General features: G+C 64.0%; 60 protein-coding genes, 1 tRNA gene and 1 pseudogene (1 of these 62 only partly in view). 30 read left to right on the forward strand and 32 right to left on the reverse strand.

The genetic code is table 11. The annotated features are described in order from the left end of the window. Positions 1 to 247 precede the first annotated feature (247 nt). A complete protein-coding gene (locus FOY51_RS19670; protein WP_149431970.1) occupies positions 248 to 757 on the reverse strand; it encodes a peroxiredoxin family protein in 510 nt (169 codons plus the stop codon). Between the two features lie 94 nt (positions 758 to 851). Here FOY51_RS19670 and FOY51_RS19675 point away from each other — a divergent pair, with 94 nt between their 5' ends. Next, positions 852 to 1,526, forward strand: coding sequence for a TetR/AcrR family transcriptional regulator (locus tag FOY51_RS19675; RefSeq protein ID WP_149431971.1), 675 nt, complete (start codon positions 852 to 854; stop codon positions 1,524 to 1,526). On the opposite strand, the gene FOY51_RS19680 is transcribed toward FOY51_RS19675, so the two are convergent. The 3 genes and pseudogenes from FOY51_RS19680 to FOY51_RS19690 form a co-directional block, all read right to left on the reverse strand. Further along, positions 1,520 to 1,882, reverse strand: a complete 363-nt coding sequence (locus FOY51_RS19680; protein ID WP_149431972.1) for a DUF5313 family protein — start codon at positions 1,880 to 1,882, stop codon at positions 1,520 to 1,522. The genes FOY51_RS19675 and FOY51_RS19680 overlap by 7 nt on opposite strands. Positions 1,883 to 1,967: 85 nt before the next feature. Further along, on the reverse strand, positions 1,968 to 2,405 hold the full coding sequence (locus FOY51_RS19685) for a DUF5709 domain-containing protein (RefSeq protein ID WP_149431973.1): 438 nt from the start codon (positions 2,403 to 2,405) through the stop codon (positions 1,968 to 1,970). Between the two features lie 19 nt (positions 2,406 to 2,424). Then, positions 2,425 to 2,726: pseudogene (locus FOY51_RS19690) on the reverse strand (hypothetical protein). Positions 2,727 to 2,763: 37 nt separating this feature from the next. Here FOY51_RS19690 and nhaA point away from each other — a divergent pair. Beyond that, on the forward strand, positions 2,764 to 4,044 hold the full coding sequence (gene nhaA, locus FOY51_RS19695; protein ID WP_149431974.1) for a Na+/H+ antiporter NhaA: 1,281 nt from the start codon (positions 2,764 to 2,766) through the stop codon (positions 4,042 to 4,044). On the opposite strand, the gene FOY51_RS19700 is transcribed toward nhaA, so the two are convergent. The 3 genes from FOY51_RS19700 to FOY51_RS19710 form a co-directional block, all read right to left on the reverse strand. Next, positions 4,038 to 5,000, reverse strand: a complete 963-nt coding sequence (locus tag FOY51_RS19700; protein ID WP_149431975.1) for an Abi-alpha family protein — start codon at positions 4,998 to 5,000, stop codon at positions 4,038 to 4,040. The two genes, nhaA and FOY51_RS19700, sit on opposite strands and share 7 nt — an antisense overlap. Before the next feature lies 1 nt (position 5,001). Continuing rightward, positions 5,002 to 6,345 (reverse strand): DUF445 domain-containing protein, encoded by a 1,344-nt coding sequence (locus FOY51_RS19705; protein WP_353961378.1) that lies wholly within the window; start codon positions 6,343 to 6,345, stop codon positions 5,002 to 5,004. A 193-nt stretch (positions 6,346 to 6,538) separates the two neighbouring features. After that, the gene (locus FOY51_RS19710) at positions 6,539 to 7,318 is read right to left on the reverse strand and encodes a universal stress protein (RefSeq protein WP_149431977.1); all 780 of its coding nucleotides are present in this window, start codon (positions 7,316 to 7,318) and stop codon (positions 6,539 to 6,541) included. A gap of 257 nt (positions 7,319 to 7,575) precedes the next feature. Here FOY51_RS19710 and FOY51_RS19715 point away from each other — a divergent pair, with 257 nt between their 5' ends. From FOY51_RS19715 to FOY51_RS19740, 6 genes are all read left to right on the forward strand, one after another. Then, positions 7,576 to 8,181 carry a TetR/AcrR family transcriptional regulator gene (locus tag FOY51_RS19715; protein ID WP_187776394.1) on the forward strand — a complete coding sequence of 202 codons (606 nt, stop codon included), beginning with the start codon at positions 7,576 to 7,578 and terminating at the stop codon, positions 8,179 to 8,181. Between the two features lie 109 nt (positions 8,182 to 8,290). Then, a complete protein-coding gene (locus FOY51_RS19720; RefSeq protein WP_149431979.1) occupies positions 8,291 to 8,500 on the forward strand; it encodes a heavy-metal-associated domain-containing protein in 210 nt (69 codons plus the stop codon). Beyond that, a complete protein-coding gene (locus FOY51_RS19725; RefSeq protein ID WP_187776395.1) occupies positions 8,500 to 9,390 on the forward strand; it encodes a DUF8832 domain-containing protein in 891 nt (296 codons plus the stop codon). Before FOY51_RS19720 ends, FOY51_RS19725 begins: the two co-directional genes overlap by 1 nt. A 16-nt stretch (positions 9,391 to 9,406) precedes the next feature. Then, positions 9,407 to 11,665 (forward strand): heavy metal translocating P-type ATPase, encoded by a 2,259-nt coding sequence (locus FOY51_RS19730; protein WP_149431980.1) that lies wholly within the window; start codon positions 9,407 to 9,409, stop codon positions 11,663 to 11,665. A 47-nt stretch (positions 11,666 to 11,712) separates the two neighbouring features. Beyond that, the gene (locus FOY51_RS19735; protein ID WP_214633128.1) at positions 11,713 to 13,647 is read left to right on the forward strand and encodes a heavy metal translocating P-type ATPase; all 1,935 of its coding nucleotides are present in this window, start codon (positions 11,713 to 11,715) and stop codon (positions 13,645 to 13,647) included. Continuing rightward, positions 13,644 to 13,952, forward strand: coding sequence for a metal-sensitive transcriptional regulator (locus FOY51_RS19740; RefSeq protein ID WP_149431982.1), 309 nt, complete (start codon positions 13,644 to 13,646; stop codon positions 13,950 to 13,952). The genes FOY51_RS19735 and FOY51_RS19740 overlap by 4 nt, the downstream gene beginning before the upstream one ends. A gap of 10 nt (positions 13,953 to 13,962) precedes the next feature. Here the strand turns inward: FOY51_RS19740 and FOY51_RS19745 are convergent, their stop codons facing one another. The 3 genes from FOY51_RS19745 to FOY51_RS19755 are packed head-to-tail and all read right to left on the reverse strand — an operon-like array spanning position 13,963 to position 15,659. Next, positions 13,963 to 14,514 carry a carboxymuconolactone decarboxylase family protein gene (locus FOY51_RS19745; RefSeq protein ID WP_149431983.1) on the reverse strand — a complete coding sequence of 184 codons (552 nt, stop codon included), beginning with the start codon at positions 14,512 to 14,514 and terminating at the stop codon, positions 13,963 to 13,965. A 40-nt stretch (positions 14,515 to 14,554) separates the two neighbouring features. After that, on the reverse strand, positions 14,555 to 15,172 hold the full coding sequence (locus FOY51_RS19750; protein ID WP_149431984.1) for a hypothetical protein: 618 nt from the start codon (positions 15,170 to 15,172) through the stop codon (positions 14,555 to 14,557). Further along, positions 15,162 to 15,659, reverse strand: coding sequence for an RNA polymerase sigma factor (locus FOY51_RS19755; protein WP_235916531.1), 498 nt, complete (start codon positions 15,657 to 15,659; stop codon positions 15,162 to 15,164). The genes FOY51_RS19750 and FOY51_RS19755 overlap by 11 nt, the downstream gene beginning before the upstream one ends. 246 nt (positions 15,660 to 15,905) lie before the next feature. Here FOY51_RS19755 and FOY51_RS19760 point away from each other — a divergent pair, with 246 nt between their 5' ends. The 4 genes from FOY51_RS19760 to FOY51_RS19775 are packed head-to-tail and all read left to right on the forward strand — an operon-like array spanning position 15,906 to position 18,439. Further along, positions 15,906 to 16,289 carry an SAV_915 family protein gene (locus FOY51_RS19760; protein WP_149431985.1) on the forward strand — a complete coding sequence of 128 codons (384 nt, stop codon included), beginning with the start codon at positions 15,906 to 15,908 and terminating at the stop codon, positions 16,287 to 16,289. Further along, a complete protein-coding gene (locus tag FOY51_RS19765; RefSeq protein WP_149431986.1) occupies positions 16,276 to 16,575 on the forward strand; it encodes a DUF6317 family protein in 300 nt (99 codons plus the stop codon). Before FOY51_RS19760 ends, FOY51_RS19765 begins: the two co-directional genes overlap by 14 nt. Further along, complete coding sequence (locus FOY51_RS19770; protein WP_149431987.1) at positions 16,575 to 17,900, forward strand: WXG100 family type VII secretion target; 1,326 nt, start codon at positions 16,575 to 16,577, stop codon at positions 17,898 to 17,900. The genes FOY51_RS19765 and FOY51_RS19770 overlap by 1 nt, the downstream gene beginning before the upstream one ends. Then, the gene (locus FOY51_RS19775) at positions 17,897 to 18,439 is read left to right on the forward strand and encodes a hypothetical protein (protein ID WP_149431988.1); all 543 of its coding nucleotides are present in this window, start codon (positions 17,897 to 17,899) and stop codon (positions 18,437 to 18,439) included. The genes FOY51_RS19770 and FOY51_RS19775 overlap by 4 nt, the downstream gene beginning before the upstream one ends. 19 nt (positions 18,440 to 18,458) lie before the next feature. Here the strand turns inward: FOY51_RS19775 and FOY51_RS19780 are convergent, their stop codons facing one another. From FOY51_RS19780 to FOY51_RS19800, 5 genes are read right to left on the reverse strand one after another with little or no spacing between them, the layout of a single operon-like run. Next, complete coding sequence (locus FOY51_RS19780; RefSeq protein ID WP_149431989.1) at positions 18,459 to 19,337, reverse strand: SDR family NAD(P)-dependent oxidoreductase; 879 nt, start codon at positions 19,335 to 19,337, stop codon at positions 18,459 to 18,461. Next, entirely contained in the window at positions 19,334 to 20,344 is a 1,011-nt protein-coding gene (locus FOY51_RS19785; protein ID WP_149432104.1) for a crotonase/enoyl-CoA hydratase family protein, read from the reverse strand. The genes FOY51_RS19780 and FOY51_RS19785 overlap by 4 nt, the downstream gene beginning before the upstream one ends. A 34-nt stretch (positions 20,345 to 20,378) precedes the next feature. Further along, positions 20,379 to 21,146 carry a crotonase/enoyl-CoA hydratase family protein gene (locus tag FOY51_RS19790; RefSeq protein WP_149431990.1) on the reverse strand — a complete coding sequence of 256 codons (768 nt, stop codon included), beginning with the start codon at positions 21,144 to 21,146 and terminating at the stop codon, positions 20,379 to 20,381. After that, entirely contained in the window at positions 21,143 to 22,774 is a 1,632-nt protein-coding gene (locus tag FOY51_RS19795) for an acyl-CoA dehydrogenase family protein (RefSeq protein WP_149431991.1), read from the reverse strand. The genes FOY51_RS19790 and FOY51_RS19795 overlap by 4 nt, the downstream gene beginning before the upstream one ends. After that, positions 22,761 to 23,396 carry a TetR/AcrR family transcriptional regulator gene (locus FOY51_RS19800; protein ID WP_149431992.1) on the reverse strand — a complete coding sequence of 212 codons (636 nt, stop codon included), beginning with the start codon at positions 23,394 to 23,396 and terminating at the stop codon, positions 22,761 to 22,763. The genes FOY51_RS19795 and FOY51_RS19800 overlap by 14 nt, the downstream gene beginning before the upstream one ends. A gap of 180 nt (positions 23,397 to 23,576) precedes the next feature. Here FOY51_RS19800 and FOY51_RS19805 point away from each other — a divergent pair, with 180 nt between their 5' ends. The 10 genes from FOY51_RS19805 to FOY51_RS19850 all read left to right on the forward strand — a co-directional run bounded on the left by FOY51_RS19805 (position 23,577) and on the right by FOY51_RS19850 (position 33,621). Then, on the forward strand, positions 23,577 to 23,864 hold the full coding sequence (locus FOY51_RS19805; protein ID WP_149431993.1) for a type VII secretion target: 288 nt from the start codon (positions 23,577 to 23,579) through the stop codon (positions 23,862 to 23,864). Next, positions 23,861 to 25,420, forward strand: a complete 1,560-nt coding sequence (locus tag FOY51_RS19810) for a hypothetical protein (protein WP_149431994.1) — start codon at positions 23,861 to 23,863, stop codon at positions 25,418 to 25,420. The genes FOY51_RS19805 and FOY51_RS19810 overlap by 4 nt, the downstream gene beginning before the upstream one ends. Further along, positions 25,417 to 25,737, forward strand: a complete 321-nt coding sequence (locus FOY51_RS19815) for a hypothetical protein (protein WP_149431995.1) — start codon at positions 25,417 to 25,419, stop codon at positions 25,735 to 25,737. Before FOY51_RS19810 ends, FOY51_RS19815 begins: the two co-directional genes overlap by 4 nt. 65 nt (positions 25,738 to 25,802) lie before the next feature. Beyond that, entirely contained in the window at positions 25,803 to 26,024 is a 222-nt protein-coding gene (locus FOY51_RS19820) for a hypothetical protein (RefSeq protein ID WP_149431996.1), read from the forward strand. 254 nt (positions 26,025 to 26,278) lie between these two features. Continuing rightward, positions 26,279 to 26,351 (forward strand) — tRNA-Arg (locus tag FOY51_RS19825). A gap of 10 nt (positions 26,352 to 26,361) precedes the next feature. Beyond that, the gene (locus tag FOY51_RS19830; RefSeq protein ID WP_149431997.1) at positions 26,362 to 27,003 is read left to right on the forward strand and encodes a PIG-L deacetylase family protein; all 642 of its coding nucleotides are present in this window, start codon (positions 26,362 to 26,364) and stop codon (positions 27,001 to 27,003) included. 119 nt (positions 27,004 to 27,122) lie between these two features. Beyond that, positions 27,123 to 29,969, forward strand: a complete 2,847-nt coding sequence (locus FOY51_RS19835) for an aminotransferase class I/II-fold pyridoxal phosphate-dependent enzyme (RefSeq protein WP_149431998.1) — start codon at positions 27,123 to 27,125, stop codon at positions 29,967 to 29,969. Between the two features lie 105 nt (positions 29,970 to 30,074). Next, entirely contained in the window at positions 30,075 to 30,821 is a 747-nt protein-coding gene (locus tag FOY51_RS19840; RefSeq protein ID WP_149431999.1) for a metallophosphoesterase, read from the forward strand. 32 nt (positions 30,822 to 30,853) lie between these two features. Then, positions 30,854 to 32,881: an ABC transporter ATP-binding protein gene (locus FOY51_RS19845; protein WP_187776396.1), complete on the forward strand. Its 2,028-nt coding sequence runs from the start codon at positions 30,854 to 30,856 to the stop codon at positions 32,879 to 32,881. Beyond that, entirely contained in the window at positions 32,878 to 33,621 is a 744-nt protein-coding gene (locus FOY51_RS19850; protein ID WP_149432000.1) for an energy-coupling factor transporter transmembrane component T family protein, read from the forward strand. Before FOY51_RS19845 ends, FOY51_RS19850 begins: the two co-directional genes overlap by 4 nt. A gap of 74 nt (positions 33,622 to 33,695) precedes the next feature. Here FOY51_RS19850 and FOY51_RS19855 read toward each other — a convergent pair whose 3' ends face one another. The 6 genes from FOY51_RS19855 to FOY51_RS19880 are packed head-to-tail and all read right to left on the reverse strand — an operon-like array spanning position 33,696 to position 40,618. Next, positions 33,696 to 34,463 carry a 3-oxoacyl-ACP reductase gene (locus FOY51_RS19855; RefSeq protein ID WP_149432001.1) on the reverse strand — a complete coding sequence of 256 codons (768 nt, stop codon included), beginning with the start codon at positions 34,461 to 34,463 and terminating at the stop codon, positions 33,696 to 33,698. Between the two features lie 9 nt (positions 34,464 to 34,472). After that, complete coding sequence (locus FOY51_RS19860) at positions 34,473 to 35,834, reverse strand: aldehyde dehydrogenase family protein (protein ID WP_149432002.1); 1,362 nt, start codon at positions 35,832 to 35,834, stop codon at positions 34,473 to 34,475. Then, positions 35,831 to 36,565 carry a gamma-glutamyl-gamma-aminobutyrate hydrolase family protein gene (locus FOY51_RS19865; protein ID WP_235916533.1) on the reverse strand — a complete coding sequence of 245 codons (735 nt, stop codon included), beginning with the start codon at positions 36,563 to 36,565 and terminating at the stop codon, positions 35,831 to 35,833. Before FOY51_RS19865 ends, FOY51_RS19860 begins: the two co-directional genes overlap by 4 nt. Continuing rightward, the gene (locus tag FOY51_RS19870) at positions 36,546 to 37,901 is read right to left on the reverse strand and encodes a glutamine synthetase family protein (protein ID WP_187776397.1); all 1,356 of its coding nucleotides are present in this window, start codon (positions 37,899 to 37,901) and stop codon (positions 36,546 to 36,548) included. The genes FOY51_RS19865 and FOY51_RS19870 overlap by 20 nt, the downstream gene beginning before the upstream one ends. A 48-nt stretch (positions 37,902 to 37,949) precedes the next feature. Then, on the reverse strand, positions 37,950 to 38,357 hold the full coding sequence (locus FOY51_RS19875) for a DUF1801 domain-containing protein (RefSeq protein WP_149432004.1): 408 nt from the start codon (positions 38,355 to 38,357) through the stop codon (positions 37,950 to 37,952). Then, positions 38,357 to 40,618 carry an ATP-dependent DNA ligase gene (locus FOY51_RS19880; RefSeq protein WP_149432005.1) on the reverse strand — a complete coding sequence of 754 codons (2,262 nt, stop codon included), beginning with the start codon at positions 40,616 to 40,618 and terminating at the stop codon, positions 38,357 to 38,359. Before FOY51_RS19880 ends, FOY51_RS19875 begins: the two co-directional genes overlap by 1 nt. Before the next feature lie 44 nt (positions 40,619 to 40,662). Between FOY51_RS19880 and FOY51_RS19885 the strand changes: the two genes are divergently transcribed. Then, on the forward strand, positions 40,663 to 41,580 hold the full coding sequence (locus FOY51_RS19885; protein ID WP_149432006.1) for an ABC transporter substrate-binding protein: 918 nt from the start codon (positions 40,663 to 40,665) through the stop codon (positions 41,578 to 41,580). Here the strand turns inward: FOY51_RS19885 and FOY51_RS19890 are convergent, their stop codons facing one another. The 9 genes from FOY51_RS19890 to FOY51_RS19930 form a co-directional block, all read right to left on the reverse strand. After that, positions 41,581 to 43,254, reverse strand: coding sequence for a substrate-binding and VWA domain-containing protein (locus tag FOY51_RS19890; protein ID WP_149432007.1), 1,674 nt, complete (start codon positions 43,252 to 43,254; stop codon positions 41,581 to 41,583). 71 nt (positions 43,255 to 43,325) lie between these two features. After that, entirely contained in the window at positions 43,326 to 43,757 is a 432-nt protein-coding gene (locus FOY51_RS19895) for a type II toxin-antitoxin system Rv0910 family toxin (RefSeq protein WP_149432008.1), read from the reverse strand. Between the two features lie 9 nt (positions 43,758 to 43,766). Further along, the gene (locus FOY51_RS19900) at positions 43,767 to 44,114 is read right to left on the reverse strand and encodes an MmcQ/YjbR family DNA-binding protein (protein WP_149432107.1); all 348 of its coding nucleotides are present in this window, start codon (positions 44,112 to 44,114) and stop codon (positions 43,767 to 43,769) included. A gap of 38 nt (positions 44,115 to 44,152) precedes the next feature. Continuing rightward, positions 44,153 to 45,346, reverse strand: a complete 1,194-nt coding sequence (locus FOY51_RS19905) for a lipase family protein (protein WP_149432009.1) — start codon at positions 45,344 to 45,346, stop codon at positions 44,153 to 44,155. 3 nt (positions 45,347 to 45,349) lie between these two features. Beyond that, the gene (locus FOY51_RS19910) at positions 45,350 to 45,754 is read right to left on the reverse strand and encodes a thiol-disulfide oxidoreductase DCC family protein (protein WP_149432010.1); all 405 of its coding nucleotides are present in this window, start codon (positions 45,752 to 45,754) and stop codon (positions 45,350 to 45,352) included. A gap of 40 nt (positions 45,755 to 45,794) precedes the next feature. Next, entirely contained in the window at positions 45,795 to 45,992 is a 198-nt protein-coding gene (locus FOY51_RS19915) for an antitoxin (protein ID WP_149432011.1), read from the reverse strand. Positions 45,993 to 46,119: 127 nt separating this feature from the next. Then, a complete protein-coding gene (locus FOY51_RS19920; RefSeq protein ID WP_149432012.1) occupies positions 46,120 to 46,389 on the reverse strand; it encodes an antitoxin in 270 nt (89 codons plus the stop codon). Between the two features lie 71 nt (positions 46,390 to 46,460). Further along, the gene (locus tag FOY51_RS19925; protein ID WP_235916536.1) at positions 46,461 to 47,579 is read right to left on the reverse strand and encodes an MBL fold metallo-hydrolase; all 1,119 of its coding nucleotides are present in this window, start codon (positions 47,577 to 47,579) and stop codon (positions 46,461 to 46,463) included. A gap of 39 nt (positions 47,580 to 47,618) precedes the next feature. Next, positions 47,619 to 48,344 (reverse strand): enoyl-CoA hydratase, encoded by a 726-nt coding sequence (locus FOY51_RS19930; RefSeq protein WP_149432013.1) that lies wholly within the window; start codon positions 48,342 to 48,344, stop codon positions 47,619 to 47,621. Positions 48,345 to 48,419: 75 nt separating this feature from the next. On the opposite strand from FOY51_RS19930, the gene FOY51_RS19935 reads away from it, so the two are divergent. Further along, on the forward strand, positions 48,420 to 49,493 hold the full coding sequence (locus tag FOY51_RS19935; RefSeq protein WP_149432014.1) for an NAD(P)-binding domain-containing protein: 1,074 nt from the start codon (positions 48,420 to 48,422) through the stop codon (positions 49,491 to 49,493). Here the strand turns inward: FOY51_RS19935 and FOY51_RS19940 are convergent. Then, positions 49,490 to 50,335 carry an aldo/keto reductase gene (locus FOY51_RS19940; protein WP_149432015.1) on the reverse strand — a complete coding sequence of 282 codons (846 nt, stop codon included), beginning with the start codon at positions 50,333 to 50,335 and terminating at the stop codon, positions 49,490 to 49,492. The two genes, FOY51_RS19935 and FOY51_RS19940, sit on opposite strands and share 4 nt — an antisense overlap. A gap of 85 nt (positions 50,336 to 50,420) precedes the next feature. On the opposite strand from FOY51_RS19940, the gene FOY51_RS19945 reads away from it, so the two are divergent. The 3 genes from FOY51_RS19945 to FOY51_RS19955 are packed head-to-tail and all read left to right on the forward strand — an operon-like array spanning position 50,421 to position 51,936. Next, a complete protein-coding gene (locus tag FOY51_RS19945) occupies positions 50,421 to 50,714 on the forward strand; it encodes a helix-turn-helix transcriptional regulator (RefSeq protein ID WP_149432016.1) in 294 nt (97 codons plus the stop codon). Then, positions 50,711 to 51,256 carry a hypothetical protein gene (locus tag FOY51_RS19950; RefSeq protein WP_149432017.1) on the forward strand — a complete coding sequence of 182 codons (546 nt, stop codon included), beginning with the start codon at positions 50,711 to 50,713 and terminating at the stop codon, positions 51,254 to 51,256. The genes FOY51_RS19945 and FOY51_RS19950 overlap by 4 nt, the downstream gene beginning before the upstream one ends. After that, positions 51,253 to 51,936, forward strand: a complete 684-nt coding sequence (locus FOY51_RS19955; RefSeq protein ID WP_149432018.1) for a GOLPH3/VPS74 family protein — start codon at positions 51,253 to 51,255, stop codon at positions 51,934 to 51,936. The genes FOY51_RS19950 and FOY51_RS19955 overlap by 4 nt, the downstream gene beginning before the upstream one ends. Here FOY51_RS19955 and FOY51_RS19960 read toward each other — a convergent pair. Next, positions 51,933 to 53,414: a carboxyl transferase domain-containing protein gene (locus FOY51_RS19960; RefSeq protein WP_149432109.1), complete on the reverse strand. Its 1,482-nt coding sequence runs from the start codon at positions 53,412 to 53,414 to the stop codon at positions 51,933 to 51,935. The genes FOY51_RS19955 and FOY51_RS19960 overlap by 4 nt on opposite strands. Before the next feature lie 83 nt (positions 53,415 to 53,497). On the opposite strand from FOY51_RS19960, the gene FOY51_RS19965 reads away from it, so the two are divergent. The 3 genes in view from FOY51_RS19965 to FOY51_RS19975 are tightly spaced (at most 13 nt apart) and all read left to right on the forward strand, a layout consistent with a single transcriptional unit that may run on beyond the window. Further along, positions 53,498 to 54,079: a TetR/AcrR family transcriptional regulator gene (locus FOY51_RS19965; RefSeq protein ID WP_149432019.1), complete on the forward strand. Its 582-nt coding sequence runs from the start codon at positions 53,498 to 53,500 to the stop codon at positions 54,077 to 54,079. A gap of 13 nt (positions 54,080 to 54,092) precedes the next feature. Next, positions 54,093 to 54,800, forward strand: a complete 708-nt coding sequence (locus tag FOY51_RS19970) for a response regulator transcription factor (RefSeq protein WP_149432020.1) — start codon at positions 54,093 to 54,095, stop codon at positions 54,798 to 54,800. Further along, positions 54,797 to 55,845: the 5' portion of a sensor histidine kinase gene (locus FOY51_RS19975; protein WP_149432021.1), read on the forward strand. It continues 271 nt past the right edge of the window; 1,049 of the gene's 1,320 nt are visible here — the first part of the coding sequence; the start codon lies at positions 54,797 to 54,799; its stop codon lies off the right edge, out of view. Before FOY51_RS19970 ends, FOY51_RS19975 begins: the two co-directional genes overlap by 4 nt.

Below are 55,845 nucleotides of genomic sequence, written 5' to 3' on the forward strand. Positions count from 1 at the left end.
GCTCGATACAAGGCGGTCAGGGTGAAGATTTCCTCGGCCTGCGCGATCGCCGACGCCCGATGCTGGGCGCGCAACTGATCGATCAGCCGCCTCGCCTCATCACTCGCATCGGTATCGAACATGTATTCGACTCTATCGGACAATCGCAGATCATGCCAGCTTTTTCACCGCGACTTTTCCTCTTCGGAACATCGCCGACAGACCCTGGGCGAAGCATTCGCATCAGCGACAACACCGGCTCGACGACTCACCCTGGCGATTGGATGTATCGGACCAAGCCGATGACGTCGTCAGGCACCAGTCGCCCGATTGCGCCGCTCGAATACACCGCCGTGACCACCGTGCCGTCCGGTGCCAGTACGAAACCGGTCGACTGCAGGTATTTCGGATCGGCGTTGACATAAGCGCCGGTCGCGGCGGCAACCTGATCGGCGTCGGCGCCGTACCCGACAGCGAAGCCCAGTCGCCGCTTCGATACGAGCGCGGCGGCAGCCGATTCGTCGTCAACCGAAATGGCAACGACAGCAATGCCTGCCGCACCCAGGGAATCATGGGCGCGCTGGAACGCCGCGAGTTGCGCATTGCAATAGGGGCACCACGCGCCTCGATAGAACAGCACGACCCCATAACCGCCGGACAGATCCGAGGGGAGCGAGATTGTGCCACCGCCGACCTTCGCGAATTCCAGCGCTGGAAACTGCCCACCATTGCTGAGCCGCGTCGGCGTGTCGGCTGATTCGATGTCGGATTGCGTCATGATGGCTCCCGCAGAAGTAGCTAACTGGACTATTGAGTCCACTATGCGCGGACCATAGTGGACCGTCAAGTCCAGAAGTTCTACACTCGACGCAATGGCGGCAATCGGGAGCACACGCACCGCGCAAGGCGGGCCCACCCTGACCGCGCGCGGTGCCGCGACGCGGGCGCGCATCATCGAAGCCGCCGCCGACCTGGTCTTCCAACAGGGCGTATCGGCAACCACGCTCGACGACGTGATGGCCGCCAGCGGCACAAGCAAGTCTCAGCTGTACCACTACTTCGCCGACAAGGATGCGCTCACCAACGCGGTGGTCGTCCGCGAAACCGAGCGCGTTCTCGACGCCCAGGATCACCTGCTACGCGACGCGAATTCGCTTGCCGGGCTGCGTGCTTGGGCCGCTGCGATCGTCGAGTTCCACCGCGAGCGACGCGGGGTCGGCGGCTGCCCTATCGGGTCCCTGGCCGGCGAACTGTCCGACAGTTCCGAGGACGCCCGGCTGCTACTGCAAGCGGGCTTCGCCATGTGGGAAGACAGGATTCGCGCAGTACTCGACGCCATGCACGGCACCGGCGAACTGCGCGCCGACGCCGTCACGGCAGATCTGGCTGCCGCAATCCTCACGGCGTTGCAAGGCGGCCTGTTGCTCACGCAGACCACCCATCTGACGCGGCACCTCGAACTGGGTTTGCAGATGGCTCTCGAACATGTTGCGCTGGAGTGCAATACGGGGCATCGGCACAAGAAGGCTCGACAGTCCGGTCAGTGACCGTAATTCATTCGGTACCGCAGTCGTTCGTAGTCCGAGAACTTGGTCCGATCGAGTAATGCAGGATCGAGTCCATGCTGGATCAGGCGCGAGCGCCGAAACACGTAGGTCAACGAGATTGTGAAAACGATCAACGGCACCAACATGATTGCGATCATCGCGATCTCGAGCCACACGTCTCCGCCGAGCAGAAAAACCAGCCCGAAGAACGGCAGTACGGGAAGCAGAAAGCGAATCAGATAACGCTCCATCGATCCCGGGCCGACCAGATCGTTGCGAACCCAATCATGGTGTGACTCGGGAAGTTCGAAGCCCAGATCGTAGCGGATGCGCTGGGTGATGCTGGGAGTGTTCATGGCCACAACGCTACGTCGCAAAGGAGCACCGAAACGGCTTCACTCCCCACCGTCACACTCTGGTCAGTTTTCGCGAAAGCTGTTGTCAGTCCTCGCCGATCACGTGCACCGCAGCCTCTTCGGCCGATGCGGCTCCACCATCGATTCCAGCGTCACCGGCATACAATTCTCTCTCATCGTCGCCGCCGTCACCGTCGTCGTTCGCGATCAAGCGGCCTGCGCGCCGACCACCCACCTCGTCGTCCTCCGGAAACTCTGCCTCCGGGTCGTCGGCGCTGTCGAGATCCATCGAGGGGTCCGGCTCTTCCTCAGCCAGCAACTGGTCGAGACTTTCGCCCTCGCGCTGCTCTGCTTCCGTAGTACCGAATCGGTCGATCCCCAACGGCCGATCGGGCGGGACGATGCCCTCGTCCAGGACGTCGTCGACACCTCGATCGACAAGTGTGTCCTCCTCTTGCAACTGGTCGTCTTCGTCGAGGCTGTATTCGCCCGTCGAACCTTCGTCAGTGCTGTCTGGATTCATAGGTCCACACTGCCATCGATCAGTCGTTCGCGCCCGCGGGATTCGGATCCGCGCCCGCGTAGGTTCCGTATCCGCGCGCCACCGCGGTTCCCTCGAAAATCAGTACTTCGTTGACGAGACCGCCCTTTTGGTTCCGGTAGTTGATGACCACGGTGTCGACACCCACGTAGTACTGAACCACGTCGAAATGCAGGTCCGGGATGCGACCGGCGATGCGAACACCACGTCCTCGGTGAAATGACCGAGCAGCGCGTCCAGGTCGTGCGCATTCCAGTTCCGAACCCAGGCGCCGACAAATGCGCCGACTTCGTCTTCCGTCATACCGCCAACGTAATCCCCCAACTGTAGGGTCAGCAGTATGGCCGATTCCGACCGCAGCACCCTGTTCGCACGGGGGTCGTGGGCGGAGACTGCGCGAGTCACGGCACTGCTCCGTCGCGAAACCGTAGGCGGCGCATTGCTGCTCGGCGCCGCAGTGTTCGCGCTGGTGTGGGCGAACTCCGCCTGGTCGGCGACCTACATCTCGTTTCGCGAGCTGGTTGTCGGCCCCAGTGCGCTGCATCTGAATCTCTCGCTCGGCACCTGGGCCGCCGACGGTCTGCTCGCCATCTTCTTCTTTGTCGTCGGCTTGGAGCTCAAGCGCGAATTCGTCGCGGGCGACCTCCGCGATCCGCGGCGAGCTGCGCTGCCCATCGCCGCCGCGATCGGCGGAATGGCTGTTCCCGCACTGGTGTTCACCGTCGTCAACCTCGGTTCGGGCAACGGCGCACTGCACGGCTGGGCCATCCCGACGGCAACCGACATCGCCTTCGCCGTTGCTGTGCTCGCGATCGTCAGCACCGACTTGCCGTCGGCTCTGCGCACCTTCCTGCTCACGTTGGCCGTAGTCGATGACCTACTCGCCGTCACCATCATCGCCATCTTCTATGCCGACACGCTGTCGTTCCGTCCGCTGTTGCTCGCACTGATTCCGTTGGCACTGTTCACCATTGCCGTGCAGCGCCGGATTAGATCGTGGTGGATCCTCCTCCCGCTCGCCCTGGCGACGTGGACCCTTGTGCATCAATCGGGGGTGCACGCCACCGTCGCCGGTGTGCTGCTCGGATTCGCAGTGCCCGTTCTGCGCAGCGAGCGAGCGGGCGGCCCCGACGCAGGACCGGGATTGGCCGAGCATTTCGAGCACCGCATCCGCCCGATCTCGTCGGGTGTGGCCGTTCCTGTGTTCGCCTTCTTCGCCGCGGGCGTCACGGTCGGTGGGATGTCCGGGCTGGGATCGTCGCTGCGCGACACGATCGCGCTTGGCGTGATCGGCGGTCTCATCCTCGGAAAGACCGTCGGGATTTTCGGGACCACGTTTCTGGTTGCGAAATTCACCCGCGCGACCCTGGACGAGGGACTGCAATGGTTGGACGTTCTTGGCGTGGCACTGCTGGGCGGCATCGGGTTCACCGTCTCGCTGCTGATCGGCGATCTGGCATTCGGCATGGACAGCACCCAGGGTGGGCATGTCAAGGTCGGCGTGCTGACCGGATCGGTGGCGGCAGCGCTACTGGCGGCAACTGTTCTCCGCGCTCGCAACAAGGCCTACAGCGCTATCGCCCTCGACGAAAGCAGGAACGAGCCTGACGCGCGTCAGTGATGCTTGTGCTTGACCGCCGGCGTGCCCTTGCCGTGGATCACGTCACCGCGGTCGTTGTCTGCCCAGCCACCGGCGTCGTATCCCTCCAGGTCGAAGCATTCCTGGCAGAACTGAATACCGAAGAGCGACAAGTAGATACTGCGGTAGACGGTCATGGCCTTCTTCGCCTTGGCCATCGCCTGCGACGATTTGGGCTGCGCTTCGATCAACGAATAGCGGCGGAAGTCTTCCACCGGTTCTTCCGAGAAACGGACCATGCCCAGCCGATTGAGGTTCGCCAGGTACTGCTGATCGCGCTCCACCCACTGGCAACCTGCCATATCGGCGATCATGTTGATGCCGCCTGCCAGGCGCTCCGACCCGACACCGAACGGCGTCTTGGTCCGCACATCGATCGCGGGTTGCGGGCCACATGCTGCAAGGAATCGCAGGATGCGCGCTTCGTCCGGCGTGAGCGATCGCAGGATCTGCGAGAACGCCGGGTGCTCCCCCATCGACTTGGACGGGAACCAGGACTTCTCGATCAGCGCGTTGCCCTGCGCCCTCAGGTCGTGGTTGTCCTTGGCGCCACGATTCAACCGCTCCGCAAAACCGTGTTCGGAATTGTCGTCCAGGCCCAACGCGTGCCAGGCAACGGTGCGTGCCTGCTCTACTCGGGTATCGACGATTTCGGTGATGGGCTCGCCCGCGCTGACTTCGCGCGCGATGTCGGTGGCAGCACCGATCGAGCTTTTCGCGAAGCCGGACATAGCTCGAAACAGCGTGGCTCCGGCCACCTTTGCCAGACCGATGGGGTCGGTGACCGCACCTGCTCCGCCCTTCGCCAGTTCCGTCAAAGCGCTCGACGACTGCGGTTTTCGTGCGGGCGTCGATACCGAATCGGCATCGACGACGATGTTCTTGTTCTGGACCGCTGGGGCGGATGCCTGCGGCCGATCAGGTGCGGCGTGTGTCATGTCAGGCTCCGAAGGTCAGTAGATGGACACAGCCGACGAGGATGCCGAGCAGACCGCCGTGCGCATAGAGCAACCAGGCGTCCTGCTCGATCGCGGAGTACAGCATGTCCATGAACTCCGACGCGGGCATCTTCCGAAGCTTGTCGGAGGCGAACTTGTCGATTTTCGACGACTGGTCCCTGGAAAAGGATTCGTCTTCCACGATCGACGGCGCCAGGTCCAAAGCGAGACCGCCTGCGCTGTGCGAGATGTGGTCCATTTCCTTTCCACCCACAGCGAACCGCACCATCGTCGACATCGGGCCGAGCAGACCGTTGATCTCCTTCGCCAAGATCTCCGTCAACATTCCGACCGTTTTGTCGCCGCGCGGACCGGCCAACAGCTCCCGGGCGATGTTCGGCATGGACAGCACCTTGTACGCGAGTAGGTGACCGAAGTCGCCTGCGGCTGCGTCTTGACGCTTCGCCAGCTTGGCTTGCTTCCACAGATATTTGTAGCGCGGCATCGGTTCGCCCGGCGTGAACACGACCTTGATGGCGATGACGTTGACGATGATGCCGATGAGTGCCGCGACGACCAGAATGATCAGCCAGTGCGGAATCAGCGAAATGACCGGAATCTTGTCGTGTATCTGCAGGTAGAGCGCGAGCAGCAGGCCCATCGGACCACCGAGAAGACCACTCTTGACCATGAACCGGAGCTCAGGCGCACCGATTCCATAGAAGATGTCCTTCAGCTGCTCGGGATGCCGCCGGAGATGCCCCACCGCCAACAGCTTCACGTCGATGAGATCCTCGATGTTGTCACCCATCTCGGCAAAGGCTCGCTGCGAGATCTCCGGTAGCTGCGCTTCGGCTCGGGAGTAGACAACCTCCTTCATGCTCTGCGGCAGATCGTTCCAGAGCCGCGGATTCTCTTTCTCCATGAGCTCGTCCACCAACGGACGCAACTGAGACTTCAAGACGACTGCGACTTGGGCAGCGATACCCTCAGGTTCCAGCTCGCGCACGAAGTCGTTGACGTTGCCGATCTTCGCGATCGCTTTGTCGACGACGAAGCTCGCCATCTTCTCGGCTCGTGCGGGCACGAAGCCCTGGAATCCGAGAATTCCGCCAGGCGCGAAAGTCGGAAGGATCTGAAGTTTTCTCGGCAGGAACGGGAAAATTGTCTTCACGCCAGGCATGTAGAAGCCATGAAAACGGGTAGGTGCGAAAAGCATCAACACACCCGTCCAGTTCGTGAGCAATCCCGCAATGGCGCTGAAAATCGGGAAGCTGATGAGGTCGATGACGAACTTGGACTGCCCAGTCATCTCCTCCCAGTCGATGAACACTCCTGAGGCCATATACGACACGTGCCGCTCCTTGCGCGTTCGAAACCGGTAATGCTGTCCGTATCTTGGCCTGTGTGGCGCGCGGCGTCTCGAAAATGCCGATAAGTGCAATCAGTGGTGCAGTTTGTTATGAAAAGTGCACCTTGCGAGCAGGAATACTGAGGACGAAATTCCGTTTCAACATTTCGCTCACCGAGTGCGTCACTCAGGAGCGAGTCGTGTTGACCAACAAGAGATTTGTCTCCAGGCCGTGCGTGATCTTGTTCGCGATGGAACCGAGCAGTCGGGCCGCGCCGCTCATGCTCTTGTTACCGATGACCACAATTTCGTACTTCCAGCCTTGCAGAATGATCGCGCTGGCCGCCTGCGAGTCGACGAGAATCTCTTCCTCGATCTCGACACCAGCCGAGTCCAGGTTCAGCGCGGCACGTGTGGCGGCGAGCACCCGAGCGCCGTCGTCGTGGCTCTTCGCGGCCGTGACCAGTCGTGGCGTCGCGCCCAACGCCGACGCGAGCCCGAGGCCGCGCTGCACTGCTTTCAGCGATGTGTCGGAGCCGTCTGTAGCCAGCGCAACGAAGTTCCATTGACTCGGCACCGGTTCGCGGGCATAGAGAACGTCGGCAATGCTGTGGTGCGAGAGCCGATTCGACGTGCTCCCGACGAGCCGGCTCGACGCTTTGGTGAGGCCCGTCGATCCGACAACGACGAGGGACTGCGGGTTGTCGTTCGTGTACGCGACGAGTTGATCGGCGGGGTCGCCGCTGACTCTCTTCGTATTGACTTCCTTGACGCCCAGATCTTTCAGAATTGCCTCAGCCGCGGTGGTGACTTCCACCGCCCATGCGTCGTTGTTGTCGTCTTCCCACACGGCTATCAAGTCGAGGGGTACGCCGAGCTTTGCCGCGATTCGGCCGCCGACCTTGACGGCGGCGGTCGCGTCGTCCGATCCGTCCGTTCCAACCATTACCCGCGGATAAGACTCCATCAATGGTTTCCTTTCGACGTCGTCGGACTCAGCGATGGTCACGGCATCACGAATCCAGCGGCACACACCTGCTCGACGGGCGTGACGCTACCGGCAGCGCTGACCGGCCGGTCCACTTTCACAAATAAACACGGCGACGTAGCAGTACAGAATGGCGTGTCGATCTGCGTTCGCATACGACGGTCGGTCGATTCCGCGACCTATCGCGATAAACTTGTCGGTGTGCGCCAGCGCGACCTGATGAAAAGGTGCTCACCGTGACCTCGCTCCAGAAGAGACCGCGTGCGGCACGCGGCCAGGGCACAGCGGTACGCGAAGAGATCCTCGTTGCCGCAAGTGCACTTCTTGCCGAGACCGGCTCGGTCGATCGCATCTCGTTGCGTGCGGTGGCCCGCGAGGTCGGCGTGACGCCGATGGCGTTGTACCGCTACTTCGACGACCTCGCCGGCATCGTGGTCGCGGTGAAGCTACGCCATTACGAGGAACTGGCGGAATCGCTGCAGCATGCCGTCGAGCACGCCGATTGCACTCCTCGCGCCCGGTTGTATGCGCTCGCAGAGGCATACTCGCACTTCGGGATCGAGCGTCCGGGCGCCTACCAGGTGCTGTTCTCGACCCCACTCGACGATCCACCGTTGCCCCACGACGTCGACGTCATCGGCCGCCGTGCGCTCGACGTCTTTCTCGACACTGTCGCCGGGCACTTGGCATTGTCGCGCGACCACCCTGACACCTGGTCGAAAACTCTGCAGCTATGGACAGCAATCCACGGCATCACGCACCTGCGGGTGATGCGAGCATCGATCGTCTGGCCTGATCTCGATCCCCAGATCCGTACGACGGTCGACCTCCTCTTTCCGTAGCCCGCAGGTCCGTACGTGCAATTCATACCCATAGAGGGTATGGTTATGCCTGTGTACGGGATACCCCTAGGTGGTATCCGGAACCCAACAGACACAGGAGGACGAACCGATGGCGACGACCGAATACCAGGTGACCGGCATGACCTGCGCACACTGCGAGAACGCGGTACGCGAGGAGGTCGGCAATGTCCCCGGTGTCGAGGGCATCGACGTCTCCGCCGCCACCGGCCGACTCGTCGTCTCCAGCTCTACCGACTTCGACGACTCGGCAGTGCTCGCGGCGGTCGAGGAGGCCGGCTACCAGGCAGCGCGATCCTGATGACCGCCCCGCTACGGCTCGGGCTGTACGGCTTGGCACTGGCCGCGATCTTCGCCGTGTGCTTCGTCGGCGCGAAGGCGCTCGTTCCCGACAGCGCAGCGGCGGCATGGAGCGAGCACTCGGATGCAACGCAGATGAGCCACGGAGACGAGTCCCATGCGAGTGCCGTTGTCCCCGGCTTGGCGGTCGAGCGAGAGGGTTATCAGATCAGCGACGTGAATGCGCCGAGCGCGGTGGGCAAGGACGGAACGCTCACGTTCCGGCTCACCGGCCCCGATGGGGCGGCCGTCACCGAGTACGCCGCCGCCCACGACAAAGATTTGCACCTGATAGTCGTCCGTAGCGACGGCGCGCAATTCCGGCACGTGCATCCGACGAACGACGGCGACGGGTCCTGGTCACTGCCGTGGCGCTGGTCCGCGGCCGGGTCCTATCGACTCTTTGCGGACTTCGTACCTGCTCCCCTGGGCAGCAACGTGGTCCTGACATCGACGGTCTCGGTCGCGGGCGAACTTGTGCCACGCCAGATTCCGCAGGACTCGACCGTTGCCACGGTCGGAGACTTCACTGTCACGCTCGGCGGATCCCTCACGGCTGGAACGGATGCCGACCTGACGCTCAGCGTCAGGCGCGGCGGCGTGCCGGTGACAACTCTCGAGCCGTATCTCGGCGCGTACGGTCATCTGGTCGCATTGCGCGAGGGCGATCTGGGCTACCTGCACGTACATCCGATGGGCGAACCCGGCGACGGCCGAACCCAACCCGGCCCGGACATCACGTTCATGGCCGCGCCGCCGACCGCCGGAAAGTATTTCCTCTACCTGGATTTCAAGGTCGACGGTCAGGTCCACACCGCGGAGTTCGCGGTCACCGCGCACCCCGACCACTGATCGAAGGAGGGATCTTATGACAGTGCCGACGCACCCGCAGGAGCTGAATCAGAACATCGAACTCAGCATCGGCGGTATGACCTGCGCGTCGTGCGCCATGCGGATCGAGAAGAAACTGAACAAGCTCGACGGCGTATCGGCGAGCGTCAACTATGCGACCGAGAAGGCCCGTGTCACAACGCCTTCCGGATACGATGCGGACGCTCTGATCGCCGAAGTGGAGAAGACCGGGTACACCGCAACACTTCCGGCTCGCCGAGAAGGCGCTGCCGAGCCTGCGTCGGATCCCGAGTTGACCGGTTTGCGCCACAGGCTGATCGGCGCTGTGGTGCTGTCCATTCCGGTGATCGTGCTCGCGATGGTGCCCGCATGGCAGTTCGACTACTGGCAGTGGGCCTCGCTGGTGCTCGCGTCGCCCGTCGTCGTCTGGGCTGCGTGGCCGTTCCACAAGGCGGCGGTCATGAATCTGCGCCACGGTGCGGCGACGATGGACACCCTGATCTCGGTCGGCACATCCGCGGCGTTCCTGTGGTCTCTGTACGCGCTGTTCTTGGGCAGCGCAGGTGAGCCGGGGATGAAGCACCCGTTCGAGTTCACCATCGCACCGAGCGATGGCGCCGCGAACATGTACCTCGAGGTGGCGGCAGGCGTCACGATGTTCGTGCTCGCCGGACGCTACTTCGAAAAGCGCTCCAAACGACAGGCAGGTGCCGCACTACGAGCGTTGCTCGACCTCGGGGCCAAGGATGTTGCAGTCCGTCGCGGCGGAGTCGAAACTCGCATTGCTACAGCAGATCTGGCAGTCGACGACGAGTTCGTCGTGCGCCCCGGCGAAAAGATCGCCGCCGACGGTGTCGTGATCGAGGGCACATCCGCGGTCGACGCGTCGATGCTCACCGGCGAATCAGTACCGGTAGAGGTTGCCGAAGGCGACGCGGTGGTCGGCGCAACGGTCAACGCAGGCGGGCGCCTTGTGATCCGGGCGACCCGCGTCGGCTCCGATACCCAACTCGCCCAGATGGCGCGACTGGTCGAAGACGCGCAATCAGGTAAGGCCGAGGTGCAACGCCTCGCCGACCGAATCTCCGGTGTCTTCGTGCCGATCGTGATCGGCATCGCGGTTGCCTCCCTTGCGGTATGGCTCGGTGGCGGCTTCCCCGTCACCGCCGCATTCACCGCCGCCGTTGCGGTCCTCATCGTCGCGTGTCCGTGTGCGCTCGGATTGGCTACGCCGACAGCACTTCTGGTCGGCACCGGCCGCGGCGCGCAACTCGGCATCCTGATCAAGGGGCCGGAGGTGCTGGAGTCAACCCGCGCGGTCGACACCATCGTGCTCGACAAGACCGGGACCGTCACCACCGGCAAGATGACGCTGCTCGATGTGACGACGACACCTGACACTGACGTCGACGCGGTGCTTCGACTCGCAGGCGCTGTCGAAGATGCGTCCGAGCACCCGATCGCGCAGGCAATTGCGAAGGGAGCCACCGCACGCGTGGGGTCACTCCCCACTCCCGAGTCGTTCGAGAACATCGAAGGTCGAGGCGTGCAGGGCATTGTCGACGGCCACCTGGTGCTCGTCGGGCGCCGATCGTTGCTCGACGACAGCGCACTGACGCTCGATGCGACCCTCGAGGCCGCAATGGCGAGCGCCGAGAACGACGGTAAGACCGCGGTGCTGGTCGCGTGGGACGGCGCTGCTCGCGCTGTACTCGTCGTCGCGGACTCGGTGAAACCGACCAGCGCGGAGGCGATCACACAATTCGCCGAACTCGGCCTCACGCAGATTCTCTTGACGGGCGACAACAAGACTGTCGCACGGCGAGTCGGCAGCGAGGTCGGGATCGAGCAGGTGATCGCCGAAGTTCTCCCCGAGGACAAGGCTGCCGTCGTGCAACGATTGCAAGCCGAGGGCAAAGTGGTCGCGATGGTCGGCGACGGTGTCAACGATGCTGCCGCACTTGCCCAGGCCGACCTCGGCCTGGCGATGGGCACCGGAACAGACGCCGCGATCGAAGCTGCCGACGTGACGCTCGTTAGAGGCGATCTCCGCTCCGCCGCCGATGCAATCCGATTGGCACGCAAGACACTTGGGACCATCAAGGTGAACTTGTTCTGGGCGTTCGCCTACAACGTCGCAGCGATTCCACTGGCCGCGTTCGGACTGCTCAATCCCATGCTCGCCGGTGCAACCATGGCGCTGTCCAGCGTCTTCGTCGTCAGTAACAGCTTGCGGCTGCGGTCGTTTCGCTCCCGCTCGGCAATGAAGGCCTAGCCGTGCACCACGATCATGTTGCGCAGTTCCGGCGTTTGTTCGCGATCATGCTGCTGTTCGCCGTTCCCGTTGTCGGAATGTCGAGCATGTTCGCGATGATTCTGGGCTATTCGCTACCCGACGGGCAGTGGGTCCCCTGGGTGTCGCCCACGCTCGGAACCGTCATGTACGTCTGGGGCGGAAAGCCCTTCCTCACAGGTGCTCTCGCCGAAGTTCGGTCCCGCAAGCCAGGCATGATGCTGCTGATCGCATTGGCGATCACGGTCGCATTCGTCGCGTCGCTCGGTGCCAGCGTCGGGGTCCTCGATCATCAGCTCGATTTCTGGTGGGAACTCGCGCTGCTGATCGTGATCATGTTGCTGGGGCACTGGATCGAGATGCGTTCGCTGGCGCAGACCACATCGGCGCTGGATTCACTCGCCGCCCTGCTACCGGACGAAGCCGAGCGCGTGGATGGCGCAGGAACAGTGTCGATTTCGCCGTCCGAACTCGAACTCGGCGACGTAGTTGTGGTTCGACCGGGTGGTCGTGTCCCGGCAGACGGCAAGGTGGTCTCCGGCTCGGCGCACATGGACGAGTCGATGATCACCGGCGAATCCCGCACCGTTCGACGCAGCGAAGGCGCATCTGTGGTCGCAGGAACCGTCGCCACCGACTCCGGCCTTCGTATCGAGGTGACTGCGGTCGGCGACGACACTGCGCTCGCCGGAATCCAGCGACTGGTTTCCGATGCGCAGAACTCGTCGTCGCGTGCCCAACGGATCGCGGATACCGCTGCCGCATGGCTGTTCTGGTTCGCGCTCGGCGCCGGCATCATCACCGCGATCGCCTGGGCGGTCCTCGGTATGCCCGACCAGGCGGTTGTGCGCACGATCACTGTTCTCGTCATCGCCTGTCCCCACGCGCTCGGCCTCGCGATTCCACTGGTCGTCTCGATCGCGACCGAACGGGCCGCACGCGGCGGTGTTCTGGTCAAGGACCGGCTTGCGCTGGAAAGCATGCGCACCGTCGACACGGTGTTGTTCGACAAGACGGGCACCCTCACCAAGGGCGAGCCCGCGGTCACCGCCCTCGAGCCGACGAACGGCTACGACGCAGACACCGTTCTTCGCTGCGCCGCTGCCGCCGAGACCGACTCCGAGCACCCGTTGGCTGGCGCAATTGTCAACGCCGCCAAGGCTCGTGGCATCGACGTCACCGGCGCCACGGACTTCGAGTCGTCGCCCGCGGTCGGTGTGTCCGCGATCGTCGACGGCACCCGCATCGACGTGGGCGGCCCGGCACTGTTGCAGCTGCACTCCGGGACAGAGCAGCCTATTGCCCGAGCCTGGCGTGAGGACGGCGCGATCATCTTGCACGTACTCGCGGATGGCAAGGTGATCGGCGCGTTGAAGCTGGCCGACGAGATCCGCGCGGAGTCACGGCATGCCGTCGACGGACTGCACGCGCAGAACATCCAGGTCGTGATGATCACCGGCGACGCCGATGCGGTTGCGAAATCCGTTGCGCGGGAACTGGGTGTGGACCGCTACTTCGCAGGCGTTCGGCCGGAAGACAAGTCCCAGCGGGTGATCGAGCTGCAACACGAGGGCCGCAAGGTCGCGATGGTGGGCGACGGCGTCAACGATGCACCAGCGCTCGCTGCCGCTGACGTGGGGATCGCGATCGGGGCGGGAACAGACGTCGCGATCGCATCGGCGGGCGTCATTCTTGCCAGCGACGATCCGCGATCGGTGCTGTCGGTGATCGAACTGTCGCGCGCGTCGTATCGCAAGATGAAGCAGAACCTCTGGTGGGCAGCGGGATACAACGTGATCTCGGTTCCGCTGGCAGCCGGTGTGCTGGCCCCGATCGGGTTCGTGATGCCGATGTCCGTCGGAGCGTTGTTGATGTCGCTGTCCACGATCGTCGTTGCGGTCAATGCACAATCACTGCGACGCCTGAACCTGTCCCCCGACGCCCACCCCACAGAGAAGAGATGATCGTGGACCACGAACATTCCGGCCAGCACGGCTACATCAGCGACAAGGATCGGTACTTGGCGCGCCTCAAGCGAATCGAAGGCCAGGCCCGCGGAATCCACCGGATGGTCGACGAGGAGCAGTACTGCATCGACATCCTCACGCAGATCTCCGCACTGACATCGGCATTGCAGGGCGTGGCTCTCGGACTGCTCGACGATCATCTCAAGCATTGCGTCGTCGACGCGGTGAACACCGGCGGCGAGGCAGGCGACGCGAAGATAGCCGAAGCGTCGCAAGCGATTGCGCGGCTCGTGCGGTCCTGATCGGTGTTCGCTAGCCTGCCTCGGCAGGCCTGTCGGGAATCGCGCAGACCATTCCTTCGGCGCTACCCATCGGTCGAACGCCGAGCGCCTGGTTGATGCGGGCCCGCTGGTTCTCCCACGCGATGGCGGCTGCCAGCTCGGCAACCTGCGCGCGGGAAAAGTGCGCCAGCAACTGATTTCGCAGATCGTCCAAGTCGACCGCAGGCGTCACCGTCATTGCTTCCGCGAAGGCGATGACCAGCTTCTCTTCGTCGTTGTACGCCGCGCTCGTCTTGTATCGAGGCAGGTCGCGAATTTGCTGCTCAGTTACACCGTCGGAGTGCGCGAGCGCCGAACCGATGTCGAGACAGAACTCGCAGTTGATCATTCCCGCTGTTTTCAGGTTCGCGAGGGCAACGAGCTTGCTGTCCACCCGGTTGCTCGCCAACAGCGAGAACTCGTAGAAACCCGTCGAGAGCAGCAACCACGGCCGCCGCGCCAACCAGCCCATCAGGTCGGTTCGATGCCCACTCGCCTGCCCCATGGCCTTCATGTAGTGCCATACCTTGCGGAGGAATTTCATTCGATCGGCTCCTTTGCCAGACCTGCCCGGTCACTCACGCTCATACCTCGTCTTGCGGATCGGAGTCGTCGCCGTAACGCCGACGACGATGTTGTCTGCGTCTCATCGCCAGCCACCCGACGAGCAACGCGATCGCGCACGCGCCTTCGGCGAAGTGCAGCGCTGCTCCGTAGGCGAACTCGGAGAATTCGTGGACGCCGTGGGCTGTGAGCAGCAGGCCCAGGGGCACTCCCGCCAGCACCGAGACGGGGAGCCAGCGGCGCTTGATCGCGCCTGCTACAACTGCTGCGCCGGCAGCGATGTAGGCGAACGCGGCATCGATCGAGGCGTGTTCGGCGAACGGCTCGCCGAGGTTGCGCGAAATCCAGTCACCGAGCACGTAGCCGTTGATGCCTTGAATCGCAAGCAGCAGACCGAGTGCGACGGCGGCGAGTTGGACGAACCGCCACGTCCGGGCATGGTGAGTGCGCACCTGCTGCGCAACGCGATCGTGCAATGTCTGCGATGCAGGCGGCCGCAGCGAACTCGCCAGCCACAGCACGGTCGGATCCGTCGTCGGTTCGGCCCGACCACCGAGTGTTGCCGCAATCTGGGCGTCCATCAGTTCGGCCGCGGCGATCTCGGCCGGATCGTCGAACCTCTCTTCGTCAGGATTCACGCGGCATCACCTCCCGCAGTTTTGCGACCGCCCGATAGACCAGCATTCGGGCGGCGGTCGGCGAAATGCCCATGGCGGCACCGATCTGCTCGGACGACAGCTCCGTACCGAATCGCAACGCCACCGCTTCGCGTTCTCGAACCGACAGCATCCCCAGGTGCCTGCGAAGGTCGTCGGCGCCGTCCAGCCGGAGCGCCCAGCTCTCTGGATCTTGATCGGGGTCGGCTTGTTCGGCGCGCACGTCTTCGGACGGAACCTCACGGCCACGCCGTCGCCACCAATCCGCGAGAACGTGCCGCGAGATGCCGACCAGCCAGCCGCCCACAGAGCCCCGACCGGCGTCGAAGCCGTCCCATGAGCGCACTGCCTGGGCAAACACCTCGCTGGTCACGTCCTCCGCATCGGCATCAGAGGGCAGCCGGGCGCGCACGTAGCGCCAGATGGGCGTTACGTGCTCGCTGTAGATATCTGCGAACTCGGCTGTCACGTCGACCTATCTTCGCGGCAGCACCGGTTGCTGTAACGAAAGGGTCCGGTTTATCCGAATTGCGGGCTGCGGTCGGCTGCGCAGCGTCGAACGGGTGGTTTTCGGGCTCGCTACTCGACGTTCAGTCCGACAACCGCCCGTTCGGCCGTATCGCTACACTCGGGCGAGGGAGTGTCGTCGCACGTTCGACGACGGGGAGCACAGGGGGCCATGGCAGGACCGGATTCGCATCCGCGCACTTCGTGGATGTCGGATCCGATGGGGCGTCCGAATCGTACCGAAAATCCGAATCCTCCCGTTGCAAAGCAGGTTACGGAACTCGGCGTGTCCCTGCCGCCCGTCGTTGTCGTGCCGGCACACCCGGTGCCTCTTGCCGGGATCGACATCGAAATGGCGAAACTGGAGTCGGGCGAACCGATTGCCGTCGTGTATTCAACCGTCGAAAAGCTCGTCGCTCACCGCGGCACGTTTCAACCGTGGATAGCGTTGCCGTCCAACGGTTTATTGAAGCTCGTGGCAGCGAAACAGGTTTCCGGAGTGGTCCTCGACCCACCGTTCTCGATGACGGTCCCCCGTTGGTCGGCTCAGCGTGTTCGATTACTGACGGAGGTGCTCGATGGCCGGCTTTGAGGTCGTACTCGAAGATTTGCAGTCAATGGCAACAACATTCAATGAGCAGGCGGGCGCGTATCGCGCCGTCACACCGAAACTGACACCGGCCGAGGCAGACTCTGGCGATGGCGCACTGAACGCGGTCATGCATGCGGTACTAGAGCTGATCGGAGTGCTGCACCAGCAGCTGGCCACGTCGATCACCCAGCATTCCGAGAAACTCGCCACAGCGCACGACTCTTATCAGCGTCGCGACATCGATAACCGCTTCCTGTTCGACGACTTGATGAAGGATGTCGACTGATGGCGCAGAGTTGGGTGGGCGGCGACATTCCCGGTTTGCAAGCCATGGGAAACACGATGAAACCGGCACCGGACGAAATTCGTGACATCGTGCACGCGCTCAGCTCACAAGCCGACACTCTCGTCGGTGATGCCAACTGGTCGGGCGATGCCGCAGAACGCTTCCTCAAAGCGTGGTCTACGAACGCACTGCAGGCGGGCGGGTTGGCGACGATTGTCGGACAGTTCGGACAGACCGTCAGCGACCTGGGCGACGAACTGGCGCAGGTGGAGGCGGACCTGTACAACGCCGCCGACGCCGCTCGCGGCAAGGGCGCGCAAATCGGGCCGATGGGCGAACCCCTGCCACTCATCATCAAAGGTGACGCGGCGAGCCCCGAAGCAACGGCGGCGTTGGCAGCACAGGCCGACTACAACGCCGCGTACACATCCGCGATGCAATTGGCCCAGGGCTTTCGGCTCCACGCAGCTGACACCTTGTCCGGCATTGCCGCTGCGATCGACTCCGACGAGAAGATGCCATGGGACCAACGGGTAACGGTTGCCGACTATGTGAAGAGTTTGTTGTTCGTGAAAAACGACATGAACAACCTTGCAACAAAGACAGTGCCCGAAGCCATCACCCGAGCCCACGACGACCTTCGCGACGCCCGCAAGGATATGAAGGCCGAGCGCGCCGCATACGAGGCGAAGGGTTTGAAACTGCCGATCGACAACCCCGCACGACTGAGCCACCTCGACGCGGTCGGCGATCTGAAAAGTCTGGAGACCAGGTTGGCCGCGGCAGAAGCCGGCAAGGGCGAAATCGCCCTGTCCCGTGCGCTGAACACTCCGATCGGCCAGGTCGACAAGCTCGTTCCCGAATTGGGAGCTGCGTTGCCCAAGGAGTTGAACTTCCTCAAAGAGATCCCCGGAATCGACGTCGCCGCATCAGGAGTCGCCGCAGAATTCCAAGCTCGCGATGACATCGAAAAAGGCTGGGACCCAGGAGAAGCGCGGGCGAAGGATTATGCGGCCGCTGGGATCGGCCTGGTCGGCGGGACTGCCGCGACTGCCGGTGGAGTTGCGATTTTGAGCGCCGCAGGAATCACCGCTCCGGCTTGGGGAGTTGTTGCCGGGGGCGGCCTAGCGATCGTCGGGGTTGGCGACTTTGCCTATCAAGGGTTTCACGAACACTGGTCCGAAGACATCCACGACCACGGCATTCTCGCTGGTCTAGGTACCGGGGTCGAGAACATGGGTAAGAACGCGGGCGGCGATATGAAGGGCATGGCCGTCGGGCTGTGGCACGGCGCTACTTCGCTGTGGGGCAAGGCAACAGGATGAAAAAGCAGATCATTGCGGGTCCACCGATGCCGTCGATTCCGGTGCTCGGAACCACGTGGTATCGACGTGGCTTCTCCTATTGGGTACGGCGAGCGGGAGTGTCTCTTTTCGCGGTCGCTTGGTTCGCCCTCTTCGTCTTCTTCATCACCGAATTTCTCGACGGCTTCACCTCCGAAATGGGCGCACGAGGCCGCGCGATCACGCTGACTCTCGCCGGGTGTGCCATTGCTTGGAGTTTCTTCACGGCGATCAGGGCGCAAATTCGCCAGAAGCGCGCCCGAGAATCGGGACGCACCCTGGCTCTCGGCGACGCGAACAAGCCGGAAAAGGGTGCTCGAGCGCTGGGATTCGGTTCCGGTACCGCCGCCTACGGTGGATCACCGATTGCTGCAGGCCTGCTGATGTTGGGCGCGTTGTTCGCTATCGGCTGGTTCGGCGTGCTCATGGTGGCAACGTTTCGTCGTCATCTTGGCCCTGAAGAAATCGCCGCCGTGAAGGCAGTTGCCGAGTGGAAGAAGCGACATCCCGAGGCGTCGTAGTCGCAGGTCTCGTAAACGACTATTCCAGAACCGTTTTCAACTCATCGAGAGTCGAGAGTGGGACCGCGTAGCCGGCCTGTTCCTCGATCTGCGCCAGGTTGGCCTGGATGTCTTCGGCGCTTGCCAGACCATCCGACTTCCAGCCTGGGGTGACACCGATGAAGACGCGGGCATAGCGACCCAGTGCCGCCGAGAACACTTCATGCGTGAGCTCGCACTCGCGGCTCGACAGGTAGACGACCAGCGGCACAACGCCTTCCGGCGCGGCTCGATCGGCCAGAGGTCCCAACAGCTCTTCGGTCATCCGGGTCTTTGCGATCGGCATCACCGCATTGCTCTTGATCCCGAATCGCTCGCCCTCGATTGCCAGCACGTTCGACAGGCCGACCAGTCCTGCCTTGGCTGCACCGTAGTTGGTCTGGCCGAAGTTGCCGAAGACGCCGGCATTCGACGATGTGAAGACAAGACGTCCATAGCCCTGCGCCTTCATGTGCGCGAAAGCAGGTTGAGAGACGTTGAACGCGCCCTTCAGATGAACGTCGAGGACGGCATTCAAGTCTTCGGGCTCGAGCTTCAGAAACGACTTGTCGCGCAAGATTCCCGCGTTGTTGACGACCACGTCGACACGACCGAAGGCGTCGATGGCGGTCGCGACGATGGCTTTGCCGCCCTCGGGCGTGGCAACCGATTCACGCGAAGCCGCTGCACGCCCGCCGGCGGCGACAATTTCGTCGACCACGGATTGCGCTGCGTCCGAGCCACCTTCGCCACTCACCGATCCACCGAGGTCGTTGACGACCACGGCCGCGCCGCGACGGGCGAATTCGAGCGCATAGGCCTTACCGAGCCCGTTGCCTGCGCCCGTGACGATGACCACCTGGTCGTCGAAGTCGATCACTGTTGCTCCTCATCGGTTTTCGTTGGTCGGCCCTTGTAATCCCCGTACGGCTCGTCGCGTTCGCGGACGGCTGCACGGAACCCTGCGGTCGCGGAGCGAAGCTGGAACGCGTAGCCCTCGCGGGTGTGCCGCGAGATCCCGTCGAAGACGGTGCTGATCATCGTGCTGTTCGCGACGCCCTGTGCCAGCAGTGCCGAGTTCAGAGCGAGCTTGGCCATCATCAACTGATTGACCGGCATCCGCGCGATGCGCTCGACCAACGATTCGGTCCGTTGGTCGAGTTCGGTTGCAGGACAGGACTCGACGGCAAGTCCCCATTCTTCGGCCTGCTTCCCGCTGATCCGATCGCCGGTGAAGAGCAGCCTCTTGGCACGCTGATCCCCGAGGCGGTGCGCCCACATGCCTGCGGCGGGGATCCCCCACACTCGGGTGGGCGGGTAGCCCATCACCGCGTCGTCGGCGCAGATGATCTGGTCGCAGTACAGCGCGATGTCGGTGCCGCCTGCGATCGCAAATCCGTGAATCTTCGCGACGGTCGGCTTGTCGGCGTGCAGGAGCGAGGCGAAGCCTTTGTTGAAACGACTCATCATCGCGTAGTCGAGCATCGGATCCCAAGTGCCCCACGGATTGTGGTTCGTTGCCTGGACGACGGGATCGATCTCGGTGCCACCGACATCGTGCTGACCGACACCTGACCCGTCGGTGCCGCTCTCGGCGAACATCTGCAGGTCGTAGCCGCCGCAGAAGCCCTTGCCCCGCCCCGATACGAGAATCACGTGCACCCGCGGATCGAGGTCCGCGCGTTCGACGGCGTGCGTGAGGTCGAGGGGCGTATCGGGCGTGATCGCGTTGCCCTGATCCGGCCGGTTGAACGTGATGCGTGCTACGCGGCCGGTTCGCTCGTAGGTCAGCGTCCGATATTCGCGCTCGTCGGCAGGCTCTGGGCGGCCCGCGAACGGCGAATCTGGGACTTCGGTCCAGTTCTCGGACCAGGCTGCTGGTCGCATACCGGAATGATTGTCGTACTCCACTTTCGCGTCCTTAGTGTTCGGTGAAGTTGCCGTGTCGGCCAGACCCGGACGCGAACTTCGTTGCGCCGGTGACTGTATCGACCATCGACGTCATTCCGTGCTGCCATTCGGACCCGAAGGCGGCGTCGAGGTCGAGGTTTTCCTGTTCGTAGCTGGACAAGCGGTCTTGCCGCATGCAGGTCTGGGGGAAGGCGGCGAGTTGTTCGGCAAGCTCTACCGCAGCGTCGAGTACTCGCCCCGGCTCGGAGATTCGATTTGCCAGACCCATACGGAACGCCTCGTCGGCGCCGACGGGGCGACCGGTGAGAATCAAGTCAAGCGCGTGAGAGTGACCGATCAATCGAGGCAGCCGAATGGTCCCCCCGTCGATCAGCGGAACTCCCCAACGTCGGCAGAACACGCCGAACGTCGCACCCGGATCGACGACTCGCAGGTCCGCCCAGATCGCCAACTCGAGACCGCCGGCGACGGCAAAGCCGTCCACGGCCGCAATCACCGGCTTGCTCAACAGCATTCGCGTCGGCCCCATGCCCGCCGGGCCGTCCTCGCCGGGTTGCGCAATCTTGATGTCGCCCCGCGATACCGCCTTGAGATCCGCACCCGCACAGAAGTTTCCACCCGCACCGTAGAGAATCGCCACCGACGCATCGGACTGATCGAAGGCAGTGAACGCGTCGGTCAGTGCTTGCGCGTGGTGGTGATCGACGGCGTTCCGAACCTCGGGGCGGTCGAGCGTGACGATGCAGACCGCACCCCGACGTTCGACGGTGACGCTCATACGGCCGACGTCTTCGGCAACGCCCGATCGATGATCGTGCCGACGTCGAGGCCGGTCGGCAGTGTGCCGAACACGTCGCCCCAGTTGTCCCCGAGTCGGCTCGCGCAGAACGCATCTGCCACAGCGGAATGCCCGTGGCGAACCAGCAGCGAGCCCTGCAACACCTTCGCCATCGAACCGACGACCGCGCGGGCCCGATATTGGGCGGTTTCCAGGTCGTTGAACTGGTCCTTGAGTCGCGCGATCGCGCCGTCCAGACGGGCGTCGGTGCCGGCTGCCTTCTCGACCTCTGCGAAGAAGACGCCGAGGGTTTCCGGCTGTTTGGCCATTGCCCGCAGAGTGTCGAGCGCAGCGACGTTGCCCGATCCCTCCCACACCGAGAGCAGCGGCGCCTCCCGATAGAGGCGCGGCATGCGCGACTCTTCGACATATCCGTTGCCGCCGAAGCACTCCAACGCCTCCCCTGCGTGCACTGGACCACGCTTGCACACGTAGTACTTCGAGACGGACAAGCTGATGCGTCGCAGTGCCGCCGTCTCCGGGTCGTCGGTGCGGTCGGTGAGCGCTGCCAGCCACAAGGCCACCGTCGTTGCCGATTCGGCCTCGACCGCAAGATCGGCGAGGACGTTCCGCATTGCAGGCTGGTCGATCAACGCAGCGCCGAATGCCTTGCGTTGCGACGCATGCTCGGTCGCCTGCTGAACGCCGATGCGCATGAGGTTCGCAGTCCCGAGAGTGCAGTCGAGCCTGGTCATGTTGACCATTTCGATGATCGTGCGAACGCCGCGACCTTCGTCGCCCACCCGCCATGCGACGGTGTTGTCGTATTCGACCTCGCTCGATGCGTTCGAGTGATTACCGAGCTTGTCCTTGAGGCGCTGCAGGAAGAAGTTGTTGCGGGTTCCGTCAGGCAGGATTCGCGGCACGAAGAAACAGGTCACACCGGCATCTGTATTCGCAAGTGTCAGAAAAAAATCCGACATCGGTGCCGACGTGAACCACTTGTGGCCGGTGATCAGGTAAGTCCCGTCAGATTGAGCGAGCGCGCGCGTCGTATTCGCGCGGACATCCGATCCGCCCTGCTTCTCCGTCATCGACATGCCTGCGGTGAGCGAGAACTTGTCGGCGATCGGCGCGAGCTTCGGGTCGTAGGTGGGGGCCGCGAGCTTGGCCTCGCACATAGCCGCCAACTCCGGGTTCGCCCGCAGCGCAGGCACTACCGCATAAGTCATGGAGATCGGGCAGCCATGACCGGCGTCGACCTGGCCCCAGACCAAGCTCTTCGCAGCACGGGTGAGGTGCGGGTTCGGCTTGGGATCCGCCCACGGCGTTCCGTGCAGGCCCAACGCCGTCGCCTGGGTCATCAGCTGGTGGTAGGCGGGATCGTAGGTGACCTCGTCGATCCGAAACCCGTACCGGTCATGGGTTTTCAGAACCGGCGGATGTGCTTCCGCGAGGTCGCCGAGTTCGAGCGCGTACTCGGAACCACCCAGCGCCCCGGCCTCACGCACTTCCGCGAATCGATCGTGCGCGCCTTCGCGGCGTAGCGACTCCTCGATGACGGGGTAGTCCGCCGGGTTGTAGCCAAAGCCTTTGATGGCCTGGTTGAACACCTCATGAGTTGCCATGGCTGGGTTCCTTTTCTTCGGTGAGACCGAGAGTGCGGCGGACGAACGATTCGATTTCGGGAAGCACATCGGGATCGGCGCCGCCGTTGCCGAGGGGAGCGATGAGCACTTCGCTGATAGCGCCGATGATTCCGGCGCCGGTGAACCGCGGATTCTGCGACGGCAGCAGACCGAGCTCGATGCAGGTGGAGATTCCGCTGGCGAGCAGATCGGTGTAGGCGGAGCGGAATTGCAGTCGCTCGACTTCGACGAGCGGATCGACCGGTTCGGCGATCAGTGCGTACGCGAGCTTCGGCGCTTTGAGTGCTCGCGTCGCGAACGTCCGCACCGCCTCGACGAGAGCTTCGGTCGGTTCCCCACGTTCGACGCTGCGCTGGGCAGCGGCACTCGCCGCGGCAACCTCCTTAGCGCAGGCGGTGCGGAAGACCTCCGCGAACAACTCGCCCTTGCTGGGAAAGAACCGGTAGATGGTGCCGGTGGCGATACCGGCGTGTTCGGCGACGGCGACCATCGAGCATCCGGCGTAACCGCTCTCGTAGATCAGAGCCGTGGCGGACGCGACAATACGGGCTCGGGTTTCCTCGAGCCGCTGTTTGATCGCGGGTGTTTGCCGATAGGCCACAGTTGGATTGAACTCCGATTCAGCTTTTGCGTCAAGATGCGAATGGGAATTCACTGTTTGGTGGCTTGGTCACTGGCTGCGCAATGTAGGCCCCGTGGTCAAGCGACGCGGGCAATGCAGTCTGAGTGTTAGATTGGCGAACGGATTTCCGAGCCGTGGGGCGCTCGGACAGGGGGTGTTATGACGTTGAAGGTCGACCCAGCAGCATTGAGGTCTTTCGCGGTTGCATTGACGGGAGTTGCCGCCGATGTGCGCGGCACCAAGACAGATGCGCCTGCGTTGGTGCTGCCGGGGACCGGGTTGGGTGCTGTCGCAGCCGATGCGGGCACGGCGGTCGCGACGTCGTTGCAGCGCATCGCACAGCGAATCGACACCCTCGCGACCATTGCGAAGGGGACAGCAGGCAATTACGAGGTCACCGATACCGACTTCGCTATCCGCATGAAGACGCAGGCGGCGGAGTTGTGACTTTGACAGTGTCGCAAGTGGAAGCGTGGCAGCCGGACGGGTTGCAAGCGCACTCCTCCGCGTATGCGGCGACCGTGGCGGCGACTGACTCTCACATCCAGGCTTTGGGCGACCACCAGAGCCGGATAACCGAGTCGTGGCACGGTGACGCCGCGAACGCTGCGACCGACCGAGTCCATACCGAGCAGGGCCTGGCGAGTACGGTGTCGGCGGCTGTCCAGCAGTTGTCGCAGGCAGCGTCGGAGGCGTCGAGTACGACCGCCTCCGCCAAGGCCCACCTTGTGACCGTCGTGAACTCCGCGCGGGCCGCGGGGTTCGAGGTTGCGGACTCCAGTCAGGTCACCGCCGCAGCGAAGATGGGGGCGCTCGCTGTCGTCGGTGGCCTTGCCGCCGAGATCGCGATGCTGCAATTGCAGCAGGAATGCGCGACGTGGACGGTTGCTGTCGTCGACGCATTGTCGCAGTGCGAGGCCGCCGCGCACGTCGCAGAGGGCCATATGCAAACCGCCCTCGCCGCCCTCCGCGACGCCCAGGCATCGTTGGGGGATGCGGCGCCGGGATCGCCCGCCGCTTCGAGCAAGGGCGGGCTGGTCGACCTGCTCACTGGGAAAACCTCAGCCGCCAGTGCGGATGCACCGGCAGGGTCCTTGCAGGACATCTTGGCGCGTATGCAGCAGCATCAAGACCTCGCTCGAACTCAAGCGTCGGCGGCAACGTTTACGCACGTAACCGGGCGAGCACCAACCACTCCCGCCGATTGGGCGACTGCCAATGCATTGAATCCGAACAGCTACGATCCGAAGTACGGAGGAGTGGGTGCGCAGGTCAGAGTGGTGAAGATCAATCCCGTGCATGGTCAGGGAGTGGTGAGGGCAGCGCAGTACATCGAGCAGCGCGACGTGAGCAATCCCGACTTTCAGCACATGAATCCGGGGGCGAGAGAACTCGGCGATAACCGCACTGCCGATCCGCATTTCGATCCAGAACATGCGAGAGTCACGACCTACGTTGACTATGAAAACGGCGTTGTCGTCATGCGGCAGAATCCGTCCGTTCAGCAGGATTCGGACGGTTTCCCCGGAAAAGTTGAGGTCGGTTCGCCAGAAGGGAGGGTGTGGCAGAACTCCGACGGCTCAGTACGCATTCAATATTCGGCAGGTAACCCGTTCGCTCCGGATGCTGCTATGCGTCCACCGTTCGGGAAGGACCATGCCATGACCGTCAACGGCGACCTGGTGTTCCAACCGGGCCCGAATGGTGTGCAAGTCAACGGAACCCGGACCGACTACCCGTCCATGGAGGTCTACCAGGACCAGGCGGCCGGCGGAACCCGCACCGTCGTCGTCGACCCTGCCGCGTCGGGCAGATCGCTCGGCCCCGCAACGAACCTCGAGTTCCACCATGACATCGGCGTGGGCGGAGCCGCATTCAGGCCGTTCAGTGAATGGGACAACCAATACGATGTTCCGGGAAACCCGACGCCGTCGACACCGTTCGGGCCTGTGACCAATCCTCCGAGTGTCCCAGTGCCGCCAATAGCTGCGGGAACAACATGAACAACATGATGATGCGGACGCGACGCGATCAGCGGTTTTGGATGGTCGCGACCTGGAGTGTGGCGGGCCTGATGGTCCTGGAGGCCATGGTTGTCATGATCGTGTGGAACGTGACGGGGGATGATCCGAACGTGCCGTTGTCGGCGTTCCTGGTCGCCACAGGTGTCAGCATTCTGGCAGCGGGGCTGCTGTGGTGGCGCACAACAGGGGTCGGTCGTGCCGTATCGGCGGCAGCAGCAGCGACGGCAGGACTGTGGACGCTGGCGTCACTGCTGCTCACCTTGCTGTACCTGTCGTACGGGGCGAGCATCCGATGACCTCTACCGGAATAACCAAACCTGCCGACCAGAGCGGACTGTCCCGGTTCGGGCCAGCATCGTTCGTGACCGCGACAGCATTGTCGTTCTTGAACGTGATACCACTGTTCGTCCTGCCGTACTCATGGATATTGATGTCGTTCGTCTACGTTCCAGAAATCGTTGCGGCCCTGATCCTGTGTGGAATGCGCGGGACTGCCCGTCAAATCGGAACCGGCATAGCGGCGTCGTTGGTGGCAGTAGTCGGAATCTTCGTGGCATCCCTTGTAGTTTCCTCCCTGACCTGAACGCCCGAAACAGCCGCATGACGACGGACTCGACGTCCGACCCGACCAGCTGGTCACCCATCAGGCGCTCCACGCGCAAACACGTTTACGATCCCGGGTCAACGCACCCTGTAGACTCCGTCACCGTCACCGAACACCCGTGGGCACACGGCTAAAGGGGACGTTCCAAAGACGAAATGGGACCGGCAAAGCACGAACGAATGCCGAGGTCACGCGCTGGCCGACGCTTCATCCACAATTTCATCCGGTCCCTTGCCCTCGTAGCTCAGGGGATAGAGCATTCCTCTCCTAAAGGAAGGGTCGCAGGTTCGAATCCTGCCGAGGGCACAATCGAAGTGTGGATGGCTTCGATCGGGTGCTGTGTGTACATGCCCACCCAGACGACGAGTCACTCTGGACGGGCGGAACTCTCGCCCGATTTGCCGAACAGAACGTAAATACGCGTGTGCTCACGTGCACCGACGGACATCTCGCGGACGCCGAACGTCTCCCGCATCGAATAGACGAGCTACGCGAAGCGCTGCGAATACTCGCTGCCGGTGAGCCTCGCGTCCTTGCGCCGGGTGCCGACTGGGCGAACGAGCTGACGCGCGAGATTCGTAGTTACCGACCGAATTTGGTGATCACCTACGATGCGTTCGGCATCTACGGCCATCCCGACCATATAGGCACACACCGCGCAACGCTGGCCGCGATCGAGGCCAGCGCGCATACCCAAATCGAGCCAGGATCGCCGTGGGCGATCGATGAGCTGTGGCTCGCGACCCTTACCGAGCGCCCTGACATCACGATCGACGTCCATCCGTGGCTGGACACGAAATGGAAAGCTGTTCGAGCGCACACGTCGGAATTCGAACGCGGTGCGCGCATAAACGCCTTCCTCGACGTAGCCGTTCGCAACGAAGTGCTCGGGACCGAGCGATTCCAACAGAGACATATGCACCATTCGCCCGAATTATGTTGCTGCTCTTTCTATTAACGGCCCCAGGTTCCACCTCTGTTATTTCGCTGTTTGCTTGCCGCTCGACTGCGAGGCGAGAAACATGGTTTCGGTCGGTTTAGACGACTCGAACCCAAGCCCGACGGAGGCAAATTTCCATGGCCGATGTGAATTCGCACGCATACAACAGCCTCTGGCAGTTCAGAGGCGACGCTTGGAGTCGGCTGGAGGAAGCCAGCGAACGCCTCAGTCGCTCCGCCAACGCAGGCAAGCCGGTCGACAAACTGACCGAGACTGTAGAAGGACTCCTCGGTCAGCTCGGCGCATTCGAGCGGTTCTGGGCGTTCCCCGGTGTTTCCGTCTTTCAGCAGGCACAACGCCTGTTCGCCGCCGCCGACTACGACCGCTTCGCGCGCTCGGTCGCGCGGATCAACCGGGCGCTGATCACCGAGTCGTACCGCGGCGGGTCGACCATTGCCACCGTCGAGGGTCAGCACGAAATCGGCACCGATCACGGCGTCATCGACGACGGTCGCTCCAACCACAACGACCGCCCCTACTTCGAGGTGCTGGTCGTCGAAACGATGACCGAAGCCCAGGAGCGGGCGATGCGGGCGGAGGTTCGCAGCTGGCGGCGCCCCGACGATGCGTTCATCTACGAGCTGGTCGTCGTCGGCAGCGGAGACGAAGCCGCGATAGCCGTTCGCCTCAACCCGAACCTGCAGGCCTGCGTCATCCGGCGTCGATTCGCGCACAAGTCCGCCCACGACCTCTCCGGGCTCACAGAGTTCCTCGACGCCAACGTCTCCGACGACCTCGCCGATCACTCGCCCGAAGAGCGCGCGCAGATCCTTGCCACCAACATCGTCGGCACTCGCCCCGAGATGGACCTGTACCTGATGACCGAGATCGAGGTGGAGGATGCCGCAGGTAAGCTCGGCCATCACTTCCGTCGCGTATTCCATTCTCGCGAAGGCTCTTTGGAGCTGCACCTGAGCTTGCTCGAAGGTGTCGCCGCACGCTACCGCACTCCGTTCTTCAGCGCGCTCAAGGAATACAGCCACCGCCCGACCGGTGTCTTCCACGCCCTTCCGGTATCGCAGGGCAAGTCGATCGTGAACTCGCACTGGATCAAGGACATGGTGGGCTTCTACGGCCTGGAGGTGTTCCTCGCCGAGACATCGGCGACCTGCGGCGGTCTGGACTCACTGTTGGAACCGACTGGGCCACTGCGTGATTCGCAGAAGCTGGCTTCGGAGGCATTCGGCTCGCGTCATACGTACTTCGTCACCAACGGCACGTCGACGGCCAACAAGATCGTCGTCCAGGCTGTGGTCGCACCCGACGACATAGTGCTCGTCGACCGCAACTGCCACCAGTCGCACCACTACGGTCTGATGCTCGCAGGCGCCCAGGTGACCTACCTCGAGGCGTACCCGATGAGCCAGTACTCGATGTACGGCGCGGTGTCGCTGCGCGAGATCAAGTCCAAGCTGCTGGCGCTGCGCAGCGCGGGCAAGTTGGATCGCGTCAAGATCATCATGCTCACCAACTGCACGTTCGACGGCGTCGTCTACGACGTGCAACGCGTCATGGAGGAATGTCTCGCGATCAAGCCGGACCTCGTATTCCTTTGGGACGAAGCGTGGTTCGCCTTCGCTCGCTTTCATCCGGTGTACCGGCCGCGCACCGCGATGGGTGCGTCGCCGAACCTCCTGAAGAAGCTGCGCGACCCCGACTACAAGGCCGAATATGCCAAGCACGCCGAGGAGATCGCCAACCTCGACGACGCCGCCCTGCTCGATCGCCGGCTGCTGCCGGACCCGGCCCGCACCCGGGTGCGGGCGTACGCGACGCAGTCCACTCACAAGACGCTGACGTCGTTGCGTCAGGGCTCGATGATCCATGTCTTCGACCAGGACTTCGACCAGAAGGTGCAGGAGACGTTCCACGAGGCCTACATGGCTCACAACTCCACCTCGCCCAACTACCAGATCCTCGCCTCGCTGGATCTGGGCAGGCGTCAGGTTGCACTCGAAGGCTTCGAGTTGGTGCAGAAGCAGGTGGAGAACGCGATGCAGCTTCGCGACGCCATCGACAAGCACCCGCTGCTGAGCAAGTACATGCACTGCCTGTCGACGGCGGAACTGATCCCCGGCGACTACCGCGCGTCGGGAATCGATCAGCCGCTGCGCTCCGGTCTGCGCACCATGTCGCAGGCGTGGGAGAAGGACGAGTTCGTCCTCGACCCGTCCCGCGTCACCCTCTACATCGGTGCGACCGGCATCGACGGTGACACCTTCAAGCGCGCAGAACTGATGGACCGCTACGGCGTTCAAATCAACAAGACCTCCCGCAACACGGTCTTGTTCATGACGAACATCGGCACGACGCGCAGTTCGGTGGCCTACCTGGTGGAAGTGCTGGTCAAGATCGCCCGGGAAATCGACGACAAGCTGGCCGACATGAGTCCGACGGACAAGGGTGCCCACGAGGCCGACGTCGCCCGACTCACCAGCGCGTCAGCTCCGTTGCCCAACTTCAGCGGGTTCCACTCGAGCTTCCTCGATCACGTCGACACCGAGGACGGCACGCCCGAAGGCGATGTGCGCAAGGCCTTCTTCCTCGCCTACGACGACAGTCTGTGCGAGTACCTCTCCCCCGACGAAGTGGAAGAGAAGATCGAATCGGGTCAGGATGTGGTCTCGGCAACGTTCGTGACGCCGTACCCGCCCGGATTCCCGATTCTGGTGCCCGGACAGAAGTTCAGCCGACAGATCCTGTCGTTCGTGCGCAGTCTGGACACGCCGGAGATTCACGGTTACCGACCGAAACTCGGCTACCGCGTTTACACCGACAAGGCACTCGAAATCGCCAATCCGAGAACGACTGTCGGTGCAACAGCTGAGCCGGTGGCGAAGCCGAAGACCAGGGTCGCCGCACCCAAGGCCGTCGTCACCAAGGCCGAGACCGCCAAGGTGAAGGTGGCGGGCGAGCCGGCGTAACACCGTGCATGGCTGGGCACCCACCACGCGTGGGTGCCCAGCCATGACTACCTGGAGCACGACTAACCTGGAATCCGACAACTGCCTCCCACGGAAGCGAGTCGGATGATCGTCCTAGCTCACCTCAGTGACCCGCACTTCGACGGCGAGGCACGCAATGCGGAGCGCGTCGATCGAGTGATGTCCTATATCAACGGCCTACCCAATCCTCCGGACGCGATTCTCGTCACCGGCGACATCGCGGACAGCGGGTCGGCAGCCGAGTATGCGCAGGCCCGGGCTTCGCTGGTCTCCGATATTCCGATCCTCATGTGCCCAGGCAATCACGACGACCGGTCCGCCTTCCGCACCGAGATGCTCGACCAGGCGCCGGATGCGACGCCGATCAACCGTGCCCACACCGTCGGCAACGCCGTAATCGCCATGGCCGATTCCAGCGTCCCCGGCGAACCGGGCGGTGCGTTCACCCCGGATACCGTCGAATGGCTCCGCAGTGTGGTCGCGGGGGCCGCACCGGATGCTCCGATCTTCATCGGCTTCCACCACCCACCCGTGCAGTTGTTCAGTCCGATCGTCGACTCGATGCAATTGCACGACGACGGATCGTTTCGCGAGCTGATCGAGAGCGACCGTCGCATCGTCGGACTGTTCTGCGGGCACGCGCACACATCGGCGTCGACCACCTACGGCGGCGTACCGCTGCTGGTCGCGCCGAGCGTGTCGTCGGTACTCGGCCCCGACTGGGAGGGACGTGAGCAGCCCGTCGTCGACTACAGCATCCCTCCGTCGCTGGCGTTCCACGTGTTCGACAACACGCATCGCCTGACGACGCACTATCGAGTGGTCGGTTAGAGCTCGCCCGGTTCGCTGGCACACTGGATCGGGTGACTACCGCCGCCGACCAGGTACCCGCTAGGGGATCGCTGCGCCCGATCGAGCTGGCGACCGGTGCCGTACTGGGCGGTGTCACCGTGGCACTGTCGGTGATCGCAAATCTGTTTCCGCTGGCAGGCGGGTTGCAACTACTCGCAGCCGTTCCGATGGGGATCATCGCTCAGCGACATCGCCCACGAGCGCTGGTGACGGCCACGGTGTCGTCGATGTTGGTGGCGTTTGTCGCGGGCGGTCTGATGACGGCGATCGGGGTCGGTACCTGCGGGATGGTCGGCGGCATTGTCGGCAACGTGAAGAGGCGTCGTCGCGGGCTGCCGTCGGTGCTCACCTTGTCGTTGCTGGCGGGCGCCGCATACGGACTCTTCTCCGTCGGGATGCTGCTGGTGTTCTCCGCGACCCGCGACTTGTTCTTCGACACGGTCCGCGACACCGCGCAGGGCCTGGCCAATCTGGCCTCGAAACAGCCGTCGTTGGTTCCGATGGCAGATGCCTTCACCGATGCGACGGCGTCGATACTTCGCTTCTGGTATCTGTGGATCGGCGGCACCGCGGCGTTCGGCGTCGTGGTCGGCACCGTGTTCGCCTGGTTCGTCCTCGGTGCCGTGCTCGACCGGCTGTCCTGGCTGCCCGGCGACGATCACCTCGACTCAGCGGACGATCCGCGACCTGTCGATCCGCTGCCGGTCCGCCTCGATCGCGTCGGCTATCGGTACGACTCCAGTCGCTCGAATGCATTGACCGACATCGACTTCACCGTCGACGTCGGCGAATTCGTTGCCATCGTCGGCCACAACGGCTCGGGCAAATCGACGCTGGCCCGCATCCTCGCCGGTCGCGCCCCGTCGTATGGAACGGTAATCCGCCCCGGCGCAGCAGGTCTCGGCAAGTTCGGTGGCACGGCCGTTGTGCTGCAACGCCCGGAGAGCCAGATTCTGGGCGTCCTCGTCGCCGACGACGTGGTCTGGGGCCTGCCCGCGGACGCGCACGTCGATGTCGACGGCTTGCTCGCCGAGGTGGGTCTTGCCGGAATGGGCGATCGCGAAACGGCGTCGCTGTCCGGCGGCGAGCAGCAACGACTCGCTGTCGCAGCGGCTTTGGCGCGACGACCGAAGCTGCTGATCGCCGACGAAGCGACCGCGATGGTGGACCCTGCCGGTCGGCGGGAACTGGTCGCATTGCTGGCCGCGCTCCCCCGCACGCACGAGATGGCCGTCGTTCTCATCACCCACCACGAGACCGAAGCCGATGCGGCACAACGCGTCATCCATCTTGCGCAGGGCCGGGTAGTCGGTCACCTTCCTGCCTGGCACGACTCGACCCGAGTGGTCCGCGGCGCCCAACCCGTCTACACCGAGCCGATTCTGCGACTGGCGGGCGTTCGCCACACCTACCTGGCACACACACCGTGGTCGACCGTGGCGCTGCACGGGATCGATCTGACGGTCAATCGTGGCGAGGGTGTGTTGATCGTGGGCGGCAACGGATCTGGGAAGTCGACGCTCGCCTGGACGATGGCAGGCCTGATCGCGCCGACAGCGGGGACCTGTGAGCTCGACGGCAAGCCGACGACGGCGCAGGTCGGCAAAGTCGGTCTCGCCTTTCAACATTCGCGTCTGCAGCTTCAGCGCCGAACCGTCGGCGCCGAGGTCGCGTCGTGGGGTGGCGGAATCGGCTCCGGTCAGGTCGCGCGTGCGCTCGACGCGGTGGGGCTCGATCGTGGGCTGGCCAGCAGTGCCATCGACGAGCTGAGCGGCGGTCAAGCCCGACGCGTCGTACTGGCCGGGCTGATGGCCAGCAGACCCCGGCTGATCGTGCTGGACGAGCCGCTCGCGGGCCTCGACCCTGCCGGTCGCCGAGGAATCATCGATCTCCTTGCGGGACTGCGCGCGTCGGGATTGACGCTGATCGTGATCTCACACGACGTCGACGGCATGGACGCAGTGTGCAATCGGACGGTACGGCTCGATGCCGGGCGAATAGCGATCGATCAACCGAGCCCGATCGGAGGTGTGCGATGAGTAGCACGGTGCTGTTGCGACGCGTGCCAGGCGACTCGGTCATCCATCGGCTGTGGGCAGGGACCAAGCTCATAGCCATCTTCGCGATCAGCCTGGTGTTGCTGGCGGTTCCGACCTGGCCGGTCATCGCCGGACTCGCTGCGGTGCTGATCGCCACCGGCATCATCGCGCGCATCCCGCTCGGCGCCCTGCCCCGGCTGCCTTGGTGGTTCTGGGCGCTCGCGGTAGGCGGCGGGCTGGTCAATATCACTATCAGCGGTCAGGCCGTCTTGCAGTACGTCAGGCTGATCGTCCTCGGTTTGCTCCTGCTGGCGTCGTCGATGTTGATCGCGTGGACCACGTCGCTGAACCAAATAGCCCCCGCCATAGCCACTTTGGGGCGACCGCTGAAGCGGATCGGGCTGCCGATCGACGAGTGGGCCGTTGCTGTCGCGTTGAGCCTGCGCAGTCTTCCGCTGCTGATCGAGGAGATGCGACTGCTTCGCGCAGCGCGTCGACTCCGACCCAAGGGCGGTCCGGCGCATCACAGCGCCAACGACAACGGATTGATCGACATCATCACTGCCGCAATGTCTGTCGCGATGCGACGCGCAGGCGAACTCGGTGAGGCCATCACCGCACGTGGCGGAACAGGACAGTTGGCGGCATATCCGTCGAAGCCGGGCCTGCGCGACGCCGTCGCCCTCGCCATCATCGTTGCGTTCAGCGTTGCGAGTGTGTGGTTGACGGTGGCTCTCTAGTCGAGCTGATCCGTTGCGTTTACGCCCGGATACCGGGGGTGAGCGCAACGGATCGCACTTCGGTCGACTCCCACCTACAGCGGCGTGACGTATGCCCCCGCGATGCCGCCGTCGACCAGGAACTGCGATGCGGTGATGAAGGACGAATCGTCGCTGGCGAGGAAGGCGACCGCACCGGCAATCTCCTCGGGCTCGGCGAACCTGCCCATCGGAACGTGAATCAGCCTGCGCGCGGCACGTTCCGGATCCTTCGCGAACAGTTCGCGCAGCAGGGGTGTGTTGACGGGACCGGGGCAGAGCGCGTTGACACGGATCCCTGCACGCGCAAACTGCACGCCCAGCTCGCGGCTCATCGCCAGCACCCCGCCCTTGGATGCGGTGTAGGAGATCTGCGACGTCGCCGCACCCATCACCGCAACGAACGACGCGGTGTTGATGATCGACCCCTTGCCCGCGCGCTGCATGTGCGGAATCGCGTACTTGCAGCACAGGTAGACCGATGTCAGGTTCACCTCCTGCACCCGCCGCCATGCGTCCAGGCCGGTGGTAAGGATCGAATCGTCGTCGGGGGGCGAAATGCCCGCGTTGTTGAAGGCGATGTCGACGGAGCCCAGATCTGTTGCGGTGGAATCGAACAGCGCCTGCACCTGTTCTTCGGACGTCACGTCGACGGCGACGAACGTGCCGCCGACCTCCTCGGCCGCGGCGGCACCCGACGTCGGGTCGACATCGGCGATGACGACCTTCGCGCCCTCGGATGCAAATCGACGGGCAGTTGCCAACCCGATTCCGCTGCCGCCGCCCGTCACGACGGCTACTCGATCCTGCAAGCGTTGCACCATGTACAGCTCCTAATCGGTGGCGATGAAGACGTTCTTGGTTTCGGTGAAAGCGGCAGCCGCATCCGGGCCGAGTTCGCGTCCGAGGCCCGATTGCTTGAAACCGCCGAACGGCGTCCAATATCGCACGGACGAGTGCGAATTGACCGACAGGTTGCCCGCCTCGATCGCCCGCGACACACGCAGCGCCCGCCCGACATCCCTGGTCCAGATCGACCCGGACAAGCCGTATTCGGTGTCGTTGGCCTGCCGCACAGCGTCGTCTTCGTCATCGAACGGCACGACGGTGACAACGGGACCGAACACCTCGTCCGTGACGATTCTGTCCGACGGCGACGACGGGAGTACCACCGTCGGCGGAAACCAGAATCCGGGGCCGTCGGGTGCGCTGCCGCGAAAGACGACCGGCGTATCGGCGTCGATGTATGACGCCACCGATGCCCGATGCGCCGCCGAGATCAGGGGTCCCATCTCCGTGGCCTCGCTGCTCGGATCGCCGACCACCAGCCCCTGCACCGCGGGCTCCAACAACTCCATGAACTTGTCGAACACGCTTCGCTGCACCAGAATTCGCGAGCGCGCACAGCAATCCTGGCCCGCGTTGTCGAACACGCCGTATGGCGCGGTGGCGGCCGCCTTGTCGAGGTCGGCGTCGGCGAACACCACGTTGGCGTTCTTGCCACCCAGTTCCAACGTCACCCGCTTCACCTGGGCCGCACATCCGGCCATGATCTGCTTGCCGACCTCGGTGGACCCGGTGAACACCACCTTGCGCACCGCAGGGTGCGTGACGAAGCGTTGCCCCACAACCGATCCCTTGCCCGGCAATACCTGGAACACATCGGCCGGGATGCCGGCCTGCACCGCCAACTCCCCCAACCTGATGGCCGTCAGCGGCGTCAGCTCGGCCGGTTTGAGTACGACGGTATTTCCCGCCGCCAGCGCAGGCGCAAAACCCCAGCCTGCGATCGGCATCGGAAAGTTCCACGGCACGATGATCCCCACCACACCGACCGGCTCCAGGAACGTCATGTTCACACCGCCGGGAACCGGAATCTGCTTGCCCAGCAGTCGTTCCGGCGCCGCCGAGTAGTACTGCACAACGTCGCGGACGTTGCCCGCCTCCCACCGCGCGTTGCCGATGGTGTGCCCGGAGTTGGTCACCTCCAGCTGGGCGAGGTGCTCCCGGTCCGCGTCGATCGCGTCTGCGAAGCGACGTAACAGCCGTGCCCGATCACCCGGTGCCACCGCCCGCCACGACGGCAACGCAGCTTGTGCCCGATCGATCGCAGCATCTGTCGCAGCTTCGTCCGCCAACTCCAGCGTGGTGACGACGGCTTCGGTCGCCGGGTTGACGACGTCGGTGGTGGTCACGAGTTCTCCGTTCTGTAACGCCGTGCGTAAGCAATCAATTCAGCGAACAGGCGATCGTCGATGCTCTCCTCCGGATGCCATTGCACCCCGAGCAGAAACGCGTCACCGTCGGCCTCGGCAGCTTCGATGGTGCCGTCCTCCGCCCATGCGGTGGCATGCAGCCCGTCGGCGAGCCTGTCGATCGCCTGATGGTGGTGGCAGTGCACCTGCGCATCCGCGCCCACGATGTCATCGATCTTGCTGCCCGACAACGTGGTCACCCGCCGAGACCCGTACACACCGGGCGTCGGCAGATGCGCCGAGGTGCCGATCGCGTCGGGCAGGTGCTGCATCAACGTCCCGCCGAGCGCGACGTTGAGGAGCTGCACGCCACGGCACACCGCGAAGACCGGCAGTCCGACGGCCGTAGCCTCGGCCAACAGTGCGAATTCGTACGCATCACGTTCGGGCCGAACGACTTTGGTCCGCTCGGCGCGCTCCGCGCCGTACCGAGCCGGGTCGATGTCCGCTCCGCCGGACAACACGACGCCGTCGATCCGCGCCACGATTTCGCGTTGTCCACCACCCACCGGCGGGAGCAGCACAGGAATTCCGCCCGCTCGCACCACGGCATCGACGTAGCTGCGCGGAATCAGGGCCGCATCCGTCTCCCAGACACCGAACGTTGCCGACTCGACGTAGGAGACGACACCGATCACCGGTGCCGGGCCGTCAGAGTCGCTCGAACCCACGAATACGCTCCCAATCGGTGACGGCGGAGTCGAAGGCAGCCAACTCCACCCTCGCCGCATTCAGATAGTGCTCGATCACGTCGTCCCCGAAGGCGTTCCGCGCGACGGCGGACCGATCGAGCAGCTCGGCTGCCTCACGAAGCGTCGACGGAACTCGCGGCTTGTCCGACCCGTAGGCATTGCCCTCGAACGCGGGCTCGAGCGGCAGTTCGTTCTCGATACCGTGCAGCCCCGCCGCGATCAACGCCGACACCGCGACATACGGATTGACGTCGCCGCCGGGAACCCGGTTCTCCACCCGGAGCGAATCACCATGTCCGACAACACGTAGCGCGCACGTTCGGTTGTCCCGCCCCCACGCGACCGCCGTCGGGGCGAAACTGCCCTCGGCAAATCTCTTGTACGAGTTGATGTTCGGAGCAAATAGCAGGGTCATTTCGCGAAGACAGGCGAGCTGGCCGGCGATGAAGTGTTCCATGACGTCCGAGAACCCGTCGGGGCCTGCCAGAATTGCGCCGTCCCTGCCCGATCGCAAGCTGATGTGGATGTGACACGAGTTGCCTTCGCGCTCGTCGAACTTCGCCATGAACGTCAGGCTCTTGCCCTCCTGCGCCGCGATCTCCTTGGCACCGGTTTTGTAGACGCTGTGGTTGTCGCAGGTGGTGAGCGCGGTGTCGTAGCGGAAGGTGATCTCGTGCTGGCCAGGATTGCACTCCCCCTTCACCGCCTCCACATACATTCCCGCACCGGCCATCTCGTTACGAATCCTGCGCAGCAACGGTTCGATACGCGCGGTGCCGAGCACCGAGTAGTCCACGTTGTACTGGTTGGCCGACGTCATGCCGTGATAGCGGCTGCGCCAGGCCTGCTCATAGGTGTCGTCGAATGTGATGAACTCGAGTTCGGTACCGACGTAGGCCTGCCATCCCCGTTCGGCAAGTCGATCCAGCTGACCGCGGAGCAGCTGCCGCGGCGACGGTCGTACAGGTCCGCTACCGTCGACCCACTCGACATCGCAGAGCACCAATGCTGTTGCGGACTGCCACGGCACCCGACGCAGCGTCGAGAGATCCGGTCGAAGCACGAAGTCGCCGTAACCGCGCTCCCACGAGGACATTTCGTAGCCGGAGACCGTGGTCATCTCGACATCGACCGCGAGTAGATAGTTGCAGGCCTCGGTCGCGTGATCGACCACCTCGTCCAGGAAATACCTTGCAGCGCAGCGCTTCCCCTGCAGGCGGCCCTGCATGTCGGTCATCGCGACGACGACAGTGTCGATATCACCTTCCGACACCAGGTCACGAAGGTGGGACACAGTGAGCTTTCCCGACGTCACATCAACGACGATAGCACCGGCCACCTGCGATTTCGCAGGTGAGATCGGTCAGCGTTCGCGCTTCAACTTGCGCCAGCCGCCGGCCCTGTTATCGGCAACGATCTGCGCGAACATCGCGCTCAGCGCGGCCACGTTGATCGACTCGTCGCGGCGGTAGGACACGGTGCGGGCGGTCTTGTTCTCGTGACCTGCCGTGATGATGCCGTGCGGATCGGGGACGATGCCGCCGTCGTAGAGAAAGACGTTGACATGGTCCTTGGCGGCCAGCAGAGCGCAGATGTTGCCGTCGAGAACGAAGTACGGCTGCACAGTGCGCTTGATGGTCTCCACCACCTCGGGATCGACGTCGTGAACGATGTCGCGTACCTGTCGGCAGATGTCTTGTTGCCAGTCGGGCAACGCGTCGATGTAGTCGTCGACCCGCGGGTCCACCTGATACGTCGGCTTGCCTGCCATCAGTCCTCCTCGACAACGTCGCCAGGACTCTTGTCCTCGCGCAGGCCACGCCACGACGGGTGCCGCAGCCTGCCTGGGCCGGTCCAGTCCATGAACTGCACCTCACCGACCAGCGACGGCATCAGCCACACCGCATCTCGGCGATCGGCCGTCGGAAGCTGCTCGGTGAACGGGCTGGTGTCCGACGTCAGGGGGGCGAACCTTTCGGCCAGGTCTGTGAGCGTCTTCTCGCTGAATCCGGTACCCACCTTGCCCACGTAGCGCAGGCCGTTGCCGTCCGGAATCCCGAGGAACAGGGAGCCGATCCGACCCGACCTGCCACCCTGACCGCGCTTCCAGCCGCCGATCACCGCTTCTTGCGTACGCAGGTTCTTGGTCTTGATCCACGTGTGCGCCCGCTTGCCGGACTGGTACACCGATTCCTTGCGCTTGGCGACCACACCCTCCCAGCCCTGTTCGCGGCTGTGCACCAATGCTTCGGCGCCGTCGCCGTCCAGCAGCGGCGGCACTCGCATCGAGGGTGTCTTGGCGGCCAGCGCTTCCAACACCTTGCGGCGGTCGGTATAGCGCTTGCGCAGCAACGACGTCCCGTCGAGGTAGAGCAGGTCGAAGGCCATGAACTCGGCGTCCGCCCCGCCGCTCTGCAGCAGTCCGAAATCCGCTTTCCCATCCGCATCGAACACGACTACCTCGCCGTCGAGTACCACGTCGTGATCGGCAAGTTCGGCGGCCAACTCGGCAAGACCGGGATACCGCTCCGTGACGTTGTTTCCGGCCCTGCTGTGCAATTTCATGTCGCCGTGTTCCACCGAGACGACCAGCCGGAAGCCGTCCCACTTCGCCTCGAAGCACCACTCGTCCGCCGTCAGACCGTCGACGGTTCCCGCGGTGGCCAACATGGGCGCGAGCCCGGTTGGGATATCGGATCCGCTGGACTCGACCTCGGCGTCCTGCTCCTTCATCAGATGCATCAACCATTGGTTGCCCTTGGTCCGGATCAGCGCGAAGCGGCCCTGTACCCGCTCGCCGGTGAGCCGAACGATCACCTCGTCGTCGCGCCACTTCTCGGTCTCGTAGGTTCCGGTGTCCCACACCGTCATCTCGCCGCCGCCGTACTCACCTTTCGGAATGCTTCCCGCGAACGTCAGATACTCCAGCGGATGATCCTCGGTATGGACCGCGAGCCGATTCTCCTTGGTGGACACAGGAACACCCTTCGGCACAGCCCACGAGACCAACACACCATCGCGTTCCAGGCGCACGTCCCAATGCAGCCTGCGCGCATGGTGCTCCTGAATGACGAACGAGTTCCCTTTGCCGCCCTTGGCTTTCCGAGCCGGGATCGGTTCCGGCGTCTTTGCCGGATCACGCATGCTGCGGTACTTCTCGAGCGAGTCGGGTGGCGGATCGAGGTCGCTCAGCAGGTCGCCGTCGGCGCGATACCGGGCAAGGACCTCGTCGAAGCGCAACTGCCGCAAATCATCTGCGTCTTCCAGTTCTGCCCAGGTGCGCGGTGCCGCCACTGTCGGTTCGGCGCGGCCACGCATCGAATACGGTGCAATGGTGGTCTTCGACGGGTTGTTCTGACTCCAATCCAGAAACACCTTGCCCTCGCGTGCGGCCTTAGCCATGGTTGCCGTCACCAGATCGGGGTGCAGTTTCTCCAGGTTCGTTGCCACCTGTTTGGCGACGGTGGACGCGCCGCCCGGACTCAACTGCCGATCCAGCGGAACATAGAGGTGAATCCCCTTGCTACCACTGGTCAACGGAAACGCGGTGAGGCCGACGTCGGCAAGCATGTCGCGGACGGCAACGGCAACCTGCGCGCACTGCGCAAGGCTCACGTTGTCGCCGGGGTCGAGGTCGAAGACCAATCGGGTTGCCGGCCCGGGCTCGTCGTCGACGAACCGCCATTGCGGCACATGGATTTCCAGCGCCGCCTGCTGGCCGAGCCACGCGAGACCGGCGACCGTGTCGAACAACGGATACTCGATCGCACGATCCTTGTGCTCGATCGGCTTGCGCTCCACCCAATCAGGCGCGTGCGACACCAGGTTCTTCTCGAAGAACGACGACGCTTCGACGCCGTTGGGCCACCGCTTCCTCGTCACCGGACGGCCTGCGATGTGCGGAATCATCGCGGGCGCTATCTCGATGAAATAGTCGATCACCTCGCCCTTCGTGGTGCCGGTGCTCGGATAGAGCACCTTGTCCAGGCGGCTCAGCTCCACTCGAATGTCACCGAAGGTGCGAGTTGGCATGCTCTGACCTTGCCGCACTCCCTCGCGCCGGGCAAGATTGCCGCGTGCCCCCGTCCGCAGGTCGACGCGTCGCGATACTCGCGGTCGCCTTGGCAACGCTGGTGTCGGTGAGCGGATGCAGCGGTTCGGAACAGCCCGGCACCGCAGTTGCCCAGTCGACCACGCTGAGACCCGCCTTCACCAAGCTGCCGCCGACCGGAGCGTCGGACGATTGTGGTCCGCAGTCCGGCACCACCGTGGTTCCCGGCCAACTCACCATCGCCACAGACGATCCCGCCTATGCGCCGTGGTTCGAAAACAACGATCCCAGCAACGGGAAGGGCTTCGAGGGAGCCGTCGCGAAGGCGGTTGCCGACAAGCTCGGCTACGTCGGTGACGCAGTTCGCTTCACCTCCGTGCCGTTCGATCAGGCCCTGGCCCCTGGCCCGAAGAACTTCGACTTCGACATCAACCAGGTGACCATCCTCGACGACCGCCGCGCCGCTGTGGACTTCAGTTCGCCCTACTACGCGGTCGCGCAATCCGTGGTCGCGATGTCGAACACCCCTGCCGCACAGGCCCGCACCTTGGCCGACCTGAGCGGCTTCCGGCTCGGAGCCCAGCGTGGTTCCACGAGCGTTGCCGCGATCACCGACGCGTTGCGCCCCGGCATGACACCGATCGAGTTCGCCACCACCGACGACGCCAAGGTCGCTCTGCAGGAAGGCGAAATCGACGCACTCGTCGTCGATATCCCGACAGCCTTCCAGATAGTCGAGAATCAGATACCGGGAAGCATTCTGGTAGGCCAGTTTCCACGCCCGAACGAGGTGACCGAGTTCTTCGGTCTGGTGTTGGCGAAGAACAGCAAGCTCACCGTGTGCGCGTCGGCTGCCGTCGATGCGCTCTACGCGGACGGAACACTGGAACGTCTTGCCGGCCAATGGATCGCAGATACCGCGGGTGCGCGCATCTTGGAATAGTCAGCGACCGCCCGGACGCGATCGCAAAGCGTTGACGTAGACATTGGGAATTTCGGCGGGATTGCGCGCGATGTAGCTCAAACCACCTGTGGCTGCCGATATCTGTTGCAGCACGGCAGCATCGGCGTCGTCGGTGATCCCGATCGTCACGATGATGACCGGCTTGGCCGGGTCCTGCTCCTTCTTCAGCGTCGCGAGCAGCTGCTCCAGCGACATGCTGCTGGGATCTTCGTCGGTGCCGTCGGTCAGCACGATCACGCTGTTGACCGCATTGGGGTCGTATCCCTCTTTCACGGTGCGCCACGCCGCGAGAGTCGTGTCGTAGAGACCGGTTCCACCACCCACGAGGCCGGGCAGACTCTGATCGTCGGCAAGCAGTCGCTCGCGTTGCGACGACCCCTCGACCCTGTCCGTCATGCGGCGGACCGGCTCCAGCTCCCGCCAATCCTGGCCAGGCCCGCCCTGGTCGATCGAAAACGCCCACATCCCGACCTGGGCATTGTCAGGAAAGAGACGCAGCCCCGTTTCTGCCGCTTGCACGGTCAGAGCCATTCGCGTTTCGGCACCCGCACTTTCCTGCATCGAACCGGAGACGTCGATCACCGCAAGCGCACGTGTGGGCAAAGCAAGTACCGCGTAGCTCTTCATGGTCGCGTCGATCACCGACTGGTCGCTGACCGTCAGTCTCGGGATCGCACCGAGCCCGCGTTCACCGTCGAGCGGTGTGAAATCCGGCTTCCGAAAACCGTTGCTGGACAGAGCTTTTCTACCCGCATCGCTCGCAAGAACCTGGGCCAGCTTTGCGCCTCCGTTCTTCGCCGCGTCTTGCGCGGGACCGGCGGGCGCCGTCACCGCAATCGGATAGTCGAGGACGAAACTGCCCGATTGTGGCACCATCGGTTCGAGGCTCGCGCCGGGATTCGTGCGCTCGTAGGCGATGACCTGCTCTTCGGTTGCGATGGCGAGTCCACCGTTGCGGCTCACCTCGGCGAGTCGCTGGTCGCTGGACCGCGCCTCCGGATTCGCAGCCTGTGCCTGCGCCAGCGGCACCAACGCGGTCGACAGCGAATCCTTGTCTCCTCGACCGTGTTCGATCTCGCTGAGCGCTCCCACTATCGGCGCTGCAGCACCCGTGTCGGTCAACGGGTCACCGATCCCGATGCCTTTAGTCTTCAACACGCTGAGCCAGGTTGCGAAGAACGACCCTTCGCCTCGGCGTGCGGCGATCACACCCGGTGTGGTTGCCACGGACTGCGCAGCGAGTTCCAACAGCACACCCGATGCGCGCGCCGCCTTGGCCAACCACAGCGACGAATCCGGAATCCACAATGCCGGTGCACTTTCCGGCTTGGCCATCGATGCGGCGACCGTCGACGACGACGTAGCTCGCACACTCAACGTCGAGCATCCCAGCGACTTCGCCGAGGCCGACGCGACGATGTCGGAGATCGTCGGCGCAATGCTCGGATCCGCCGCGACCAAATAGTCGGTCGTGCCCCTGCAGCCGCCGAAAACCCGGTTGTACGCAAACACGGCGCCACCGCTCACAACCACGGCGACGAGCGCCAGAATCCCCCACATCCGAAGCCCGCGTTGCCGATCCGACCGTGGCTGCTCGTGCTGATTCCGGTGCGGTTGCCGGGGAGCAGCGGGAACGCTGTGGCGGCCGGGCATCGAGCCCCTTTCATGGCGTGAGAGGAGTCGATTCTACAGTGACCCACATCACACAGCGCCGCATTCGTCGCTCAGCTGTAGAGCTCCACGAACTTCGCCAACGACTTCTCGACATCACCCTTGACCGACCTGGCGACGCCGGAACCGATGGGCCCGAACAGCGGTCGCCCACCGAGCTCTACCTCGATGGCAAAGGTCGAGCCGGATCCCTTGGGCGACAAGGTCATCTGAAGGCCGAGCTTGGTGCCACCCTTGCCGTCGCCGGTGAGTGCGATCTTGTTCGGGGGTTCGCTCTTGCGCACGGTCCAGGTCACGCGGTTACGCAGACCCTTGACCACCGCGACGCCGACCACCTGCGTCCCGACCCCCAGGTCGGCTGGGATTTCGCTGCGCCAGCCCTCATGCAAGGACAGCCAGTCGCCAAGTTCGTTCAGGTTCGATACGTGCTCCCATGCCGATTCGGGGGTCATCGGAACATCGACGGACAGATTCAGCTTCGCCATACCGGGATGCTAGTCGAGCCGACGGTCAGGTTGGGATTGCGCGTCCAGTCGCGCAAGAAGCGTGCGGGGCGCGACCGCACGGTAGGCGTCCTCGACGATATCCGCGATGTCGCCCCAGTCGAGATCGACGTCGAGGTACACGCCGATCCAGCCTCTCGCACCGACATACGGTGGCACGAAGAACCGGTCCGGGTCCCGACCGATCCAATACTGCTGCGCACCTGGCGGTGCCGCCGCCCAGAAGCCGATCCGATCGTCGTGATGGTGGTCGGCGAACATGACGAACTGCGGCGCGCGCCGGACGAACCACGCAGGCTCGCCGTGACTCACCCGCTCCGTGGCTTCGGGGAGTTCCATGCACAGCACACGTAGCCGAGCAAGCGCGTCGAAAGCCGTCACGACGACTCGCACGTGCTCGGAGCGGGTAGGCCGGTAAATCGATCGCCGATCCAATCCACGGCCTCCGGAATCGCTTTGGGATTTGCGTGACCCTCGCCGGCTCGTACATGCAGGGCGATCACGTCACCGATCGCGCAGGCGCGCTTTACCGCCGCCTCGGTCCATTCCGGGCGAATGACGTTGTCGGTTTCGCCGACCACCACCAACATCGGACCCGCGGCGCGATTCTTGGGAAGCGCGAGCGCTTGCAGCCAACCGCGCATGCGATCCGTGTCGGCAGGGCTGTGCGGTTGCGCGTCGTCCTTGCCGATTTGTGTTGCGATGCTTCGCTTCTGCAGGTTCGCTTCTTGTGAGCAGGACGTCAGCGCGGCACTGTTGTCGGCGAGTAGTCCACGCATGTACGCCGACGGATCGAGCTCAGGATGCAACACCTGCATGCCTGCGATCACCAACGGCAGAAACAACTCCTGCGGCAGACTGAGATTCACCGCACTTCCCGTCGCGAATCCCGAAACATCTGCTGCGGGTGAGAGATTCGCCGAACCCACGAACTGCAGTCCGTCACCGTAGTCGCCCGCGTGTTCGGCTGCCGCCCACGATGCTTGTCCGCCTTGGGAAATGCCGATCGCCGCCCACCGCGTCGACGTTTCGGGAATCACCGCTCGTGCGGCGCGCACCGCGTCGATCAGATCGAACGCTGCGGAGTTCGGTTCCAAATAGGGGTGCGGGCCAGGCGTTCCCAGCCCCTGAAAGTCGGTGAGCGCGACCACGAAGCCCCGCTGCAGTAGCCGAATCACCAAGTTGGCATTGCCGAGGAGATCGGCTGATCGAGAAGGAGCGCAATCATCGGCGACGCCCGTCGTCGGATGACCCACTGTCACAACGGGCCAACCGCCATCCGGCGGTGGCCCTGAAGGTGCGAACACGGCGCCCGTGACATCGGCATTGCCGCCGTCTACGCCGGATGTCGACCGATATGTCACGGTGAACGCCCTGGCACCGATCGCGGCAATCGCGGGATACATGGAATCGGCAGATTGTTGCGCAACGATGGCACCGCGCTCGTTGCCTTTGGGCGCGGGCGGAATCTGCGACGTCGCAACGGGCGGGGGCGGCGTCGTCGTACGGTCCGAGCAGGAAACGAGCGCCAACGCCAGTGCGGCAACGACACTCGCGCGGCGAATGCCCACGAACTAATTTCCGTCGATTGCGCAGGTACCGCCGCGACCGGGGAGACGGTACCGATTGTCGGCGACCCAGCGATACACGCGGTCCTGAAGTTGGCGAATGCCGGGAAGGCGGTAGATCAGCAACGGCAGCCGTGTCCCGATCGCGCCGCTGAGGACTGCATTGACCGCACCGGCCCCCGCATGTCGCTCGCCGCGTGAATCGAGAGCCCAGGCCTGCTCGAGGGCCTGATCGCGACTGACGCCGAACCGCTCGGTGGCGCCCGCCTGCTGCAGCGCAACAATGCGTACTCTGCCCCGACGGTCGATCCGCTGCAGAAAATGAGCACTCTTGACACAGAAGCCGCAATCCCGGTCGTAGAGCAACTCAGCGGAATACTTCCGCTGGGCTGCGGTAGAACTGACCGGCATTGCGGCTCCTGTTCACTCTCGAACGATGTCGAGCCTGAAATCAGGCCTTGTCGCTGGGCGGAATGACCTTCTTGGCCGCGTCCTTGCCCTTTTCGATCTTGTCGGAGTACTTGCCGCCGGTCTTGTCGTCGACGAAGGCGCCTGCCTTGTCGACCGCGTCACCGATCTTGTCTGCGTTCTGGGCTGCGGCGTCCTTGCCCTTGCCGATCAGACCCTTGAGGGTGTCAACGAGGCTCATGTGTATCTCCTAATTTTCGTGCTGGCCAGCGTAGTGCTACCCAAACTACTGTGCCGGGCGGTTCCCCGTCCGGCACAGTGTCACAGTTTTACACTGGCCATGCCAGATTTATGCGCGCTGGTGCGACTTACTGTGCCTCGGGCGCCGGGTTCTCGGCCTGCGGGGCGGCCGGAGCCTGGCCTTCCGGGGCGGGCGCGTCGGCCGCGGGCTCGTCCTTGTTGAACTGCTTCTTGGCAGCTTCCTGCGCCTTGTCGATCTGCGCGGAGTACTTGCCGCCGGTCTTGCTGTCGATGAAATCGCCACCCTTGTCGACAGCCTGGTTCACCTTGTCGGCGTTCTCCGAGGCGAGATCCTTCGCCTTGTTTGCCAGGTTCTTGATCGAATCGAACGTGCTCATGAGCATTCTCCTTGCGTCGGAACAGCATCTAAAGCGCGTGCCCACATGGCAGCGGGCCCACTCTAAGCCCATCAGGAGAGATTGGCCCACCATTCTTCTTGACCCGCAGGTCGGAGTGCATCAACGCGCTGACCAGGCATTGGGACAAAAACGGCAGTACCGACAGCGGCCGCGGCGGCGGTCGCGCGCTCCACCGGTTCGGCCCAGGAGTGAAACGCCAAATTGAATGTCGCCCAGTGAATCGGGATGAACAAGCCGTGCGTCGCGTCGCCTCGGCACAGGTCCGCGTGCGCCCGCACAGCCTCTTCCGGGTTCATGTGGATGTCCGGCCAGTGCTCGTCGTAGGCACCGACCGGCAGCAAGGTCAGGTCGTAAGGACCAAGTTCCGCGCCGATATCGGCGAACCTGCTCGTATAGCCCGTGTCGCCACCGAAATAGGCGCTGCGCGAAGGGCCGACGATCGACCAGGACGACCACAGCGTGGTGTTCCGCACAAGTCCCCGACCGGAGAAGTGGCGCGCCTCCGTACAGGTGATCGTCAGATCTGCGACGGAAGTGCTCTTACCCCAATCGAGTTCGACGATGCGACTCTCGTCCACTCCCCACCCGCGCAGATGCGCACCGAGCCCGATCGGCACGATGAACGGCGCCGTCTGGTGCTCGGACAGAGCGGCAACGGTCGCCTGATCGAGATGGTCGTAGTGGTCGTGCGACACCACGATGGCGTCGACCTGCGGGAGCGCTTCGATCGCAACCGGATTCGGATGCAGCCTGGCGGGGCCGACCAACGACGAGGGCGAAACCCGTTCGCTCCACACCGGATCCGCCAACACGCGGCGACCGTCGATCTCGATCAGCGCGGATGCGTGGCCGTACCAGGTGACGGCGAGTTCCCCGGCATCAGCCGGCGCGAGCGGCGTCGCAAGCGGAATAGCAGCGCTCGGCCGACCGATCCGCCCGCGCGTCAATACCGAACTCAGAATCGACGTTTGATTGCCGGTCGGTGTGAACGTCGAACTCGGCTCGGAGTTGTGGAACCGCTCGTTGCGGTAGTTCGCGACGCCCGAGGCATAGGGGCGGATCGACGACATGGAGGCACCGATCGCCGACGGGATTTCCCAGGCAGCGCGGGCGATCCACCCCAATCCCACCGAGCCGAGTACGGACGCGACTGCACGCTTCGGATTCACTCGATCACCATACGCAGCACCGTCGATCGATTCGACGACCTATCGGCCGATGAATTTGGGGTGTCGCTTGTCCTTGCGCGCAAGCCTGCCCTCTTTCGCGTCTTCGCTTCCCCATGCTGCATACAGCGCGGCCCGCTGCTCGTGGGTCTCGTCGTCGCGGGAGCCGTCGTCGTTGAGGACGAGTTTCAAGTGCCGCAGGCTCAGCGGTGCGAGATCGGCAATGGTGGCCGCCCAATTCTGCGCGTCCGTGAGAGAGCCGATCTTGTTGGCGAGACCGAAGGTGTACGCGTCGGCTGCGGAAATCGATTCCACGCCGAGCAGCATCGTCCGAGCAGGACCTGCGCCCGCCAGCGAGGCCACCCGCTGCGCGGTCCACCGATCGACGGTGATGCCTAGCTTGGCCGCCGGGATTGCGAAATACGCGTCCGGTGCCACAACCCGAAGGTCGGAGGCGACAGCGAGCTGAGTGCCCGCACCGATCGCGGGCCCGTTGACAGCGGCGATCACCGGCACCGGAACCGAATCGATGGTGTGCAGCATGCCGAGGAGGGCATCGGTGAAGTTGTCCGAGTACACCTCGGACAGGTCGGCACCCGCGCAGAACGCGGTTCCTCGCCCGGTGATGACGATGGCTCGCGCGTCCTCGGCAGCGTCTTCGACGGCGTCCCGAAGTGCTGCGCACAGCTCGCGATTCAAGGCGTTGCGACGCTCGTCGCGCTGCAATTCGATGGTGACGACATCGTCGCCCCGACTGATTCCGATCATCGGCGACCCCCGCTCTCGACTTCGGCAATTGCATTGCGAACTTAGCAAAGCCGGGCACCCTGTCTAATGGATCAGGTGAGTACCGATGTCGACGTTCTGGTGATCGGGGCTGGTCAGGCGGGACTTTCCGCCGGCTATCACCTGCGCAAAGTCGGGCTGATGCCCGCTCGCGACTTCCTGATCGTCGATCATGCACCGGGACCGGGTGGTGCCTGGCAGTTCCGGTGGCCGTCGTTGACGCTGACCACGGTGAACCACGTCAGCGATCTGCCGGGCATGGCCTTCGCGGAAACGCTGACCGCCGGATCGGATCAGGTCCGTGCGTCGGTCGCCGTGCCGCGCTACTACGCCACCTACGAGAACCGCTTCGATCTGCAGGTGCAGCGTCCCACGACGGTGCGGGTGGTCTGCGACCCCGGCGGCGGCAGGTTCCGGGTGGAAACAGACGGTCTCGAGCTCAGCACCCGTGGACTGATCAACGCCACCGGCACCTGGGACCGACCATTCATCCCGCACTACCGCGGCGCCGACACGTTCGCGGGTCGCCAGCTCCATACGAAGGACTACCGCACCGCCGACGAGTTCGCCGGACAGCATGTGGTGGTGGTCGGGGGCGGGATCTCGGCGATCCAGTTGCTCGACGAGATCTCGAAGGTCACGTCCACAACCTGGGTCACGCGGACCGAGCCACGGTTTCGCGACGGGCCGTTCGATCCCGACGCCGGGCGGCGTGCGGTGGCGATGGTCGAGGATCGAGTGCGACGCGGGTTGCCACCGGGGTCGGTGGTGTCGGTCACCGGTCTTCCGGTGACGCCTGCGGTGCAAGCCGCGAGGGAACGCGGTGTGCTGCAACGCCGTCCGATGTTCGATTCCATCGAGCCGGACGGCGTGCGTTGGGCCGACGGCACGTTTGCGCACGCCGACGTCATCCTGTGGTGCACCGGATTTCGCAGCGCCCTGGATCATCTTGCGCCACTACGACTTCGCGGACCCGGCGGCGGCATCACCATGTCCGGGCGATTGGCGACACAGGTAGCCGACGACCCGCGAATCCACCTACTCGGGTACGGGCCGTCGGCCAGCACGATCGGGGCGAACCGCGCGGGACGGGCAGCTGTTCGCGAGCTACTCGCCGCGTTGCAAACCTAGTTGCCGAACTTTTCCGGGTCGGGGCCTGTCCGATGACCGGCGTCCAGGCCGCTGATCGTGGTCACCTGATCCGGCGTGAGTTCGAAGCCGAACACGTCGAAGTTGCTGGTGATCCGTTCGGGGGTCACCGATTTCGGGATCACGATGTTGCCGAGCTGTAGATGCCAGCGAATGATGACCTGGGCGGGAGTCTTACCCAGTTGATCGGCGATCGATCCGATGGTCGGGTCGTCGAGCACGGTGCCCGATCCCAATGGGCTCCACGCCTCCGTGGCGATGGCCTTGCCGGTGTGGAACGCGCGCAGATCTTCCTGAGTCAGCTTCGGGTGCAGCTCGACCTGATTCACCGCGGGCACGGTGCCGGTCGCGTCGATCAGCTTGTCGAGGGTGTCGGGCGTGAAGTTGGAGACGCCGATCGAACCCACTCGGCCGTCGGCCTGGAGCTTCTGGAATGCCTTGAACGTGTCGATGTAGCGGCCCTTGCCCGCGGCCTGCCAGTGGATCAGGTACAGATCGAGGTAGTCGAGGCCCAGCTGGCCCATACTTCTGTCGAAAGCGCGCAGCGTCGAGTCGTAACCCTGATCGTCGTTCCACAGCTTGGTGGTCACGAACACCTGGTCACGCGGAATTCCGGACTCGCGGATGGCCTTACCGGTGCCCGCCTCGTTCTGATACGCCGCTGCGGTGTCGATGCTGCGATAGCCCGCCTCCAGCGCGGTGGTCACTGCCGCCTCCGCACCGTCTTCGGGCACCTGCCAGACGCCGAAGCCCAGCTGCGGAATGACTTTTCCGTCGTTGAGGATGATGGTCGGTACAGAACTCGATTCGCTGGAGAAGGTCATACATCGCCAACTCCCGGCGTTCGTCGTTTTGTTCTTGCTGCGTGCAATGTTGACAGATCGTTAGGTTTTTACAACACTTGGTTGCATGAGTCCGGTCAGACGAGGGGAAACGCTCCCCATCCACAACCGCATCGGCGTGCTGCGCGCCGAACGCAGAATGAGCCGCGCTCAACTGGCCGCCGCCGTCGACATCAATCCGCAGACCGTCGGCGCGCTCGAACGCGGTGACCATTACCCGAGCCTGGACCTGGCGATGCGCATCTGCGACCTGTTCGGACTCCCGATCGAAGCCGTGTTTTCGCGCTCCGAGTTCGCACCGCTCTCGACCGAGCTCTACCCACGGATCGCACGACCAGCCGCAGGAGGCGAGCAACCATGACCGACGCCGGCATCATCAGCCGCTATCAGGCCTACCGCACCGAAAGATTCCTGATCAACGAGCAGAAGTGGTCAGGCAAGTTGCAAGGTTGGCGTACGCAGCGTCGCCGCCGCATTCTGGTGCTCGCTGTCGCGGGCACCCTCGCGTTCGCTTTCGCGGTTTCGGTGGTCTGCGCGTTCGGCGTCGGATGGGCTCCACTGCTCTGGATTGTGGCGACCGTGGCATTCATCCCGAGCTGGACCATGCTGCAGATCGCCTCCGGCAGACAGGGCGATGCCCCGACAGGCACGCTCGACGAATGGGAGGTGCAACAGCGCAACAGCGCGCGGTCGATCGGCCTCACGGTCACGCAAGGCTTGGCCTTCGTACCGGCCTGCTACCTGATCTTCGGCGCGGTGATCACCCGCGGTGTCGACGAGAACATGTCCTACGCAGGCGGTTTGATGGTCCTGGCAACATTGCTGGTCGGCGGTTGTACACCCGCGATGATCCTCGGCTGGACCCGACCCGATCCCGACTTCGACGAAAGCGAGCTCGCATGACTCTGATCGCGGAAGACCTGATGTTGCTCATGCTCGACGACAACGGTAGGACGGTCGTCGACAGAACCAAGCTGCCCCGCGGGCTGGCAGGCGCCGTGCTGTTGGAATTGGCGATACCCGGCGCGATCCGGGTGTCGGAGAAGGGTGAGTCCGTCAAAGCAGGCCGGTTGGTGGTGGTCCCCGAGGTGGCATCGACCCTGCAACCCGACCCGATCACGACGGATGCTCTGGAGTCGATCGGCTCCGGACGGCCGATCAAGGCGCAACGTGCCGTCGAAAAACTCCAGCGCGGTTTGCGCGAGACGCTGCTTGCCCGTCTCGTGGGGCAGGGCACGATCACCGCCGAACACGATCGAGTCCTCGGCGTCTTCCCGCGAACCGTGTACCCGGCGGTCGACTCGACGCGGAGAAACGCTCTCTACCAAGAACTTCGAGGCGTCCTGGTCGACGGACTGGAGCCGCGCCCGAGGGCCGCCGCACTCGTTTCGCTGCTCTCGGCCACCGGAGCGGTCGAAAAAGTATTTACCGACGCCGACAAGCGCGCCGTCAAGAAGCGCGCCAAGGCGATCGCCGAGGGCGAGTGGGCGGGGGCTGCGGTGCGGAAGGCCATCGACGCCGTCAACGCCGCCGTCGTCGCAGCCGTCGTTGTCGCGTCCACCTCGGCGGGATCATCGAGCTAGCGTAAGCCGAGCTCGCGATAGCGCGAGAGCCGTTGCGCGCGTAGCCGATCGGTCGGCACATCGACGATCGCCTGCAACTCGTGCGCGATCGCCGACACCATCCGTTGCGCAAACTCGACGGGTTCGTCTGCCGCATCGGGAAATTCGGGGACGACGGTGTCGACGATGCCGTTGCGTTGCAGGTCGAACGATCGTGTCCCCTGCCGATCGGCGAGCGCCGGAGCATGCTCGACGTCGCGGTAGACGATTGCGCTTGCACCTTCCGGCGGCAGCGGAGCCAGCCAGCCGTGTTGCGCCGCGATCACACGGTCGGCGGGCAACAACGCCAACGCCCCGCCGCCGCTACCCTGCCCGAGCAGCACCGATACGGTCGGCGTATTCAGGGTTACCAAATCGACTATGCAACGGGCGATTTCGGGAGCCAAGCCGCGCTCCTCCGCTTCTTTCGTCAGCGATGCACCGACCGTGTCGATCACGAGGACGAGTGGAATCTGCATCTCTTCGGCCAACCGCATGCTGCGGCGGGCTTCCCGCAACGCGGCGGGTCCCATGGTCTGTTCACCGCCCGCTCGATCCCGATCGTGCCCGAACAGGACACACGGGATACCTCGAAGTCTGCTCAGGGCAAGCAGTACCGAGCGATCCGCATCGCCCTGGCCGGTGCCGCTGAGCGGAACACGCTCGGTGCCGTGCCGGAGCAGTTGTCGAATGCCCGGTCGACCGACCCGCCGCGACGCCAGCACGGAATCCCAAGCGGGCGCACCGGCGTCGACAGCGGCAGCGATCAGATCTGGCTGCCGACGCCCGATCGCCCGCTCCCCGCTCAGTACCACCAGCGCACGGTGCATGATGCTTCGCAGAAAACGCAGCGGCACAACGCCGTCGATCACACCGTTGCGATAGAGGTTTTCGGCGGTCTGGACCCCGTCGGGAAACGGTTCGTCGTAGAGCGCCTGGTAGACCCGCGGTCCCAGAAATCCGATCAACGCGCCCGGCTCGGCAATCGTGATGTGCCCCAACGAGCCCCACGATGCAAAGACTCCGCCCATCGTCGGGTTGCGAAGGTAGACCAGGTAGGGCAGGTGCGCCGCCTTGTGTGTGTGCACGGCAGCCGCAATCTTCACCATCTGCAGAAAGGCAAGCGTTCCTTCCTGCATTCGGGTGCCGCCCGACGTCGGTGATGCGAGTAGCGGAAGTTCTTCCGCCGTCGCCCGCTCGATCGCCGAGACGATCCGCTCGGCAGCGGCGACGCCGATCGAGCCCGCGAGAAACGTGAACTCGCCGGCCACCACGGCCACTCGGCGGCCACGGATTCGGCCCTCGCCGGTACGCACCGACTCGTCGACACCGCTCTTCTCCGCAGCGGCGACCAACTCGACCCGGTAGTCCTCGTCGGGCGACACATCGATCGGCACCGCGTCCCAGCCCACGAAGCTGTCGAGGTCCAGAATTCCGCTCACTACGTCGTCTGCCGACATTCGCTTCGCCCCGGAAGTCACATGTTGGAGCGTATTCCGCATCGGCTGCGTACGTGGGCCGCCGCAGTCGTTACAGTCTGAACGTGCCGCACCCCATCAACCACCAACGCAGGGCCGACCTGCTGGCCGGTGTCGTCGCCTACATGCTCGAACACGGTGTGGCGGGACTGTCGCTGCGACCGCTGGCCGCCGAATTGGGCACCAGCCCCCGCATGCTCATGCATTACTTCGGTAGTAAAGAAGACATGCTGGTCAAGGCATTCGAAACGGTGCGACCGGACATCGCGACCGCTGTTGCACACATCCAGACCACGGATGAATTCCGCGCGGCAGCGAACTTCGTGTGGCATGAAATGTGCACAGGACAGGTGGGGCGACACGTCGCCGTTCTGATGCAGGTACTCAGCATGTCGAGTGCAGATCCGATACGGGTCGCATTGGCTGGATATCTTGCCGACGTGATGCAGATCTGGATGGCGTCACTGATGGCGGCCCTGGTCCGCTGCGGCCTCCCATCGGCGGTTGCCGAGGCGCGCGCGACGATTGTCATCGCAAGCTTTCGCGGGTTGCTGCTGGACCGCCAAACCACCCACGACGTAGAGCGAACCGACGCCGCCGCCCGAGAATTGGTCGCACTCGCAACCTTGCCCGTCGAAGTGCCTTAGGCACAATGAACCGGTGAGCGAAACCCTGGGGGCACAGGTGCTGGTCGTCGACGACGACCGAGACGTGCTCGCATCGCTCGAACGCGGCTTGCGGCTCTCCGGATTCGACGTCATCACCGCGGTCGACGGCGCCGCCGCACTGAAGTCCGCCGCCGATCATTCACCGGACGCCATCGTGCTCGACATCAACATGCCGGTGCTGGACGGCGTCGGCGTTGTCACCGCGTTGCGCGCGATCGGAAGCGACGTGCCGATCTGTGTGCTCAGCGCGCGCAGTTCGGTCGACGAGCGCATCGCAGGACTGGAGTCGGGTGCCGACGACTATCTGACCAAACCGTTCGTGTTGGCGGAGTTGGTCGCGCGACTTCGCGCGCTGCTGCGTCGACGTCCGGACACCCAGCAACCGCCTGCCGGTCACGGCGGCGTCACCGTCGGCGCGTTGTCCGTGGATCTTCCCGGTCACCGCGCGTTCTTGGCGGGTCGCGAAATCGAGCTCACCAAAAGAGAATTCGAGCTGCTGTCGACGCTGGCCCGCAACACCGGCGTGGTGCTCAGCCGTGAGCGACTGCTGGAACTGGTCTGGGGCTACGACTTCGTGGCCGACACGAACGTGGTCGATGTCTTCGTCGGATATCTACGACGAAAGTTCGAGGTCGACGGTCATCCGCGCATTCTGCACACCGTGCGCGGTGTGGGTTTCGTTCTGCGAGAACAGCGTTGAAGAGGTCGTACTCCCTGCGCGCTCGCGTCGCCGCCGCAACGGCGCTCGGCGCGACCATCATCGTGGTGATACTGGGATTTCTGGTGGCACAGGCAATCGAGCGCAACAACCTCCGAGAGATCGATCAGCGGCTCGAAACCGCCGCTCCCCTGGCAGTTTTCGATACCGGGCTCGCAGTGAACGTTCTGAGCACTCTCGGCGACTCGACACCGTTCGCGCTGACCGTACGGACAAACGGCAACGTCGACGCCAGCACGCCGACCGAGCTGCCCGCGGTGGCAGGCGGCTCGCACAGTGTGAAGGTGCAGGGAATCCCCTACCGCACGTACACGATCGTCGACGCGAAGAACCCCGACAAGGCGACCACCCTGGCGCTTCCGGCCGCGTCGGCCGCCGAGCAGACGTCGAAGCAGCAGCGTCAGGTGGTGGGCGCCGGAGTTCTGGCCGTCGCCGCTGCGGCTGGACTCGGGTGGCTGCTCGGTGGCCGTGCCGTTCGCCCGATCGTGCAGCTCACGCGCCGCATCAGCGAACCCACGCCTGCACCGTTGACCACGGTGTCCGGCGTCCGCGAAGCCGAAGAGTTGGGGGTCGCGATCAACGTGATGCTGCAGCGAGTCGCCGACGCGCAGGCCGATACCACCGCAGCCCTGACCACAGCTCGCGACTTCTCGGCCGTCTCGGCACACGAATTGCGCACACCGCTGACGGCCATGCGAACCGACATCGAAGTGCTGCGCACGGTCGATCTCGACGCCGCGCAACGCGCCGAAATTCTCGACGACATGCAACGCACCCAAGGGCGGGTGGAGGCGACACTGACGGCGTTGGAGCGACTCGCATCCGGCGAGTTGGCGGCGGCGAAGGATCATGTGCCCACCGACGTGGTGGAACTGTGCGACCTTGCCGCCAACGATGCGCGGCGCCATTTTCCAGGGCTGGACGTCCGCGTGGAATCCGATCCAACGTTGGTGATCACGGGCCTGCCCGCCGGCCTACGACTTGCCGTCGACAACGCACTCAGCAATGCATTCCGTCACGGAGCCGC

The sequence above is a fragment of the Antrihabitans cavernicola genome, from assembly GCF_008297975.1.
Classification (GTDB): Bacteria; Actinomycetota; Actinomycetes; order Mycobacteriales; family Mycobacteriaceae; genus Antrihabitans; species Antrihabitans cavernicola.

Coding starts and splice junctions, on each gene's coding strand:
- FOY51_RS19950 (WP_149432017.1), top strand. CDS start 50,711: ATGACCGACGCCGGCATCATCAGCCGCTATCAGGCCTACCGCACCGAA.
- FOY51_RS19945 (WP_149432016.1), top strand. CDS start 50,421: ATGAGTCCGGTCAGACGAGGGGAAACGCTCCCCATCCACAACCGCATC.
- FOY51_RS19855 (WP_149432001.1), bottom strand. CDS start 34,463: ATGGTGCAACGCTTGCAGGATCGAGTAGCCGTCGTGACGGGCGGCGGC.
- nhaA (WP_149431974.1), top strand. CDS start 2,764: ATGGCCGATTCCGACCGCAGCACCCTGTTCGCACGGGGGTCGTGGGCG.
- FOY51_RS19680 (WP_149431972.1), bottom strand. CDS start 1,882: ATGAACACTCCCAGCATCACCCAGCGCATCCGCTACGATCTGGGCTTC.
- FOY51_RS19735 (WP_214633128.1), top strand. CDS start 11,713: ATGCTGCTGTTCGCCGTTCCCGTTGTCGGAATGTCGAGCATGTTCGCG.
- FOY51_RS19745 (WP_149431983.1), bottom strand. CDS start 14,514: ATGAAATTCCTCCGCAAGGTATGGCACTACATGAAGGCCATGGGGCAG.
- FOY51_RS19900 (WP_149432107.1), bottom strand. CDS start 44,114: ATGGAACTCCCCGAAGCCACGGAGCGGGTGAGTCACGGCGAGCCTGCG.
- FOY51_RS19875 (WP_149432004.1), bottom strand. CDS start 38,357: ATGGCAGGCAAGCCGACGTATCAGGTGGACCCGCGGGTCGACGACTAC.
- FOY51_RS19730 (WP_149431980.1), top strand. CDS start 9,407: ATGACAGTGCCGACGCACCCGCAGGAGCTGAATCAGAACATCGAACTC.
- FOY51_RS19815 (WP_149431995.1), top strand. CDS start 25,417: ATGAACAACATGATGATGCGGACGCGACGCGATCAGCGGTTTTGGATG.
- FOY51_RS19710 (WP_149431977.1), bottom strand. CDS start 7,318: ATGGAGTCTTATCCGCGGGTAATGGTTGGAACGGACGGATCGGACGAC.
- FOY51_RS19670 (WP_149431970.1), bottom strand. CDS start 757: ATGACGCAATCCGACATCGAATCAGCCGACACGCCGACGCGGCTCAGC.
- FOY51_RS19895 (WP_149432008.1), bottom strand. CDS start 43,757: ATGGCGAAGCTGAATCTGTCCGTCGATGTTCCGATGACCCCCGAATCG.
- FOY51_RS19785 (WP_149432104.1), bottom strand. CDS start 20,344: ATGCGACCAGCAGCCTGGTCCGAGAACTGGACCGAAGTCCCAGATTCG.
- FOY51_RS19835 (WP_149431998.1), top strand. CDS start 27,123: ATGGCCGATGTGAATTCGCACGCATACAACAGCCTCTGGCAGTTCAGA.
- FOY51_RS19850 (WP_149432000.1), top strand. CDS start 32,878: ATGAGTAGCACGGTGCTGTTGCGACGCGTGCCAGGCGACTCGGTCATC.
- FOY51_RS19795 (WP_149431991.1), bottom strand. CDS start 22,774: ATGGCAACTCATGAGGTGTTCAACCAGGCCATCAAAGGCTTTGGCTAC.
- FOY51_RS19675 (WP_149431971.1), top strand. CDS start 852: ATGGCGGCAATCGGGAGCACACGCACCGCGCAAGGCGGGCCCACCCTG.
- FOY51_RS19840 (WP_149431999.1), top strand. CDS start 30,075: ATGATCGTCCTAGCTCACCTCAGTGACCCGCACTTCGACGGCGAGGCA.
- FOY51_RS19920 (WP_149432012.1), bottom strand. CDS start 46,389: ATGAGCACGTTCGATTCGATCAAGAACCTGGCAAACAAGGCGAAGGAT.
- FOY51_RS19760 (WP_149431985.1), top strand. CDS start 15,906: ATGTCGGATCCGATGGGGCGTCCGAATCGTACCGAAAATCCGAATCCT.
- FOY51_RS19700 (WP_149431975.1), bottom strand. CDS start 5,000: ATGACACACGCCGCACCTGATCGGCCGCAGGCATCCGCCCCAGCGGTC.
- FOY51_RS19765 (WP_149431986.1), top strand. CDS start 16,276: ATGGCCGGCTTTGAGGTCGTACTCGAAGATTTGCAGTCAATGGCAACA.
- FOY51_RS19910 (WP_149432010.1), bottom strand. CDS start 45,754: ATGCCGGTCAGTTCTACCGCAGCCCAGCGGAAGTATTCCGCTGAGTTG.
- FOY51_RS19740 (WP_149431982.1), top strand. CDS start 13,644: ATGATCGTGGACCACGAACATTCCGGCCAGCACGGCTACATCAGCGAC.
- FOY51_RS19705 (WP_353961378.1), bottom strand. CDS start 6,345: ATGGCCTCAGGAGTGTTCATCGACTGGGAGGAGATGACTGGGCAGTCC.
- FOY51_RS19880 (WP_149432005.1), bottom strand. CDS start 40,618: ATGCCAACTCGCACCTTCGGTGACATTCGAGTGGAGCTGAGCCGCCTG.
- FOY51_RS19930 (WP_149432013.1), bottom strand. CDS start 48,344: ATGATCGGAATCAGTCGGGGCGACGATGTCGTCACCATCGAATTGCAG.
- FOY51_RS19915 (WP_149432011.1), bottom strand. CDS start 45,992: ATGAGCCTCGTTGACACCCTCAAGGGTCTGATCGGCAAGGGCAAGGAC.
- FOY51_RS19955 (WP_149432018.1), top strand. CDS start 51,253: ATGACTCTGATCGCGGAAGACCTGATGTTGCTCATGCTCGACGACAAC.
- FOY51_RS19790 (WP_149431990.1), bottom strand. CDS start 21,146: ATGAGCGTCACCGTCGAACGTCGGGGTGCGGTCTGCATCGTCACGCTC.
- FOY51_RS19940 (WP_149432015.1), bottom strand. CDS start 50,335: ATGACCTTCTCCAGCGAATCGAGTTCTGTACCGACCATCATCCTCAAC.
- FOY51_RS19890 (WP_149432007.1), bottom strand. CDS start 43,254: ATGCCCGGCCGCCACAGCGTTCCCGCTGCTCCCCGGCAACCGCACCGG.
- FOY51_RS19770 (WP_149431987.1), top strand. CDS start 16,575: ATGGCGCAGAGTTGGGTGGGCGGCGACATTCCCGGTTTGCAAGCCATG.
- FOY51_RS19775 (WP_149431988.1), top strand. CDS start 17,897: ATGAAAAAGCAGATCATTGCGGGTCCACCGATGCCGTCGATTCCGGTG.
- FOY51_RS19725 (WP_187776395.1), top strand. CDS start 8,500: ATGACCGCCCCGCTACGGCTCGGGCTGTACGGCTTGGCACTGGCCGCG.
- FOY51_RS19805 (WP_149431993.1), top strand. CDS start 23,577: ATGACGTTGAAGGTCGACCCAGCAGCATTGAGGTCTTTCGCGGTTGCA.
- FOY51_RS19720 (WP_149431979.1), top strand. CDS start 8,291: ATGGCGACGACCGAATACCAGGTGACCGGCATGACCTGCGCACACTGC.
- FOY51_RS19960 (WP_149432109.1), bottom strand. CDS start 53,414: ATGTCGGCAGACGACGTAGTGAGCGGAATTCTGGACCTCGACAGCTTC.
- FOY51_RS19685 (WP_149431973.1), bottom strand. CDS start 2,405: ATGAATCCAGACAGCACTGACGAAGGTTCGACGGGCGAATACAGCCTC.